This window comes from Acidovorax sp. NN32 (genome assembly GCF_057597245.1).
The window spans coordinates 3,326,935-3,382,191 of sequence record NZ_CP199679.1; the positions used below are offsets into that span (position 1 = coordinate 3,326,935).

The window sequence follows — 55,257 nt, forward strand, 5'->3', positions numbered from 1 at the left end:
ATTTCGACAAGCGACTAAAACCGACGACCTCGGTGTGGAGCTCCGTTGACAGAATAACGCCATTCTCTGTGCTCAATGCGGTTGACCCGCAACCATTTTCAACTTGACGTGCTCAAGCTGGGGCACATAATTCACTCCGGCTAACCTCAAAAACTCGGCCTCAATAATGCTCATGTAGGGCCGCAGTTCATCCAGAGCTAAGATAGCGTAGCCCTCTGCAACCGCACTGGGTTTGTGCCCCGATATCTGAGCAGGTACGCCAGCTGGAACGATTCGCCGCGCGACTTGTGTAAACGTGCGCCGCAGGCCATGGAATGTCAGGTGCGCCACTCCGCATTCCGCAAGCACCTTTGCCATGCTTCCACGAGCGTCCTGAATATGACCTGCCTTACCGGTACCGTGGAATACGTATTCGCCAGAGCGCGCCAAGCTAGCCAGCATTTGGGCCATGTAAGGGGCGAGGGGAATAGTCCTGGCGTGTTCCACCTTGTCAGCGATGGTGATGGTGCACCAACGCCAATCAATGTCGCGCCAGCGAAGAGCGGCGAGTTCTTCTCGGCGAGCACCAGTCAGCACGAGCGCCCGCAAATAGGCGGAATGCACATGGTTCTGCAGCCGTTCTACAGCAGACCACCAGCCTGAAATCTGCTCGGGCATTAGTTTGTCTAAACGTCGCGCGTTCGGAGGCAAGCTCTCCAGTATGGCCGGCGCCCTGCCCGCCTCCCTGTCGGCTAGCTCTCGATATTCCGGCCGAGCACTACACCATCGCAGGAAGCCCCGGAACATCATGAGTGCGCGTGTCGCTTGATGCCTGCCTGCAAGAGCTTCTTTGTCAAACCAAACCTTCAGCGTGTCCTCGTCAATACTCACCAATGGCATTGCCAGCAATGGGAACAACGGACCCGGGCGGGTCAACCCCGCGCCCCGCTTCTTCCTCTCACCGCCCGCCGATGCCATAACCCGTAAGTCGTTGAGATAACGCGGCTTCCAAGCGTCCTTACGCTTGGGCCGGCCGGTCTGCAAGTACAGCGGCCACAGTTCGCCGACGGTTAGCGTTTTGCGTACTGCCTCCACGGCCTGCACAACCCGTTCTTGTTCTTGTGCTTTTGCGGCCGCAAGGGCGGCACGCTTGAGCGTGCGCGGGTCGATGCCTTCATCAATCAAGCGCTGCAATTCACGTGCTTTTGCCTGAGCCAGTGGAATGCTCCAAGCGTCAGGCCCTCCGATAGTCACTCGCACATCCTTGCCTTGATACACCCCCTGAAAGATGTAGGCGGGCTTGCCAGCCGGTGTAGCTCGTAGCCCCAACCCTGGAACTGTCGAATCCCACAGGAACGACTGTTTCTTGTCAGGCAGGCACCTGAACCCGCGCACCCTTCCTGCCGTGAATGCAATCTTAGCCATGTCACCCCCTGCTGTCTCAGCCTTACATCGGCCAAGATGTAAGGGCGGATGTAAGACAATTTATGAAATAGAGCCGTGTATAAATCAACAGTGCCAGCAACCAAAAATGCGATAAGCTATTGATTTTGTTGATTATACCTACAGTCATCAACATACCAAAACAGTGACACCTACTCATTCGTAATGAGAAGGTCGGGTGTTCGATTCATCTCTCCGGCACCAAACGAAAGCCCCTGATTCGCAAGAGTCAGGGGCTTTTTGCCTGCGCTTGCTGCGCAAATCCTTGTCGCACTACATCGTGGCGTAAACGTTGTGACACCGGTCAGCAACGCCACCGACAAGACCAGGCAGGGCTCGCAATCATCCTGCGCCCAGCCAAGGTCAGGGCTTGGGATCCCTCTGCCCCTGTTGCGCGAATGCGAGGTCCGGCAGCGACAACGTGGCCTCAGCCACCTCCAGCAGGCGGCGGTTCTGGTCCATCGAGGTTTTTTGCAACACCCTGAAGGCGACCTCCTCGTTCATGCCAAGTCGGGCCATCAACACTCCTTTTGCGCGCTCTATGACCTTGCGCTCGTTGAGCGTGCGGCGCGCAGCATCCAGCTCCGCTTCCATGCTGGCCATACGGGCCGTCTGGGTCTGCAGCAGCTCCATGAGAGATGCGGGTTCCCCCGCTTGGGCGCCACCCGGAGGTGCTGGCACTACAGTGGGCGCCAGTGCCATGTCAAAAAACCGATCCACGGCATGCGTACGCTGCGGCGGGTTGTCGCGCAGTCCGCGCAGCAGGCCTTTGGAGTCCTGAAGGTCTTGCTGAGCTTCGAGGATGCGCGCCTCGCAGTCCGCCCGCAAGCGTTTGACCAAATCGACCTGGAGGTGCCACAGCGCATTGATGCGCTCGGAACAAACATCGAACCAGATGTCACTGAGATCGCCGTCCAGCGCAGCGTCTGGCCGAGCCACACACAGCGTTCGGCGCAAGCGCTCCAACTTGGCCACACCGGGAGATAGCTGTTGTTGCTCCCATCGCACGCGCAGTTCTGGCTCGGCGAACTCGGCGAAGACACGCAGGCTACGCTCCTGCGCATCGATGAGGTGAATCACACGCTGCTGGTGCGCTTCGTTGCTGCGGCCGGAGGCATACAGCAAGGCTCCCAAAGCCCGCTCCTGGCCCGCCTCCTCCTCCGCTTGCACGAGGTGCAGCAACGCCACCAGCAGGCGAGACACGCTGGGCAAACCCGCCGCATCGGCTACATGGAAGACCAACTCGATCAGCCCTGCAATGAGGTGGCTGTATGCGGCGACAGAATCGTTGGCACTCATTGCCTGGCGTTCGATCTGGGTGCGCAGCGCTGGCAACGACTCCATCCCGAGCAGCGCCCATGCCATCAGCGACAGCGCCTTGGCAGTGGCGCCCTGTGCAGGCTCGATGTGCTGAGCAAACACTTCACGCAGCCGGGCCTCCAAGGGGCCCACCTCTTCGACCACCCGCAGGCGCATGTCGGCAAAACGCTGTGCCTTGGAGGCCAGGAAGGCCCCTGAAGCGCCCCGCTCGCGCTGCAGGCCCTGGATCAGTTGCCCGATCACATCCACCAGTTCAGCCCGACTGGCCAGATGGCGCACAGCATCAATCTCCAGTTGCTTGGAACGCAGGACAAGGTTCGATACGGACAAGGGCGCCGCGAGGTCGGGCATGCAGGTTTCCTGGGTTGTTTAGGGCGCAGCCGGAGTGCCGCGACGTGGATGCGATTGTCTCAGGCTGCCGGCGCGCCGGCCACGCTGACACGACCACGTACGGCACGTACGCTGTAGGTGCGAACCGAATGCTCCGGCATTTCCAGGCATTCGCCCGTCTGCAGGTCAAAGTGGTTCTTGTACAGCGGTGAAGCCACCACCACGCGGCCGCTCAGGCTGCCGATCAGCCCGCGCGACAGCACGCTGGCGCCCGACTTGGGATCCACGTTGTCAATGGCGAAGAACTGGTCGCTGCCAGTGCGAAAAACCGCCACGTGGAGATCGGCGACCAAGGCGCAGACGCCGGTGTTGGGGAGGATGTCATCCACCGCACAGATGTCGGTCCAGTCGAGGGAATCGGTGCTGTTCATGGGGAGTGCACTCATGGTCTATTCCTTTCAGGCCGCCTGGCGGATGGGGATCACTCTGGCCGACACAGGGCCACGCTCATCGGCGCGCGCCGGGCGGATCTGGCCGCGCTCTTCGACGAAGAGCACGTTCTCATCGGCCTGGTCGCTGTTCACGAACGAGCGGAAGCGCTTGCGCGTCTCGGGGTCGGTCACGGCCGCCTTCCACTCGCACTGGTAGGTGTTCACCACGTGCTGCATCTGCGATTCAAGCTCGGCGCACAGGCCCAGGCTGTCTTTTTGCAGCACGTCCTTGAGGTAGTCGAGGCCCCCTTCGAGGTTTTCGCGCCAGGTGCTGGTGCGCTGCAGCCGGTCTGCCGTGCGCACATAGAACATCAGCACCCGGTCGATCATGCGCACCAGGTCTTCCTTCGTCAGGTCCGATGCAAACAGTTCGGCATGGCGCGGCTTCATGCCGCCGTTGCCACAGATGTAGAGATTCCAGCCCTTTTCAGTGGCAATGACGCCAATGTCCTTGCCCTGCGCCTCGGCGCATTCGCGCGTGCAGCCCGACACGCCGAACTTGATCTTGTGCGGGGCACGCAGGCCCTTGTAACGGTTCTCCAGTTCCACGGCCAAGCCCACGCTGTCCTGCACTCCGTAGCGGCACCACGTGGAGCCCACACAGCTCTTCACGGTGCGCAGCGACTTGCCGTAGGCGTGGCCGGATTCAAAACCGGCGGCGATCAGCTCTTCCCAAATCAACGGCAACTGCTCCACCCGCGCACCAAACATGTCCACGCGCGCACCGCCCGTGACCTTGGTGTACAGCCCATATTTCTTGGCCACCTGGCCCACGGCGATCAGGCCGTCGGGTGTGACTTCGCCACCGGGCATGCGTGGCACCACCGAGTAGGTGCCGTCCTTCTGGATATTGCCCAGGAAGTAGTCGTTGCTGTCCTGCAGGCCGGCCAGCTCCTTCTTGAGCACAAATTCGTTCCAGCACGAGGCGAACACACTGGCCGCCACGGGCTTGCAGATATCGCAGCCCATGCCTTTGCCATGCTTTGCCAGCAGGGCCTCGAAGCTCTTGATCTGGCCCACACGCACCAGGTGGTAGATCTCCTGGCGCGAGTAAGCGAAGTGCTCGCAGATGTGGTTGTTCACGGCCATGCCACGGCGCGCCATTTCCGCCTTCATGACCTGGGTGACCAGGGGCACGCAGCCGCCGCAGGTGGCACCAGCCTTGGTGCAGGCCTTCATCTCGGCAATGGTGCACGCCCCATTGCCCACGGCCTCGCAGATGCCACCCTTGGTGACGTTATTGCACGAGCAGATCTGTGCCGTATCAGGCAACGCCTCTACACCCAGTCCGGGCTTGGCCTTGCCTTCGCTGGACGGAAAAATCAGGAACTCGGGGTCATCGGGGAGCGTGATGCCGTTCAGAGCCATCTGCAGCAACGTGCCGTATTCGGAGGCATCGCCGATCAGCACGGCGCCCAGCAGCTGCTTGCCATCCTCGCTGATGACGATCTTTTTGTAGACCTGGCGACGCTCGTCCACGTACTGGCAGGTGCGGCTGTGCGGCGTTTTCCCATGCGCGTCGCCAATGCTGGCTACGTCCACGCCCATGAGCTTGAGCTTGGTGCTCATGTCCGCACCGACGAAAGCCGCGTCGGTCTCACCCGCGATGTGGCGGGCGGCCACACGCGCCATGTCGTAGCCGGGCGCGACCAAGCCGAAGGTCTGCTCGTTCCACGAGGCGCATTCGCCGATGGCGTAGACATCGTGGTCGCTGGTACGGCAGGCGCTGTCGATGGCCACACCGCCGCGCGGGCCAATGGCCAGAAGGCTTTGGCGCGCCAGCTCGTCACGTGGGCGGATGCCAGCGGAGAACACGATCATGTCGGTCTCCAGCCAGATGCCGTCAGCAAACACCATGCGATGGCGTGCGCGGGCGCCATCGGTGATCTCCTGCGTATTGCGGCCGGTGTGCACCTGCACGCCCAGTTCTTCGATCTTGGCGCGCAGCACGCGGCCACCGCCCTCATCCACCTGAACAGCCATGAGCCTGGGAGCGAACTCGACCACATGGGTTTCGAGGCCCATGTCGCGCAGCGCCTTGGCGCATTCCAGGCCCAGCAGCCCCCCGCCCACGACCACGCCGGTCTTCGATTTGGCACCCGAGGCCTGCATGGCCTCCAGGTCTTCGATGGTGCGGTAGACAAAGCAGTGATCGCGGTCGCGTCCGGGCACCTGGGGCACGAAGGGATTGGAGCCGGTGGCCAACACCAGCTTGTCGTAGGTGAGCACTTCGCCATCCGCCGTGGTCACGGTGCGGATGCGACGGTCCACCGATGCAGCGCGCGCGGCCAGGCGCAACGTGAAGCCGGTGCGCTCGAAGAAGCCGGGTTCGACCAGCGAAAGTTCATCGGCCGAGGTGCCACTGAAGAAGGCCGAAAGATGCACCCGGTCGTAGGCAGGGCGCGGCTCCTCGCACAGCACGGTGACCTCGACACCAGTCATGCCGGTTTCGGCCAGACTTTCGAGGAACTTGTGGCCGACCATGCCGTGGCCAATGAGAACGATTTTCATGCTTGCTCATCCTGCAAGAACCCGGGGAACCGTTTCGAGGGGTGCAGGATGTGCCATGCCAGCGGCACAGCACACCCTCCGCGGAACCACGGGCGTGGGTTGGAACTACCAAGCGGGCGACTGCAAAAAAAGCCGCAACTCACTCGGGTGTTCCGCCATCATTAGCGGAGGGTATCGATCAGTCCGCAGGCAGCTTCACCAGCAGACACGGAAGGGGATCGCAATATTCATGCCGCACCATCCGAGGCCATGCCAAGCCCCTGTGGGCGGACCAGGTAGGGCTGACCGGATCGTTCTCTGGAGTACCGCTCTGTGGCGGAATGCATCAATGCAGTGCAGCACCTCACCAAATCAGGGCAATCACCCATACCGATGGCGAGCTGCAAGGACTGGAGCCGCCCGGCTTTGGCAAAGGCTTGGGCGGTGGACACCTTGGAATCTTCCGATTCACCAAGGCATCTGCAGTGTCACCCTTGCAACCCACCTTGCCTTGCGGTCATCTTTTCATTTCCAAACAAAGCGAGCTCCGGCAGACTGGCACGGCAGGACGGAGGCGACTGACAACCACCGAGCATCACGTTCATGAAGCACCGACAGCCCCAGCCCCCATCAATACACATGACCCCACCAGCATGAGCACCAGTATGAACACCGACCGGAGAGTCAACACCGACAGACGCAACGGGCAGGACCGCCGACAAACAGAAAAAGGCCCTCCCAGCAACTACGAACGCAGGCGTGCCGTGGAGGCACGGCGACCGGAATTGACGGAGCTGCATCTGGACGAAGAAGAACTCAAAGCGCTGGGATTTGTAAAAACCACATCCACGCCACAAAGCCCGACTTGATATCTGCGGTGCCCCACAAGCGTCTGAAGCCGGTTGCCCAAACCCACAGCGATACACCGTTGCCCCGCTTCAGGTCCGCCACTCAGCAGCGTCCTGTTTCAATCTCCGTGGAGCGCAAGCAGACGGTGCGCCACCATATCCAATGCAGGCCGGGTGTTGCCCTGCTTGTCCGTCCAGACTCTCGGTGTGATACTGCCCGAAAGCGCGAGTGAATCCCCATCGCGCAGGTGATGAATGGCAGCGCAAACACCCGCCTCAAACGCAATCACATTCACAAAAAGCAACTCGCCATCCGCCGTGTTTGCACGCACCTTGGCCACAGTGAAAGGCTTTCCAGCCTTGTCGGTACGCTGCTCGGAATCACCGTAAAGCCTTCCGGCCACGAGTCCATCGATCATGAAAGTCCTCCGCCCCGGCGGGCCATCACCTGTTTTCGATCAGCACACAGCGCGCTCCCTGGCGGCCAGCCCGCACAACAAGCCCTAAGAGTGCAGCGGTCAGGAGGCATGGCACAAATCATTCAGGGATACCTCTGAGCGCCCTCTCAAGCAAAAAAGCCCAGAACCTTTCGGTTCTGGGCTTTTGCTATCAATGGTCGGCGTGGCGGGATTCGAACTCGCGACCCCTTGCACCCCATGCAAGTGCGCTACCAGGCTGCGCTACACGCCGACAAGACTTAGATTATATGCACAAAAAACCTCAGTTCAGAGAAAGCAGCGCACGAATCTCAAATAATTCTTTGCGCACCGCATTGGAGTCCAGGGTGAACCCCATCGCCTCGATGGAAAGGTCACGCGCGCTATCCACCAGCATGCTGGGCACCTGGGAATCAAGGCCATCACCATTCAATGCAGCATCGGTTCCGGAATCATCGCGGGCCGGATGCGCAAGCTCCTGCAGACGATTGCGTGCACCGCTGATCGTGAACCCCTGGTCGTACAGCAGATCGCGGATGCGGCGGATCATCAACACCTCATGGTGCTGGTAGTAGCGCCGATTGCCGCGCCGCTTCATGGGACGCAACTGCGTGAACTCCTGCTCCCAATAACGCAAAACATGGGGCTTGACGCCACACAACTCCGCGACCTCACCAATCGTGAAGTAGCGCTTGGCAGGGATGGAAGGAAGCGGGGTGCCCATGGGTTGTGGATTCAAACCGAACAGCCGACTAGCGTACTGCAGACGCGCACAGACCGCCAGCCATCGGCAACATTCTGGTCACAAAAAGCGCACAAATTCACGAGGCAGCGGCCGTCTGGATCTGCTCCTTGAGCTTGCTGCTGGCATGAAACGTCACGACCCGGCGCGCTTTGATCGGAATGGCCTCGCCCGTGCGCGGATTACGACCAGGTCGTGGAGCCTTGGTCCGAATCTGAAAGTTGCCGAAGCCCGACAACTTGACATCCTTGCCCTCCACAAGGCTCTGGGAGATCAGGTCAAAGAACGCATCGATCATGTCCTTGGACTCGCGCTTGTTCAGGCCGATTTGGTCGAACAGCAGATCGGCCAGCTGCGCCTTGGTCAGCGCTGGGGTCTCCAGGCTTTCGACTGCGAATTCGATCATGATTTATCACTCCCTTTGGACATCGTCACATCCGCAGCCGTGCGCCCGCACGCTGCGCCAGCTGTGCGACCACGGCTTGCACCGCCGCCTCGATCTCGGCCTCTGTGAGCGTGGCCTCGTCACGCCCCAGAGTGAGACGCACAGCCAGGCTCTTCTCGCCGGGAGCCAGGCCACCTGCAGGGGTCTCTTCACCGGCACGCAGTGCCTTGGGCCGGTACACGTCAAACAGCACGGCAGACCGCAGCATGCCATCGGGAACGGCCTGCTCCACCGCACCCATGATGTCGGCGTGCGTCACGCGCTCGGCCACCACTACGGCCAGATCACGCTCAACAGCCTGATGCTTGGCCACTGGCTTGAACTGGGGCACTACGCGTTGCAGCAAGGCGTCGAGCTCCAGCTCGAACATCACAGGCGCCTGTGGCAAATCCCACGACTGGCGCCACTGAGGGTGCAACTCGCCCACAAAACCTATGGCACGCCCATTCACCAGCACGCGCGCACACCGGCCGGGGTGCATGGCAGGATGGGTCGCAGGTTCAAACATGGCCTCCACAGGCGCCAGGAGCGCCTCCACATCGCCCTTCACGTCAAAGAAGTCGATAGCCTGCTCTTTGCGGCCCCATTGCAAGGTGTCGTTCGGGCCATACGCCAGGCCTGACACTCGCATAGGCTGATGAAAGCCCTCCACGGTGGTGTCCGTGTTGCGCACACTCGCGTCGCGCAGGAACACGCGGCCCAGTTCGAATATCCGCACACGCTGTGCTTTGCGGTCCAGGTTGAACTTCAAAACTTGTAGCAGAGAACCCAGCAAGGTAGAGCGCATCACGCTCATCTGGCTTGCAATGGGGTTCAGCAGCTTGATGGGTTGTGTGTTGGCGGCCAGTTCGTGCTCCCAACGCTCTTCCACAAAACTGAAGTTGATCGTCTCCTGGTACCCCAGGCCTGCCAATGAACGGCGCACCGCAAACGGGCTGCGCGTGGCCTCGGCCGGCAACTTGGGCGTAATGGGCGCCAGCGGTGGGGTGGTGGGGAGGTTGTTGTAACCCACCATGCGCGCCACTTCTTCGATCAGGTCTTCCTCGATCGTGATGTCGAACCGGAACGACGGTGGCGTGACGGTGAGCGTACCCTCGCCCTGCACCACGGGCAGCCCCAGACGCTGCAATGCATCAGTGCATTGCGCCTGGGTGAGGGGCATACCGATGACCTTGGCCGCACGTGCGACACGCAGTGCGACCGGCCGGGGTACCGGCAGATTCACCGCCTGATCATCCATGGGGCCACATACCGTGTCAGGCGTACCGCAGATATCAATCACAAGCTGTGTGATGCGCTCGATGTGCTCCACTGTCAGGCTCGGGTCCACACCCCGCTCAAAGCGATGGCCTGCGTCGGTCGAGAAGTTGAAGCGGCGCGAGCGCCCTGCCACCGCCTTGGGCCACCAGAAGGCGGCCTCGATGTAAATGTGCTGGGTATCGTCGGAAACTGCCGTGGCGTCACCGCCCATGATGCCGGCCAGCGACTCGACTTGGCTGTCGTCGGCGATCACACCCACCTTGTCGTCCACGGTGATCGTGTTGCCGTTGAGCAGCTTGAGCTGTTCACCGGCCTTGCCCCAGCGCACATCCAGGCCGCCGTGGATCTTGTCCAGATCAAAAATGTGAGATGGGCGCCCCAGCTCAAACATCACATAGTTGGAGATATCCACCAACGGCGACACACCACGCTGGCCGCAACGGGCCAGGCGATCCAGCATCCATTGGGGCGTGGCAGCCCGCGTGTTCACGTTGCGCACGATGCGGCCGGAAAAGCGGCCGCACAGGTCAGGAGCACTCACCTTGACCGGCAAGCGGTCGGCAAGCTTGGTAGCAACGGAGGGGAACGAGGGTTGCTGCAGCGGCACCCCGGTCAGTGCGGACACTTCGCGCGCAATCCCATAGACGCTGAGGCAATGCGCCAGGTTGGGCGTGAGCTTGAGGGTGAACAGCGTGTCATCCAAGTTCAAGTGTTCACGGATGTCCTGGCCCACCGGCGCAGAAGCATCGAGTTCGAGCAAACCGCCATGGTCCTCGGACAGCTTGAGTTCGCGCGCCGAGCACAACATGCCCTGGCTTTCCACACCGCGCAGCTTGCCCACCTTGATGAGGAACGGCTTGCCGTCATCACCCGGGGGCAGTTCGGCCCCCACCAGCGCACAAGGCACCTTGATGCCCACACGGGCGTTGGGAGCACCACACACGATATTCAGCAAGGCCCCCTGCCCCACGTCCACTTGGCACACGCGCAAGCGGTCGGCGTCCGGGTGCTGAACGGCTTCCTTGATTTCGCCGACCACAATTTTCGTGAAAGGCGGCGCCACGGGCCGCAATTCTTCAACTTCCAGACCCGCCATGGTCAGCGTGTCGGCCAGTTCTTGGGTGGTCAGCGGTGGGTTGCAAAATTCGCGCAACCAGGACTCAGGGAATTGCATAGTGAAGAGATTCTTTGGCGTTTGCTCTGAAAAAAATAGCTGCTTGCGCTTGTCTGTTCTTTATTTCAATGTCAAAAGGCGATGAAACCCATTGAAATCATGCGCTAGCAGCTCACTTTTTTGCTTTATTGGAACTGCGACAGGAAACGAATGTCGCCGTCGAAGAACAGGCGCAGGTCGTTCACGCCATAGCGCAACATGGTCAGGCGGTCCGGTCCCATGCCAAAGGCAAAGCCGATGTACTTTTCGGGGTCGAGGCCCATGTTGCGCACCACGTTGGGGTGCACCTGGCCCGAGCCTGCCACCTCCAGCCAACGGCCGGCCAATGGGCCCGTCTGGAACTGGATGTCGATCTCGGCGCTGGGCTCCGTGAAGGGGAAGAAGCTGGGACGGAAGCGCAGCACGAGGTCGTCACTCTCGAAGAACGTGCGGCAAAAATCCGTGAAGATGACCTTCAGATCCTTGAAACTCACGTTTTCGCCAACCCACAGGCCTTCGCACTGGTGGAACATGGGCGAGTGCGTGGCGTCACTGTCCACCCGGTAGGTGCGGCCCGGCGCAATGACGCGGATCTCGGGCATCGCTTGGCCGGCATCCAGCGCGGCACGGTGCTTTTTGACATGCTGCACCGCGTGGCGGATCTGCATGGGGCTGGTGTGCGTGCGCAGCAGGTTGGGGGCAGTGGCAGTGCCGCCCTCGACATAAAACGTGTCATGCATGGACCGCGCAGGGTGGTCTTCCGGCGTATTCAATGCGGTGAAGTTGAACCAGTCGGTTTCGATCTCGGGGCCTTCGGCGACGTCAAAACCCATGGAGCCAAAGATGCCCTGGATGCGTTCAAGCGTGAGGGACACCGGGTGAAGACCACCCTGCCCGCGCTGGCGGCCTGGCAGGCTCACATCCAATGCCTCGGCCTTGAGCTGAAGCTGCAATTCTGCGTCGGCCAGCGCCTGGCGCCGTGCGGTCAGTGCGGCTTCAATGGCTTGCTTGGCCACATTGATGGCTGCGCCACGGGATTTTTTTTCCTCGACGGACAGCTGCGCCATGCCCTTCATCAGCTCGGTCACGCGGCCCGACTTGCCCAGAAACTGCGCCTTGGCGTTTTCCAGATCAGCGGGGGTGGCGCTTTGGGCAAACAGTTGCGTCGCGCTCTCGACCAGGGAATCCAACTCGTTCATACGACTCTTTATCGCTCGTGAAAAATAAACAAGGGCTAGCGCCTTTTCAAGCTCTAGCCCTTGCTGTTATTGCGCAAGCAGCTATCAGAACGATAGCCGCTCATCGTGATCTCAAGCAGCCAGCTTGGCCTTGACTTGGTTCACGATGCTGCCAAAGGCAGCCTTGTCGTGCACGGCGAGGTCGGCCAGCATCTTGCGGTCGATCTCGATGGATGCCTTCTTCAGGCCGTTGGCAAACTGGCTGTAGGTCAGGCCCAGTTCACGGGCAGCGGCGTTGATACGGGCGATCCACAACTGGCGGAACACGCGCTTCTTGGTGCGGCGGTCACGGTAGGCATATTGCCCAGCCTTCATTACCGCCTGTTTGGCGATACGGTAGACATTACCGCGGCGACCACGGAAGCCCTTGGCAAGGGCGAGAACTTTCTTGTGACGGGCACGGGCCGTTACACCACGTTTGACGCGAGGCATGTATGTACTCCTTGTTCGTCGTTATTAAAGGCCAGCACTGGGCAGCATTTGTGCGATCGAGCCCATGTTGGTCTCATGCACAGCAACTGCACCACGCAGGTGGCGCTTGTTCTTGGTGGTCTTCTTGGTCAAGATGTGACGTTTGAAGGCTTGACCGCGCTTGACGGTGCCACCGGGACGAACGCGGAAACGTTTTTTCGCGCTGCTCTTGGTCTTCATTTTGGGCATGTGAATGCTCCTTTTGTTTGTGCTCGTGAGGCGTTTGCAAACCGATCTGCAAACTTGTTGGCCCCGAGCCACTTTTATCGAAGGGTTCGCACCCTTCGCTCAGCAGTGCCGAAACACTGCCTTTTTGAACCCTGCCCCGATGACGGAGCAGCATTCAAAATCTCATACCAACCCGCACAACTTCAGGCTGCGGTGCCCGTTGCCGGAGCAACCTCTGCTGCTGGCTTGGCACCAGCAGGCTTTTTCTTGCCCGGGGCAATCATCATGATCATCTGGCGGCCTTCCAACTTGGGAAACTGCTCGATGATGATGCTGTCTGCCAATTCGTCACGAATCCGGTTCAGCAAAGCCAAGCCCAGTTCCTGGTGCGTGATTTCGCGCCCCCGGAATCGCAGCGTGATCTTGCATTTGTCGCCATCCGCCAGAAAACGGCGGATGTTGCGCATCTTGATGTTGTAGTCGCCATCGTCCGTGCCCGGACGGAACTTGACTTCCTTGATCTCAATGACCGTTTGCTTGGCTTTGGCTTCCGCCGCACGCTTTTGCTCTTGGTACTTGAACTTGCCGTAGTCCATGAGGCGGCACACTGGAGGGTTCGCCGTAGCGGCGATTTCCACCAGATCCACATCCAACTCGCCCGCCATGCGCAGGGCTTCCATCAGACTGACAACCCCCAAAGGCTCGTTATCAGGACCCGAAAGACGGACCTCCGGAGCCATGATTTCACGGTTCAGGCGGTGCTTGCGCTCTTCACGGTGGCGACGATCACGAAATTCAGTAGCGATGGCTATCTTCCTTCAATCAAAATACTACAAACTTTGTAGCTACAACCGTACACATGGCAGGCGCCGAAGCATGTTTTCACTAAAAATCAGGCTTTGGTGGCAATGTCTTGGGCGATCAGCTCAGCGAACGCTTCAACAGACATCACGCCGAGGTCACGATTGCCCCGGCCGCGCACTGCGACGGCTCCTGCGGCCTTTTCCTTGTCGCCCGCGACAAGGATGTACGGCAGCTTTTGCAACGAATGCTCGCGTATTTTATACGTAATCTTTTCGTTGCGCAGATCGACCGCCACCCTAAGGTCTTGATTCGGAAGTGCTTTTTGCAGTTTTGCGGCAATTTCGCGACAGTAATCGGCCTGTGCGTCGGTGATGTTGAGCACCGCAACCTGCACCGGAGCGAGCCAGACCGGGAACGCCCCGGCATAGTGTTCGATCAGCATGCCAATGAACCGTTCCATGCTGCCCACGGTTGCACGGTGCAGCATCAGTGGGCGCTTGCGGCTGCCGTCTTCGGCCACGTATTCGGCGTCCAGACGCTCGGGAAGGTTGGGGTCGATCTGCATCGTGCCGCACTGCCATTGACGGCCCAGCGCGTCCTTGAGCGTGTACTCGATCTTCGGACCATAGAACGCACCTTCGCCTTCGGCAATCTCGAACTCGCAACCCGAATGGCGCAGGCCATCCATCAGCGCCTTCTCCGCGCGGTCCCACGACTCGTCCGTGCCAATGCGTGCCTCGGGCCGTGTGGCCACCTTGTAGATGATGTCGGTAAAGCCAAAGTCCTTGTAGACCTTCTGCACCAGCGCCGTGTAGTTGGCGCACTCTTCCAGCACCTGCTCTTCCGTACAGAAAATGTGCCCGTCATCCTGCGTGAAGCCGCGCACGCGCATGATGCCGTGCAGGCCGCCCGTAGGCTCATTGCGGTGGCAGGCACCGAACTCGCCGTAGCGCAATGGCAGGTCGCGGTAGCTCTTGATCCCCTGCTTGTAGATCAGGATGTGGCCGGGGCAGTTCATCGGCTTGAGCGCGTACTCGCGCTTTTCCGACTCGGTCGTGAACATGTTGTCGCGGTACTTGTCCCAGTGGCCCGTTTTCTCCCACAGGCTCTTGTCCAGGATCTGCGGACCCTTCACCTCCTGGTAGCCGTTGTTGCGATAGACGCGGCGCATGTACTGTTCCACCTCCTGCCACAAAGCCCAGCCCTTGGGGTGCCAGAACACGGTGCCGGGCGAATGCTCATCCATGTGGAACAGGTCCAATTCACGACCCAGCTTGCGGTGGTCGCGCTTTTCGGCCTCTTCCAGCATGGTGAGGTACTGCTGCAGTTCTTCTTTGGAAGTCCAGGCCGTGCCATAAATACGCTGCAGCATCTCGTTGCGGTGGTCGCCACGCCAGTAGGCGCCCGCTACCTTCATGAGCTTGAAGAACTTCAGCTTGCCCGTGCTGGGCACGTGGGGGCCACGGCATAGGTCTTCGAAATTGCCTTCGCGGTACAGGCTCACGTCTTCATTGCTGGGGATGCTCGCAATGATCTCAGCCTTGTAGTGCTCGCCCAGGCTCTTGAAATAGGCCACGGCCTCGTCGCGCGGCAGAACGCGGCGTACCACGGGCTCGTCCTTGGCGGCGAGTTCGGCCATGCACTTTTCGATGGCCACCAGGTCCTCAGGCGTGAAGGGGCGCTTGTACGCAAAGTCGTAGAAGAAACCGTTCTCGATCACCGGGCCGATGGTCACCTGGGCTTCCGGGAACAGCTCCTTGACGGCATAGGCCAGCAAGTGGGCTGTGGAGTGGCGAATGACCTCCAGGCCATCGGCATCCTTGGCCGTGATGATGGACAGTGGGCTGTCGGCCGTGATCTGGTAACTGGTGTCCACCACCTTGCCGTCAATCTTGCCGGCCAGAGCCGCCTTGGCCAGACCGGTGCCGATAGAGGCCGCCACTTCGGCCACCGTGACAGGACCCGGGAATTGGCGCTGCGAGCCATCAGGAAGCGTGATGTGAATCATGGGAGTAACTCTTTCTTTTCAATCAGTGCAATGGATGCGGGCACGCGCCAGGCCCAGAAACAAAAAAGCGCGGAACGGGTCCGCGCTTTCTGGATGAGGAGTGCAATCTCGTGCAGGCGCGAACAGCCAGCCTTAACGGCCAGTCAACATCTCCGATGTAGTTCGCGGTGTCATAACCAGATTGCCTTTCTCGCTCTTGTAAGTGGAATTTTTGGCATTTTACCCCCGCCCCGGGATCGATTGCCCAGACAACGCGCTTGCGCACATCATCAAAGACGTTTCGCTTACACAACTGGAGCACCCATGAACACGCCCGCCCCATGAGCAAAACTGTGCGATGATTTTTGGCGGTAGTCAATCTGGCAACTACAGTCGGTGCGTCGAAATGTGAGAAAGTCCTGCACTCGGGCGTCACCAAGCCAGGCGTCCCGGTAACACGGGCGTCAAGCAACAGCACCCCGCTAGCACCGATTGCGCAGCCACACCCCAAGGCAGCACTTCGGTACACCCCCCCACACTGGCTCGTAGCTGATCTTCGGCCAGGATCGGCTTTATGAGAATGTTTATGCACCCTGAGATTTCCGTTGTCATCCCTGTCTATTGTGAAGAAGCCGGCATCCGCTTCACCTTGCGGGAGGTCGAGAAATTTCTGGCTGTGTCAGCCTCCACCTGGGAAATCGTGGTGGTGGATGATGGGTCCAAAGACAACACATGGAATGAAATTACCGCCATCTCTCAAACCATGGCCCGGTTGCGGGGTCTGCGCCTGAGTCGCAATTTTGGCAAGGAAGCGGCGGTGTCGGCGGGCCTGGAGGCGGCGCGAGGCAAGGCGGTGATCATCATGGACGGCGACATGCAGCACCCTCCTTCCCTGCTCCCGACCATGATCGAAACTTGGCGCACTGGCGAGTTCGACATCGTGGAAGCGGTCAAAACCAGCCGGGGCGACGAATCCAGCCTCTCTGCTGCACGGGCAAAACTGTTTTATCTCATTTTGCGGGCGTTCTCCGGCCACGACTTGAACGGCGCGTCCGACTACAAACTGCTTGATCAACGGGTCATCGAGGCGTATCGCACGATGAAAGAACGCAACGTCTTCTTTCGCGGCATGATCAGCTGGATGGGGTTCCGGTCTACGCAGATCCCCTTCGAGGTGGAGCCCCGCATCGCTGGAGATTCGGGATGGTCTGTCTTTGGCCTGATTCGCCTTGCGGCCGTTGCCGTCACAAGTTTCAGCACTTTTCCACTGCACCTGATCACAATCTTTGGTGTGCTCTTCTTCGCATTTTCCGTCATGCTGGGGATGCACACGGTGTACATGAAGTTGTCGGGAGCGGCGATCAACGGCTTTACCACCGTCATCTTGCTGCTACTGATCATCGGCAGCTCACTGATGATTGGCCTCGGAATCATCGGGGAGTATCTCGCGCGCATCTATGACGAGGTCAAACAACGACCCCGCTACATCGTCTCCCAGAAGCTGCCTCTGAACCAACCCGACAACCCCGCCAGCCCTTGATCCGGCAACGCAGGCCGCACGCCTGAGCGCTCCATGTCGCACTGACCCTTCTTTCTCCACCACGCGGGGGTCACGGCACCGCTATTTCACATTCACCATTGCCCTCATGCCCTCCTTTTCCAAACTGCTTCGCTATGGCGTTGTGGGTGTTATCGGTGCCGTAGTGCACATGTCCACCCTGTTCCTGCTGGTGGAGCTTGGCTTAACAGGGCCGGTCGTTGCCACCACCACAGGGTTTGTATTTGCACTGCTGATCTCCTACGGAATGAACAGGATCTGGACCTTTGGATACGTTGGCAGCTACTGGGCTTCGCTGATCAGGTACTGCATCGTGTCGCTGATCGGCCTGGGGCTGAACATCCTCATCATCAAGCTGTTCACGGATTTTCTGGGCCTGTGGTACGGCTGGGGGGCGTTTGTAGCTGTGGGCGCCGTGGCACTGAACAATTTCCTTCTCAACAACGCCTGGACCTTCACGCACAAGACCTCGGACATGCCCTAAACAAGCTCTGGCAACGGCCCATCACACCCCGCGCAACAGGGGTCTTGGGCTCTCTTGCCCTTCGAGGAACAGGGCGCAGCCCCCAGCAACAAGACGATCAAAAAGGTAGACATGCAGACAGCCGCTTTGATGACCCGCCAGCGAACATCAAGCTACTGGATAGCGCTGATCTTTGTCGCCATCCTGGGGGCCATACAGGTCTACTTCTTTGACATTACATTCCACGGCCCTGACCAGATCCGCGACGTGGAAATAGCACGCAGACTGATCCATCACCAGGAATGGCCGCTCAACGGTCCTCCGCTGTTCGGGGAACGTTTCAACCTGCCGCCAGGTTTTTACTACCTGCTCGCCCTGCCCCTTCTGGTCAGGGACACCGAGGCTGCGATCTTCATCACATTCGGCGCTCTGTTTGCGCTGTCGGTCTGGTATCTGCTCCGCGTCATCCACGCACGGTTGGGTTCCAGATGTGCACTTGCCTATGCAGTGCTGGCATTCCCCGTCTTTGCGTCTTTCTACACCCACAGCGCCTGGAATCCTGCTCTGGTGATGACATTGAGCAATGTGGTCCTGGGGTTGTTCATCAGCCTTGCGCAACAGCACCGTCACGATGGGCTGTTGCTTCCGCTTGCGGCATTCCTGCTTGTACAAATCCACCCCTCTGCAGCGCCATTGTTGCTGGGCCTGGGAATCTACGCACTGCTGAACTACCAGGTTCTCCTGAACCGTAGAACGCTGGCTTCCCTGCTCCTCATTGCAGGGCTGACAGCCGTGTGGGGAAGTCAATCAGGGGCCGTCTCGAAGCTGTTGTCGCCCGCGCCTGCGTCGGCCGCCACAGCCTCCGGCCATGGCTGGCTCAGCAATCTGTTGGACATGGACAAATGGCGTGACGTTTTCCTGATGCCCTACAGCGCCATTGAGAGTATCCAGCCGGCCATCAGTGGACTGGGCGCACTGACGGCCTTTCACCTGACTCTGATGCTGGGAGGGGTGGTGCTGGGCATCGTCTTTGCAGCAAAAGAGCGGACCCTCCGCTGGATATTGCTCACCACGGTGCTGTGGTTCATCGTTTCCATGGCTTTTCTAAGCCAGGGAGCTTTTTGGCACCTGGACGTGGTGCACCCGTGGCTTGCAGTATTGGCGGCCCATGGTTTGGCGCGCGCCAGCGAAAAAGCGTCACTTTCGACCGGGCACTTCAATGCCCTAGCCGCAACATCCTTGGTCCTCGTTGTAGTCGCCCATCTGAACCTTTACCTTCAGTTCGAGAAAAGGGGCAAATACGATCTCCTGCTCGCATCGCTGTTTTTCCCCAAACTGGAACCCCTGGAATACAAGATTCCGGGGTACACATTCAAGTACCTGCATGCGATGCGCGACGGCCTGTCGAGCCGAGGGATTTGCCAGGACCAAGTCATCGGCCTGGACCCCATGGTGATGGGCAACGCCGTCAACCGGACGCTCGACGCGCCTTGCCCCTCTCCGGCTACGACGGGGCAGGTTTCGCAGACCCTTTATTTCATCGCCAACGATCAGGATGCACTCCGGTTCGACTTCACCAAAGGCTTGCAGGCCATGACCACAGTGGGCGCCAGCGCGATTTATGCAGTCCGCAACACTGGTGCGCTGGTCAATGGCAAGGCAGAAAACAATGTCCTGTCCAACAAAAAGATGGACTACATGACCTTCCTGCCAGCACGACTCGCAGAAGGCCTGACCCTCACCCTCCCGCCTGCGCCAGAAACCATCGTGCGTGTTGCCTTGCGGTGCGGCAGGGACTACCCCATCGAACAACAGACCCATTGGAAGGTCCAGGGCGCCGAGTACAAAAAACCCCTGACCACCGCGCACGCCCGGTACCTTGGTTCCAACTACTACGATCTGGAGTGGACACTGACCATGCCCGCAAGCCAAGTCTACGGCGCCACCATTTCGTCGACGCTGGGCCCACTGGACTGCGACGTTTCGGCAATTACCCGTCCCATCACTGCGCACTGAGGGGGCGAACTCCCCGGAAAGACCACGCAAAGCCCATGTGCGCGTACCGCCCGGCCCCGATGCGTCCCACACCAAACGAAAGAGAGAGATGAAAAAAGCCACCCCGCAGGGTGGCTTCTTGTCTTGCCGTAACTCCATCCCCTGTGCGGGGGATTTCAGATCAGTGGAACTGCTCTTCTTCGGTCGAACCCGTCAGGGCCTTCACGGAGGACGAGCCACCCTGGATCACCGTGGTCACGTCGTCGAAGTAGCCTGCGCCCACTTCCTGCTGGTGCGACACGAAGGTGTAGCCCTTGTCGCGTGCTGCGAACTCAGGCTCTTGCACCATGTTCACGTAGTGCTTCATGCCTTCGCCGTTGGCGTATGCGTGAGCGAACTGGAAGGTGTTGAACCAGTTGATGTGGATACCGGCCAGCGTGATGAACTGGTACTTGTAGCCCAGGGCCGACAGGTCTTCCTGGAAGGAAGCGATCTGGCTGTCGTTGAGGTTCTTCTTCCAATTGAAAGAAGGCGAGCAGTTGTACGACAGCAGCTTGCCAGGGCAGGCAGCGTGCACGGCTTGCGCAAATTCACGGGCGAAGCCAATGTCTGGCACGCCGGTTTCGCACCACACCAGGTCGGCGTAGGGAGCGTAAGCCACGCCACGGCTGATGGCTTGCTCCAGGCCGTTCTTGACGCGGTAGAAGCCTTCTTGCGTGCGCTCGCCGGTCAGGAAAGGCTTGTCGTTGGCGTCGTGGTCGGAGGTGATCAGGTTGGCTGCTTCAGCGTCGGTACGGGCCAGAACGATGGTGGACACGCCCATCACGTCAGCGGCAAAACGTGCGGAAATCAGCTTTTCGCAGGCTTCCTGCGTCGGCACCAGCACCTTGCCGCCCATGTGGCCGCACTTCTTCACGGCAGCCAGTTGGTCTTCAAAGTGAACGCCTGCAGCGCCCGACTGGATCATGTTCTTCATCAGTTCGAAGGCGTTCAGCACACCACCGAAACCGGCTTCTGCATCGGCCACGATGGGCAGGAAGTAGTCGATGAATTCCTTGTCGCCGGGGTTGATGCCACGGCCCCACTGGATTTCGTCGGCGCGCTTGAAGGTGTTGTTGATGCGGCGGACCATGGTGGGCACCGAGTCGTAGGCGTACAGCGACTGGTCGGGGTACATGGTTTCGCTGGTGTTGCCGTCGGCGGCCACTTGCCAGCCCGACAGGTACACGGCTTCGAGGCCTGCCTTGGCTTGTTGCATGGCCTGCCCGGCGGAGATGGCGCCGAACGCGTTGACGTAGCCCTTCTTAGCGCCGCCGTTGATCTTGTCCCACAGCTTTTCAGCGCCGCGCTTGGCCAGCGTGTGCTCAATGGGCAACGAGCCGCGCAGACGCACCACGTCGGCAGCGGAGTAGCCGCGCTTCACGCCCTTCCAGCGGGGGTTGGTCGCCCAGTCTTTTTCCAGGGCGGCAATTTGCTGTTCGCGGCTCAGTTGTTCGTTGAGGGATTGGGGCATGAGATCACTCCAGAGGTTGGTTGAAAACGCCGGGCTGCTTGTGCCGCCCTTGGAGACAACTTTAAGTCTTCTATAAGACTTGTGCAAGCTCTTATGTCTTATAGAAGAGATAAATTTTCTCTTTGAAAAACAACAACTTAACCACAGCATTTCTCAATACAGAAATTGATTTCTCATATCGAGAAAAAATGCGGCAATGCAACATCTATCGTATTCCACATCGAGGAATCAAAATTCCGTATTGCAAAAAACAAAGATCGTCATTCACAACACGGCCGAACGCGGCGCTTGCAGCCAGTCCCCCCCGGCAATCCGGGGTGCAGAGACTACATACCGGGGATTGATCTCATAGACCAGGCAAGGCACGCCCTGCCCGCCCACATCAACCACGATCTCGCGCTTCACATACTCGTCACTGGGGGTCGCCCCCAGGTCCTCGATCTCGTCCAGTACGGCTTCCAGCGCTGGCTCGATGGCATACACCTCCCCGTGCACCACCCCCAGGGGCCCGCCCAACGCCATGCCGGGATAGGCCCCCAGGTGGTAGAGCACCCCAGGCACCTGGGCGGCCCCCATGAATCTTGGCGCCGGGCGAAGGCGGGTGATGTCATTGGATCCGCCGCGCCGCAAGGTGCCATAGACAAAGACATGGCGTGCAGGGCTGGCGGGCGGGGTTTCGTCGGGCATGATGCGCACCTCCTTTTCGTTGAGCGATCACCAGTCTAGTGAACACCACTCCCAGCCGCCCCTTTGCCTACCTGTGCCTGGCCCTCAGCATGGCGCTGGTGGGCAGCTACGTGGCGCTGTCCAAACCGCTGGCCGCCGTGCTGCCGGTTTTTCTGCTCGCATGGATGCGTTTTGGCATTGGTGGCATAGCCATGCTGCATTGGCTCCGCAAACCTGTGGATGAGCCGCCCCTCGCCCCACAAACCCGGCGGCTGTTGTTTCTACAATCGTTTCTGGGCAATTTCCTGTTCACCATCTGCATGATCTATGGCGTGAGCCTCACCGATGCGGTCACGGCCGGAGTGACCCTGGCCGCGATTCCCGCCGCGGTGGCGGTGATGGGCTGGCTCTTTTTGCACGAACGCGTGGCGCCACGCACCTGGGCGGCCGTGGTTTGTGCCGTGGCGGGGATTGCCTTGTTTTCGCTATCAAAACAAGAGCATTCAGCGCATATTGGACAAGCGCTAGGCACCCAAAATACTCAAAACCTTGCATGGTTGGGGCCCTTGCTGCTGCTGGGCGCGGTGGTGTGCGAAGCTGCTTACACGGTGATCGGCAAGATGCTCACCAGCAGTCTGGGCCCCAAGCGCATCACCTCGCTCATCAACCTGTGGGGCTTTGTGCTGTCCACGCCGTTCGGGCTGTACGCCGCCTGGCATTTTGACTTTGCCGCCGTAGGCTGGGGCACCTGGACGCTGCTGGTGTTCTACGCGCTAGCCGCCTGCGTGTGGACGGTGTGGCTCTGGATGACCGGGCTCAAGGCCGTGCCGGCTGCTCAGGGCGGCGTCTTCTCGGTCATGTTGCCAGTGAGCGCGGCCCTGGTCGGCGTGCTGGTGCTGGGCGAATCACTGACCGTCTGGCAATGGGCGGCGTTTGCCATCGCGCTGGCCAGCATGCTGCTGGCCACCCTGCCCTCACGCACAGCGCTGCGTGTCGGCCGACGCGACAACCAAGCAGGGTGACGATAGCCCGACCGCGATCGCTACGCAGCCAAGGGCTGTGTGCTGACCACGATGCCATCCGCATCGGCATACAGCCAGTCGCCCGGCCGCACCCAGACCCCCTGGATCTGCACGGCCACATCGCGCTGCCCCTCGCCACGGCGCTCGGTGGGCAATGGCATCAACCCCAGCGCACGAAGGCCGACGGCTGCCGCGTTCAGTTCGGCCACGTCACGCACGCAGCCATCCACCACCAGGCCGGCCCAGCCATTGCGCGCAGCGGCAGCCGCCAGATTGCCACCCACCAGAGCGCGGCGCAGCGATCCACCCCCATCCACCACCAGCACGCGGCCCTCACCCGGCGACTCCACAGCAGCCTTGACCTGCGTGTTGTCCTCATGGCACTTGACGGTGCTCACGGGGCCCGCAAACGCGGCCACACCGCCAAAACTCTGGAAAACGGGGGGCACAACGCGGAAAGACCCGCTCATATCACCCTTGTGCTCATCGCAAAAATCACAGGTGCTGAAGGGGGTGGAGGAAGGTGCAGCAGTCATGTTTCGAAAGCCTTTCAGGCGGAATGAACAACAGGGAAAGCGGCTAGGAGGCTGCGCGGCAGAAGGAACATCGGCTGCAACGTGCGATTAACCGGTCTCGCGCGTTTCGCTTCGATGCCTTCTGCCGCGAAGCCTCCTAGCGCCGGGCCACGCAGGTTGCCCCGCATTGTCATACAGCCCCAGGGGCAGGCCCTCAAACGCGGCCCGCGCAGGCCGCTTTGTCAAGGCAGGAGCGCAGCGTGGGCAACTTATTGGCCTGCACGCGGCACCACGGCTACAAATCGAGGCAAAAAAAGCCGTTTCTCCCTTGGAAACGCGTTTTTTTCCCAGTAGCATCAGCCTGCCAGTGGGAAAGCCTAGTTTTCGCTGGTGAAAATTTACTTCCAACAAGGAAAACCCAACATGGCAACTGCAAAAAAAGCTCCGGCAAAAACAGCCCCCGCAGCCAAGACGGCTGCTGCCCCCGCCAAGAAGCGCACCCCCAACGCTGCTTTCATGAAAGCGCTCACGCCCAGCCCCGCGCTGGCCGCCGTGGTGGGCTCGGCACCGCTGCCACGCACGGAGATCATCAGCAAGCTGTGGGTCTACATCAAGGCCAACAACCTGCAGGACGCCACCAACAAGCGCAACATCAACGCCGATGCCAAGCTCAAGGAGCTGTTCGGCAAGCCCCAGGTCTCGATGTTTGAGCTGGCTGGCCTGATTGGCAAGCACGTCAAATAATCCCCGCACCTGGTGCACCAAACAAGCCGGCTCAGCCGGCTTTTTTTCGCCTGTACTCCGGCAGACTGTGGCGCATTAACATCAATGCAAATGAGAATGACCCGCATTTGATGTAACATAATGAAGCAAGTCGAAGCACAGCCATGTTGACCTAGCCACTGCCTCTCGCCTGCGCCTGGCGCCCCGCGCGCCATCAGCACATCCCCACCGACGGAGGCCATCTTGGCAAAACCACGCGCTCAGCGCCGCAGCTCCGTGCTGCGCCCACAACAATCTTCTCCTTCCTTCGTGTCCACCACACCGCGCGGCCTGTCGTCCGACAAGGCCCTGCTCCCGCTGGGCGCACTCATGTTGGCTGCCTCTGTGGGCGCCATGGCACAGACCGACACCCAGGAAACCACCCTGTCCACCGTGACGGTGAAAGAAGCCGCCGAAGTGCAAGGCAAAGACACCTTGCTGCTCAAGAAGACCACGGTCGGCAAGGGCAAGCAGGACATCAAGGACATTCCCCAGTCCGTGACGGTGTTCACCGAAAAGCAGATGAACGACCGCAACATGGACGACTTCCGCGAGGTGCTGCGCAACACCGCGGGCGTGACCTTCCAGTCGGGCGAAACGGGTGAAGAAGACGTGCGCCTGCGCGGCTTCTCGCTGGGCCAGGCGGGCGACATCTATGTGGACGGCATGAAGGACGCCCCGCTGATCGAGCGCGACACCTTCAACCTGGACCGCGTCGAAGTGCTCAAGGGCTCGGCCTCCATGCTGTTCGGCAAGGGATCGACCGGCGGTGTGGTCAACCAGGTCAACAAAGCTCCCCTGCTCATCGACCAGCACGAAGCCTCGTACACCTACGGCACCGGCCAATACCACCGCGCCACGGGCGACTTCAACTTCAAGACTGGCGAGAACGCGGCCTTCCGCCTGAACGCCATGGTGCAGGAGTTCGACAACTACGGCGCCAAGCAGGACAAGCGCGGCATTGCACCCACGTTCGCCTGGGGCATCGGCACGCGCGATGAGTTTTCCATCGGCCTGTACTACCTCGAATCCAAGGGCCGCCCGCTGTACAACCACCCCTGGCGCGTGGTGGACGGCAAGATCAACACGCCGCTCGAAGCCCGCAACTACTACGGCCTGGCCAGCGACCACAACAACACCTCGGCGCAGCACGTCACGCTGGGCCACATTCACCGTTTTGACAACAACGGCGAGCTGAACACGCGCCTGCGCTACGGCACGTATGAGCGCGATCTGCTGGCCAGCACCATCGGCTTTCAGAACAGCGCCATCACGCTCGATCAGATCAACGGCAACACCGTGCTGACGCGTGGCTCCAAGGGCCGCCTGGGCGAAAGCGACGTGCTGCAGGTGCAAAGCGACTACAGCAACACCTTCAACTGGGGCGGTAAGAAGCACGCCGTGCTGGCAGGTGTCGACTACTTCGACGACGATGCCAAGCGCAACCAGAACTATCCCAACACCACCACCCGCCCCACCACCACCGTCGGCTCGCCCAACGATGGCGCCTGGGTGGCCGATGGCCGCGCGCCCGTGCAGTGGAACACCTTCAAGTCGCGCAACCTGGGCCTGTACTTCCAGGACACGATGGCGCTGAACGACACCCTGAAGCTGGTGGGTGGCCTGCGCTATGACAACTTCAAGGCCTCCTACAAGAACGCCACAGGCGCTCTGAGCAACTCCCGCTCCGACAGCTTGGTCAGCCCGCGCGTGGGCCTGCTGTTCCAGCCCAGCGAGCTGGTCTCGTACTACGCGTCGTTCGGCACCTCGTACAACACCTCGGGCGACACCTACCAGTTTGGCAACCCCGGCGCCAACACGTCCCGCACGGCCAACACCGACCCCGAGAAGAGCCGCAACTTCGAGATCGGCACCAAGATGGAGCTGTTCGAGCGCCGCGCCCTGCTGGGTGTTGCCGTGTTCCGCAGCGAGAAGTACAACGAGCGCAACACCGACCCCGACACCGCAGCCCAGCAAGAGCTGCTGTCCGGCAAGCGCCACGCCACCGGCATGGAGTTCAACCTGGCTGGCCGTCTTACGCCCCAGTGGGAAGTGTTCGCCAACCACACCTGGATTCCTTCGGCCAAGATCGACCGCAGCAACGTGGCGCTGGCGGCCAACGGCGGCGGTGCCCAGGTGCAGGGCGACCGCCCCGGCCTCACGCCCAAGCACAGTGGCAGCGTGTGGAGCACCTATGCCGTCACGTCCAAGCTGCGCGTGGGCGCTGGCCTGACCTACCGCAGCAAGCAGAACCCCGAGGGTTCGCGTGCGGTGTACGCCAGCGGCTTTGCCGTGATGGACGCCATGGCCGAGTACGCGTTTGACGACAAGACCACGCTCAAGCTGAACGTGAGCAACCTGTTCGACCGCACCTACGCCGACGGCCTGTACCGTGGCTTCTACACGCCGGGCGCACCCCGCGCCGTGCAGGTGTCCATCAAGACGCGCTTCTGACCTTCGATGCGCTGATACGCTGATGTTCTGACGAAACGACTCCGCCCCTTCACTGGGGCGGAGTCACAATCGGCCTCCATGTTTCTGCACATTCCCCACGTTCTCACCGCCGAAGAAGTCACCTTCTTCCGGCAACAGCTCTGGGCCCCCGACACCCCCTGGGTGGATGGCGCCCGCAGCGCAGGCGGCCAGGCCGTGCACCAGAAGAACAACCGGCAACTGGCCCAGGGCAGCGAGCTGTCGGCCCAGCTGCAGGGCCTGGTCAAGGCCGCCCTGGCACGCAATGCACTGTTCTTCTCGGCCGCCCTGCCGCGCCGCATTTACAACCCGCTGTTCAACCGCTACGGCGGTGGCGCCAACGCCTACGGCAACCATGTCGATAGCGCCGTCGTGCACTCCAAGGCCGACAACGGCTGGGTGCGCAGCGACCTGTCGTGCACGCTGTTCCTCACACCGCCCGACGAATACGAAGGCGGCGAACTCGTGGCCACCGAAGCCTGGGGCGAAAAACGCATCAAGCTCCCAGCGGGCGACATGGTTTTGTACCCTAGCAGCACCGTGCACCAGGTGTCGCCCGTCACACACGGGCAGCGCATCAGCAGCTTCTTCTGGGTTGAGAGCATGGTGCGCGGGCTGGAGCAGCGGCAGCTGCTGTTCGACATGGACATGTCGCTGCTGCGGCTACGCCAGAGCGTGGGCGAGACGGACCCGGCGGTCATTGCGCTCTCGGGCACGTACCACAACCTGCTGCGCATGTGGGCCGACGTGTGACCCGCCTCTCCTGGCATTCAGGTTCCACGGCCCCTTGCGCCGTAGCCCCCTGCCTTGCCAGATTTACTCCTATTTCAATAGCACCTCGCGCATACTGAACGCGCGCAAGGTGCTTTTTTCATTGGTATGACTGACACCCCCGCCCGCCACAGGCTGCCGCCCGAGATCGCCAACCTGGCCGACCATGAACTGCTGGCGCGCCAGCAGCTGGACGACAACGCCTGGGCCTACTTCAGCGGGGGCGCGGGCGACGAGATTACGCTGCGCGCCAACCGCAACGCCTGGGACGCCCTGCCCCTGTGGCCCCGCGTGCTGCGGCCGCTGGCAGGCGGCCACACCCGGGTGCAGCTGCTGGGGCGCACGCTGGCCCACCCCATCCTGCTGGCCCCGGTCGCCTTCCAGCGCCTGGCCCACGCCGATGGCGAACTGGCCATGGCCTACGCAGCGGCCGCACTGGGCGCGGGTGTGGTGTTGAGCACCCAGGCCAGCGTGTCGCTCGAAGCCGTTGCCGACGTGGTGCAGCCCGACCCCGGGCGCGGCGCACTGTGGTTCCAGCTCTACCTGCAGCGCGACCGGGGCTTTACGCAGGCGCTGGTGCAGCGGGCCGAGGCGGCGGGCTACGAAGCCCTGGTGCTCACGGTGGATGCCCCCACCAGCGGCGTGCGCGACCGCGAGCGGCGCGCAGGCTTTCGGCTGCCTCCCGGCGTGGGCCCGGTCAACCTCGCGGGCCTGCCCCCGCCACCACAACCCGACCTGCGCCCCGGCCAGAGCGCGCTGTTTGACGGCCTGCTGCACCAGGCGCCCACCTGGGACGACGTGGCCTGGCTGCAGTCCATCACCCGCCTGCCCGTGCTGCTCAAGGGCGTGCTGCACCCAGCCGACGCACGCCAGGCCGTGGCAGCGGGCGCGGCGGGCCTGATCGTCTCCAACCACGGTGGCCGCACGCTGGACACCGCGCCCGCCACCGCCACCGCCCTGCCCCGCGTGGTGCAGGCCGTGGCCGACGCAGTGCCGGTGCTGGTGGACGGCGGCATCCGGCGCGGCACCGATGTGCTCAAGGCCATGGCGCTGGGCGCATCGGCCGTGCTGGTGGGGCGCCCCGCCGTGTGGGGCCTGGCCAATGCGGGGGCCACAGGCGTAGCCCATGTGCTGCGCCTGCTGCGCGACGAGCTGGAAGTTGCCATGGCGCTCACCGGCTGCGCCACACTGACCGACGCCACGCCTGCGCTGTTGGATGTCGGAGAAGACGCAGCCCTCCGCCCCAACCGGTGAGGGCCGCCGCCGTGGCCGCTGGCGAATAGCCTTGGGCCGGTGAGAAGTGTTGATGGCGATCAACGCCCTTCTCCCTGACGGCAGGAATGATTTATTGCAAATGCGATAGATTCGTATTTATAATAAGATTACCTTCAACAGCCAGCCACACTGCCTGCCGCCATGATCGTCTGTGTTTGCCGCCGGATTTCCGACCGTGAGATTGCCCGCCACGCACGTGCAGGCATGAGCTTTGACGAAATCCAGTTCGAACTGGGCGTGGCCACCCAATGCGGGTGCTGCGAAAGCTGCGCCCGGGATGTGGTGGCGCAGTGCAGTGCATCGAGTCCGGTGGCCGCCCTGCACAATGAGGCAGCGCCGAAAACGATCCAGCTTGCCAGCTCCATCCTGGAAAGCAAGTCATGGAACTCCTCTCTACACTCGCAGGCAGCCTGATCCTCGTCGCAGGCTCGGCCTGGTGGATCTTTCGCAAATAATCGAGGTCTTTTAGGGCGCTAGCGCTTGATTTACAAGCGCTAGCTGCTATCATTTTTATGTCTCACCCAGATCGATTTGCCACCCCCGGGGGCCTCAGCCGCAATACCGTGATCGTGGGCTCCGTCGTCGCACTGCATGTTGCGGGCCTCTGGGCCCTGCAATCGGGCCTGCTGCGCAAGGCCGCCGAAGTCATCGTGCCAGCAGAACTGCTGACCGAGTTCATCGCGCCCCCCGCTCCGCCCAAGGTCACCCCCCCGCCGCCAGCGCCACCCCCACCGCCCAAGCCCGCCCCCAAGGTGGCTCCGCGCCCCGCACCCATGCCGGTGGCCATTGCCGACCCCACCCCGGCGCCCAACGCCCCCACGGGCATCACCACACCCCAGCCACCTGCGCCGCCCATGGAGGCGCCCGTCGCCCCGCCGGCGCCTGCGCCTGCGCCAGCCCCCCCGGCTCCGCCCGCACCGCCCAAGATCGAGCTGCCGTCGAGCGACGCCGCTTACCTGAACAACCCCAAGCCCAGCTACCCCGCCATCAGCAAACGCATGGGCGAACAGGGCAAGGTGGTGCTGCGCGTACTGATCGGCATCGATGGCACCCCGCAGAAGGTGGAAATCAACAAGTCCAGCGGCTTCGACCGCCTGGACCGGCAGGCCCAGGAGGCCGTCATGCGCTGGCGCTTCGTGCCCGGCAAACGCAACGGCGTGCCCGAGACCATGTGGAACCTGGTCCCTGTCAATTTCGTTCTCGAATAACCGCATTCACCACCAATCATCGCTTTAGGGAGTTTTCTCATGGAATCGCAATTCGGCATCGCCAACGTCTGGATCCAGGGTGACTTTGTCACCCGCGCCGTCGCCATCCTGCTGCTGGCCATGTCGCTGGCCTCGTGGATCGTCATCCTCATCAAGGCGCTGGACATCATCAAGTTCAAGAAACACGCCCGCGCCGCACAGGATTTCTGGCACAGCGAAGACTTTGCCGCCGGCCTGACCAAGCTGGGCGCCGACCCCACCAACCCCTTCCGCCACCTGGCGCTGGAAGGCCGCGAAGCCACCGCCCACCACCGCAACACCAAGGCCCACCTGCACGACAGCCTGGACGTGAGCGACTGGGTCACCCGCTGCCTGCGCAACTGCATTGACGAGTTCACTGCACGCCTGCAATCGGGCCTGGCCATCCTGGCCTCGGTGGGTTCCACCGCCCCGTTCATCGGCCTGTTCGGCACCGTCTGGGGCATCTACCACGCGCTGCTGGCCATTGGCACCTCGGGCCAGTCCACCATCGACAAGGTGGCCGGCCCCATCGGCGAGGCGCTGATCATGACCGCCCTGGGCCTGGCTGTGGCCATCCCCGCCGTGCTGGGCTATAACGCGCTGGTGCGTGGCAACAAGTCCATCCTGGGCGGCCTCAACAGCTTTGCGCACGACCTGCATGCCTACTTTGTGACCGGCGCCCGCGTGAATGCGCCCGGCGAGCAAGGCAAGGTCCTGCCCATGAAGAAAGGTGGCTAAGCCATGGCCTTCGGAACCCAAGACGATGCCGATGACGTGATGAACGAGATCAACATGACGCCCCTCGTGGACGTCATGCTGGTGCTGCTCATCATCTTCATCATCACCGTGCCGGTGATGAAACACTCGGTGAACGTGGACCTGCCCCGCGCTACCAACCAGCCCGAGAACATCAAGCCCGAGACCGTGCGCCTGTCGGTGTCGGCCGATGGCAAGTACTTCTGGAACGAGTTCGAGGTCACGGAGGAAGAACTCTTCCCCCGCCTGCAGACCGAGGCCGCCAAGGAACCCCAGCCCGACCTGCACATCCGGGGCGACAAGAACGTGCGCTACGAGTTCGTGGCCCAGGCCATGGCCGCAGCGCAGCGGGCCGGCGTGCGCAAGATTGGGTTCGTGACCGAGCCCCAGTCCTGAGTGGGTCGGGCTTTACAGGCGCAGTGAATCCATTTCGCCCGAATCAGCACCGCCTGCAGGTCACTTGCAAGAACGTTTTTACGCCTGTGCCCGGTGCAGCAACGCTGCCCGGGCACAGGCGTTGAAGGCCCTCAGAACCTGTTCAAAGTCTTTTCAGGGTCGCACAGGCCATAAAAAACAACAAAAAGAAACACCAAACCCGCTTGACTCGTAATTGCGAATCGTTATCATTAACAAAACGCACTGCAACGCAACAGGAATACTTTTCATGCAAGCCACACTGACCGCCGCCTCGCTCTTGCGTACTGCCCCTTCAGACCTGCCCGTGCCACGCACGGATCGGGACACGCCCCACCCTGCCGACACAGTGGCTGGCGCCGTGGACAGCAGTGCCCTGCTTCAGGGTCAGAAAGCGGTAGCGATCAGCCACAACGGCTCGGTATATCGCCTGCAGGCCACCAAGCTGGGCAAGCTCATCCTCACCAAGTAATTGCACCAGGAACCAAGTTTCATCGTGGGGCGACTCCCGGGCTTGCAACAAGCTCGAAAGGGTCGTTTTTGCCAGCCAACGGGTTCGCCCGCGTAGCCAGGCTTTTTTTCTCCCCAGCTCTCCTCGCCCCAGGATTCATCGAACCCCATAAAAAAACCGGCCAGTGGCCGGTTTTTTTATGGGAGATGCTGGTCTTCCATGAAGACTTAAAGCTTTTTTGGTTGCTAGCGCTTGATGGAAAAGCGCCAGCAGCTACTATTTTTATAGCAATCTCCAGCAACCCGCGGGTATCAAAGCCCCAGCGCTGCAATCCCGGCGCGGGCAATCTGCGCATCTTCCGTGGACTTCACACCGCTCACGCCCACGGCGCCCAGGCACTGGCCGTCCTTGAGGATCGGCACGCCGCCTTCGAGCAGGCCGTCGATCGTGGGGGCGCTCAGGAAGGATGTGCGGCCACCGTTGATCACGTCCTCGTACACCTTGCTCTCACGGCGCCCCAAAGCGGCCGTGCGCGCTTTGGACGGGGCGATGTGGGACGACACCGCTGCGGCGCCATCCAGGCGCTGCAGCCACAGCAGATGGCCGCCGTCATCGACGATGGCGATGGTCACTGCCCAGTTGTTCTTGAGGGCTTCGGCTTCGGCCGCTGCGGCGACGGCCTTGACGTCGGCCAGTTCGAGTTCGTGTTTGGTTTTCATGGTGCGATCCGAGAAATGGAAAAGTAGAGAAATAGAGAGATGAAATGGAGGCTGTGCGGGCTGCCAACGGGCCAGCCCGGCACAAGAAGCGGCAAGCATAGCGGCATCCCAACCGCCCTTCACCCCCAACCAGGGTGAAAGAACCCTTACCAAAAGTAGGTGACCGGATGCGGGTATTGCAGGGCCAAAAACCATCACCACCTAAAATTTGTCATGTCTGCGTTGTGCAGGCCAACAAGGAGAGACACAAGATGAATGACCAAGTCACCACCCTGGGCCACTCTGCGGGCTATGGCATCTCGCAGGAAGAGCGCCACAAGGTACTTCGCAATACTTACTGGCTGCTCGCACTGAGCATGATCCCCACGGTGCTCGGCGCCTGGGTGGGCGTTGCCACAGGCATCACCCAGTCGCTGCGCGGCGGCGTGGGCCTGATCGTGTTCCTGGGCGGCGCGTTCGCTTTCATGTTCGCGATCGAAAAGACCAAGCGCTCGGCCGCTGGCGTGCCTGTGCTGCTCGCCTTCACGTTCTTCATGGGCCTCATGCTCTCGCGCCTGATCGGCATGGTGCTGGGCTTCAAGAACGGTACCGACCTCATCATGACGGCGTTTGCCGGCACCGCAGGCGTGTTCTTCGTGATGGCCAGCCTGGCCAGCGTGATCAAGCGCGATCTGTCGGGCATGGGCAAGTGGCTGATGGTGGGCGCTCTGGTGCTCATGGTCGGCGCTGTCATCAACGTGTTCGTGGGCTCCTCGGTCGGCATGATGGCGATCTCGGTGGCGGCCATCGGCATCTTCAGCGCCTACATGCTGTATGACTTGAAGCAGATCCTGGACGGCGGCGAAACCAACTACATCAGCGCTACGCTGGCGCTGTATCTGGACATCTTCAACGTGTTCCAGAGCCTGCTGGCCCTGCTGGGCATCATGGGCGGGGAGCGCGAGTAACCCGCGCACCTGCAAGCAGGTGATTTCCCTCAAAGGCTCCTTCGGGAGCCTTTTTTCTTGCGGCTTTGCACAGCCCGGGGCTCAATAGCGCGCACGGCGTGCCGATAATGCAAGTACATGTATCGCAAACCTTCCTCCACCGCACTACGGCTGCTGGCTCTTTCCAGCATCCTGCTGCTGACTGCCTGCGACAAGATTCCCGGCCTGGGCCCCGATCCGCGCGTCGCCCAGCGTGAGGAGGAAGCCAAGGCCATCGGCGGCGCCTGCCGCCACGCGCTGCGGGGCCTGGAAGACTGCTACACCTTGAACCCCAAGGCCCCCAAGGCCTCGGTGTTTGCCGGGTGGAAGGACATGGACGCCTACATGCGCGAAAACAAGATCGAAGGCGCACCGTCAGTGCTCGGCAAGGTCGAGAAACCCGAGCGCACCGAACGATCCAGCGACATCGAAACCGAGCCACGCGACCCGGCTGCCAGCCGCAATCGCAGCTAGCCCGTCCGTCAATCGACACCTGAGGAGGCAGGCAGCGCCGTTGTCGGCCTCCCCCCTTCGCTCAGTCGCGCTCGAACACCGCCATGCTCTCAACGTGTGCCGTGTGCGGGAACATGTTCACCATGCCCGCCGCCGTGCACCGGTAGCCCGCCAAGTGCACCAGCAGCCCGGCGTCGCGCGCCAGTGTGGCGGGGTTGCAGCTCACGTAGACGATGCGTTTCGGCGGGGCCCAGCCCTCCGCCCCTGTTGGCAGCGGGCCCGCGCCTTCGGCGCCGATGCGCGCCTGCTCGATGTCGGCAAGGGCCTTGGCCAGGGCAAACGCCCCTTCGCGGGGTGGGTCCACCAGCCATTTGTCGGCAGATCCGTCGGCCACCAGCATTTCCGGGGTCATCTCGAACAGGTTGCGCGCTACAAAATCAGTAGCTGCTAGCGCTTTATGGTCAGGCGCCACGGCCTGATTCAATGCATAGTTTTCGCGCGAACGGGCCACCAGGGCCTCGCTGCCTTCGATGCCCAGCACCTCGCGCGCCTGTGTGGCCAGCGGGAGCGTGAAATTGCCCAAACCGCAAAACCAGTCGATCACGCGTTCGTGCGGCTGCACATCCAGCAGGCGCAACGCACGCGACACCAGCACGCGGTTGATGTGCGGGTTCACCTGGGTGAAGTCGGTGGGCTTGAACGGCATGGTGATGCCAAAGTCCGGCAGCGCATAAGACAGCAGCTCGCCCCCTTCGTCCAGCAGCTTCACCGTGTCGGGCCCCTTGGGCTGCAGCCACCATTGCACGTGGTGTTCGGCCGCAAAGGCGCGCAACCGGGCGAGGTCATCCGCACTCAGCGGCTCCAGGTGCCGCAGCACCAACGCGGTTACGGTGTCGCCACAGGCCAGTTCGATCTGGGGGCAGGTGTCGCGCGCATCCATGCCGGCAATCAGCGCGCGCAAGGGCATCAGCATGGCGTCCACATGGGGGGGCAGCACGGGGCACTGCTGCATGTCGGCCACATAGCGGCTCTTGCGCTCATGGAAACCGATCAGCACCTGGCCCTTCTTGATCACATGGCGCACCGACAAACGGGCACGGTAGCGATAACCCCAGGACGGACCTTCGATGGGCCGCAGCATGGTCTGGGCCTTGACCTTGCCCAGGTGCCAGAGGTTGTCTTCGAGCACGCGCTGCTTGACGGCAACCTGGGCGCCCACGTGCAGGTGCTGCATCTTGCAGCCACCGCAGGCACCGGCGTGCAGGCCAAAGTGCGGACAGCCGGGGCGCACACGCTGCGACGATTCGCGGTGAATCGCCCCCAGGCTGGCCTGCTCCCAGTTGTTCTTTTTGCGGTGGGTGTTGGCGGTGACCAGCTCGAACGGCAGGGCACCGTCGATGAAGATCACCTTGCCGTCGGGCTTGCGGGCAACGCCCTGGGCATCCAGGTCCATGGACTGCACTTGCAGCCAGCCTTCGGGCAAGTCGCTCTGGGAATCCTGGGCGGTGGGTTCAAACGAGGGGGATAGTTCTTTCGGTTCGCTCATCCCCCGATTGTCTCAGGCCCGGGACAGCCCCCGCCCGGGCCGCTGAACCGGGCGCTCAGCTGCGGTCTGCGCGGGCGGGACGGCCGCCCATGCCCATGGAACCCGTAGCCCCTTGAGCAGACGCCAGGGGAAGCTTGTTGATGGGGAGGTCGCAGTTGTGGTTGTCAGGCGAGAACACCAGTGTGGAGCCCGGGGCAACCTGTGGCAGGGTCTGGTGGATCTGGTAGGACAGGTCCACCGGTGGCTGAGGGGCGCGGTACACGATGTCCTGGTCGGGGCCGTAAACCACGTAGCACGAGGCTGCAGCCGAGTGGCTGAAAAAGGCCGCCGCCAGCAGGGCAGCAGCAGCGTATGGAAAGCGGATCATGGTTCTTCTCCTCAATCTGACAGGTCTGCCGGGCATTATGCGGGCTTTGGCAGGCAGCGCCAATGTGGCCGCTGGAGGCTGCGGTGCGACAGCACGAACCCCGTGGCTTTCACCGCAGATGCAGATGGTTGGTGTGCTTGACCTCTTCCATCACCGCATAGGTGCGCGTCTCGCGCACGCCGGGCAGTTGCCACAGCACATTGCCCGCAAACACACGGTAGGCATTCATGTCGGCTGAGCGGGTTTTGAGCAGGTAGTCGAACCCGCCCGCCACCATGTGGCATTCCATGATTTCGGGGTGCACCTGCACGGCGGCCTTGAACTGGTCGAACACATTGGGCGTGGTGCGGTCCAGCAGCACCTCCACAAACACCAGCATGCCCGCGCCCAGCTTCAGGGGGTTCAGGCGCGCCTCGTAGCCCAGGATGAAGCCATCGCGCGTGAGGCGCTGCACCCGCGCCAGCACGGCCGTGGGCGACAGGGCCACCGCCTCGGCCAGCTTGAGGTTGGCAATGCGGCCGTCTTCCTGCAGGATTGACAGGATCTTGCGGTCAATCCGGTCGAGATCGGGTTCTTCTTGCATCTTGATTAGCGATTAATTCGGTGTAGAAGCCAATTTTCGACCATTTATTCACCACCAACCCAAGGATCATCGCCAATAACGCGCCAAACCCTCGTTTGGCCCTCCAAATCACCGAAAGACACCGCCATGACGCAGCCCAACGCCCAGACCTCCGGTCCGTTTGCAGACTTCGCGCCCCGCACGCCGCTCTCCAACCCGCTGAGGGCCGCCATCACCGCCGCCACCCGCCGCCCCGAGCCCGAGGCCCTGGCCCCGCTGCTGGCCCAGGCCCGACTTCCTGCCGATCAAGCGGCGTCCGCCGAGCAACTGGCCCTGCGCATTGCCAAGGCGCTGCGCGAACGCAAGGCCAGCGCCGGGCGCGCGGGCATCGTGCAAGGGCTGTTGCAGGAGTTTTCGCTGTCGTCGCAAGAAGGCGTGGCGCTGATGTGCCTGGCCGAGGCGCTGCTGCGCATCCCCGACAAGGCCACACGCGACGCGCTCATCCGCGACAAGATCAGCCACGGCCAGTGGGATGCCCACCTGGGCAAGAGCCCTTCGTTGTTCGTCAACGCCGCCACCTGGGGCCTGCTCATCACCGGCAAGCTGGTGGCCACGCACAGCGAAGGCAGCTTGGGCAACTCGCTCAGCCGCCTGATCGGCAAGGGCGGCGAGCCGCTGATCCGCAAGGGCGTGGACATGGCCATGCGCATGATGGGCGAGCAGTTTGTCACCGGCGAGACCATTGACGAGGCCCTGCGCAACGCCCGCACCATGGAAGCCGAGGGCTTTCGCTATTCGTACGACATGCTGGGCGAAGCCGCGCTGACCAGCGAAGACGCCCAGCGCTACTACCAGTCCTACGAGCAGGCCATCCACGCGATTGGCAAGGCGTCTGCCGGCCGCGGCATCTATGAAGGCCCCGGCATCTCCATCAAGCTCTCAGCCCTGCACCCGCGCTACAGCCGCGCACAGTTTGGCCGTGTGATGGACGAGCTGTACCCGCTGGTGCTGCGCCTCACGGCCCTGGCCAAGCAGTACGACATTGGCCTGAACATCGACGCCGAAGAAACCGACCGGCTGGAGCTGTCGCTGGACCTGCTGGAGCGCCTGTGCCACGAGCCCACGCTGGCGGGCTGGAACGGCATCGGCTTTGTCATCCAGGCCTACCAAAAGCGCTGCCCCTTCGTCATCGACTTTGTGGTGGATTTGGCGCGCCGCACCCAGCGTCGCCTGATGGTGCGCTTGGTGAAGGGCGCTTACTGGGATAGCGAAATCAAGCGCGCCCAGGTCGATGGCCTGGAGGACTACCCCGTCTACACCCGCAAGGTGCACACCGACATTTCGTACATCGCCTGCGCCAAGAAGCTGCTGGGCGCGCCGGAAGCCGTGTACCCCCAGTTCGCCACCCACAACGCCGAGACGGTGGCCACCATCTACCAACTGGCGGGCAGCAACTACTACGCGGGGCAGTACGAGTTCCAGTGCCTGCACGGCATGGGCGAGCCGCTCTATGAGCAGGTGGTGGGCGCCATCACTGCGGGCAAGCTCGGCCGCCCGTGCCGCATCTACGCCCCCGTGGGCACGCACGAAACACTGTTGGCCTACTTGGTACGCCGCCTGCTCGAAAACGGCGCTAACACCTCCTTCGTGAACCGCATTGCCGACGAAACCATTGCGCTGGATGAGCTGGTAAAGAGCCCCGTGTTGGTGGTGGACCAGCAAGCCGCAGCAGAAGGTGCCGCCGGCCGGCCCCACCCCCGCATTGCCACACCCCAAGGCCTGTATGGTGCGCACCGCGCCAACTCGCGCGGGCTGGACCTGTCGAACGAGAACACGTTGACCGAGCTGGCCGCGACGCTGCAAGCCACGGCTGGGCACGCCTGGACAGCGGCGCCGCTGCTGGGCGCGGATGCCCCCGCAGGCCCCACCCAGCCCGTGCGCAACCCTGCCGACCACAACGATGTGGTGGGCCTGGTGCAAGAGGCCACCACCGCCGATGTGGACCATGCCCTGGCCCACGCCCAGGCCGCCGCAGCCCCCTGGGCTGCCACACCGCCCGCTGAGCGCGCCGCCGCCCTGTTGCGCGCGGCCGACCTGCTGGAAGCGCGCATGCAGCCGCTGCTAGGCCTGTTGATGCGCGAAGCCGGCAAAAGCGCCAGCAACGCCGTGGCCGAAGTGCGCGAAGCGGTGGACTTCTTGCGCTACTACGCGGCCCAGGTGCAAAGCACCTTTGACAACGCCACCCACATCCCGCTCGGTCCCGTGGCCTGCATCAGCCCCTGGAACTTCCCGCTCGCCATCTTCATGGGCCAGGTCGCCGCCGCGCTGGCCGCTGGCAACCCCGTGCTGGCCAAGCCTGCCGAACAAACCCCGCTGATCGCCGCCGAGGCCGTACGCCTGCTGTGGCAAGCTGGTGTGCCCCGCGCCGCCGTGCAGTTGCTGCCCGGCCAGGGCGAAACCGTGGGTGCGCGCCTCATTGGCGACGCCCGCGTGATGGGCGTGATGTTCACCGGCTCCACCGAGGTCGCCCGCATCCTGCAGCGCACAGTGGCCGGGCGCCTGGATGCCGCAGGCCGCCCTATTCCGCTGATCGCAGAAACCGGTGGCCAGAACGCGATGATCGTGGACTCGTCCGCGCTGGTGGAACAGGTGGTGGGCGATGCCGTGTCGTCGGCCTTTGACAGCGCAGGCCAGCGCTGCTCCGCCCTGCGCGTGTTGTGCGTTCAGGAAGAAGCCACCGACCGCGTGGTGGAGATGCTGCAGGGCGCCATGGGCGAACTGCGCGTGGGCAACCCCGGAGCGCTGCGTGTGGACGTGGGCCCCGTCATCGATGCCGAAGCACAAGCGGGCATCGTCCGTCACATTGAGAACTTCAAGGCCAAGGGCCATCGGGTGTTCCAGCACCCGAACCATGTGTCGGCCGCCAGCGTACAAGGCACCTTCGTTCCCCCCACATTGATCGAACTGAACCACATCGGCGAGCTGCAACGCGAAGTCTTCGGCCCTGTGCTGCACCTGGTGCGCTACGCCCGCAACGACCTGGACCAGTTGCTCGACCAGATCAACGCCACCGGCTACGGCCTGACCCAGGGCGTGCACACCCGCATCGACGAAACCATTGCCCGCGTGGTGAACCGTGCCCATGCTGGCAACGTGTACGTCAACCGCAACATGGTGGGCGCCGTGGTGGGCGTGCAGCCCTTTGGCGGCGAAGGCCTGTCGGGCACGGGGCCCAAGGCAGGTGGGCCGCTGTACCTGCTGCGCCTGCTGTCGCAGCGCCCGGCCGACGCTCTGGCACGCACCTTTGCCGACGCTGACCGCGCCACGCCACCCGAGGACGCCGTGCGCGAACGCCTGCTGGCGCCCCTGGCCACGTTGCAGCAATGGGCCCAGCAACAAGGCAATGCAGCCCTGGCCAGCACCTGCCAACAGTTTGCCCAGCACACCCAAAGCGGCACCGCCCGCACCCTGCCCGGCCCCACGGGCGAGCGCAACGTCTACACCCTGGCCCCCCGTGCCAGCGTGCTGTGCCTCGCGCAAAGTGTGAATGACCTGCTGGTGCAGACTGCGGCCGTGCTCGCCACCGGTGGCACGGCCCTGTGGCCCAACGCCCAGGGCCACTTGCGCACGCCATTGCCCACGCTGGTGCAGGCGCAAATCCTGCTGCAGGACAACACGCTGAACGACGGCACGCTGGAGCTGGATGCCGTGCTGCACCACGGCGACGCCCCCTCGCTGCAGGCCGTGTGCACCGCCCTCGCCCGCCGCGCGGGGCCTATCGTGGGTGTGACGGCACTGCAGCCCGGTGCCACGGACATCCCGCTGGAGCGCCTGCTGATCGAGCGCGCGCTGAGCGTGAACACCGCCGCAGCTGGCGGCAACGCGAGCCTGATGACCATTGGATGAGGGCCCAGCATCGGGCCATCATCCAACCTGGAGAAATTTGAATAAAATTGGCTGCTAGCGCTTATTCATCAAGCGCTAGAAGCTATTAATTTAATAGCACTCAAGATGCCGATGCCAGCGGCAGATTGAGCAACAGGTTCTGCGGCTTGATGCGCACCACGCCCTCGGCGTTGGTCGCCAGCCCCAGGTACACCGGCTTGCCCGCCACATCGGCACGCATCTCAGCCGGGTTGGCAAAGGTCAGCGTGAACAGGCTCACCAGCCGCGCCATGCGCTCGGCATCCACCGGCCGATCCTGGTACAGGTCGTTAAGGATGGCGGTGGACTCCACATCCAGCCCCACATGCCAGCGCCACGCGCTGTCGGTGACCTGGTGCACAGGCTCGATCTGCACTTGCACGCCCAGCAAGTGGGCGACCCAGCGCTCCAGCACCCGCGCCAGCGCCTTCAGGCCAGAACGGGCGCGGGTCATCTTGAAGGTCAGGCCATGGCTCAGGTCCTGCGTCAGCTCATGGGTCAGGTCGAGCAGAAAGTGGTGGCGGTCGCTCTCCTGCCAATATTGCGCCGCATTGTCGGCCGACAGCACCTTGACCTGCGCCGTGGGCTGCAGTGCACCGCTTTGCAGCAGCAAGCGGCCCACCTCGCCCAGGCCCGCAGTTTCGTTGAGCATGTCGAGCGTCGCCCGGTCGCCTGCCAGCATTTGCCCGTCTTGCAAGGTGATGCGCTGCGAGCGAAACAGCATCTCGGCGGCGCGGACTTCGAAGGCGTCGTTGCAGTTGTCCAGCACGTTGCGCAGCAGGGCCTGCACCACGGCGTCGATGAACACGGCGGGCACGTTCACCACCCCACTGCGCATGAGCTGCAAGTAGTACGCCTCCAGCGTGCCGGCGGCCAGCAGGCCATCGCGAAAACGCAGGAACACGGTGTAGTTTTCGCGGGCGTCGTCGTCCTGCACCGCTGCCAGTTCGGCCGACAAAACCACCCGTGCAGGCGATAACGCCAGAGATTCGTGCAGGGCGATCTCGGCGGCGCAGGACTCTGGCACCAGCGCCAGTTCAGGCCGGGCAAGCAGCCACTGCAGGTATTCATCGGAAGGCACCAGCCAGCCGCGCGCATCCCGGGCCAGCGCCTGAAAGCCACATCCGGGCCAGAAATCAGCAGCTGGCGTCATGCGAAGGACCTCTGCCCCAGGAAGAAGAACGTTGTGGCGGCGCGGTGGGAAGCGTCAAGGGTCGGACCATGGAAGACGGGAGGTGAATGCTGGGGTGAATGTGGGTGGGCAACAAGTGGCTTCACGGGAAGTTGCGACGCGGCGTTGACACAGTCCGTGAGTGTAGTTGTCGCACTCCTCACGCCTTACGCTGTGTGCGAACGCCTCTCGCTACCCATACCGCCCCATGGGCGCAAAGGGGGCCCCCTCCTCTCGAAAAGCACCGTTTTTCCGCTGCTTACCCCGGGATTGGCCTGATCGAATTCAGGGACTATCAAGGCAACGTCCACAGAACCCCCATCGGCCCGGTGATCCACCCGATGCCACACCATGGACTGCCAGATCACCCGAGGAGTCGCAACATGCTCGATATTTCACAAGCCACCAACATGCTGACGTCCCTGGGCGTCTCCAGTTCCATGGCGGCCAAGGCGGCAGAGCGCACGGCCCAGAACCACGCGGGCGCGGACCCTGTCACCTTTCTCAAAGAATTGCAGACCACGCTGGAACAACTGTCTGCCGAGGCTGCACAGGGAAAAGCGACTGGCACCAGCACCGCAGGGGCCACCACGGTGGCCGCACAAACCAAACCCTACCAATCCACCGCCGCCCTCTACAGCACCAAAGATGCGGTGGACACCGGGACCACCGAGGCCGCAGTCAAGGCGCCCTTCAGCAACCTGGAAGAATTCCGCGCCTGGGAGCGTGGCCTGGGCGATACGTTTGCCGAAGACTACGAAGTGCCGGACTATGTGCGGATGACAGCGATGTCTTTGAGCGGAGGCGACCAGGAGGTGGTTGGCCGCTACATGTTCTTCAAGAACCACCCCGAGTTTGCGGCGGACTACGAAGCCATTCGCAGCGGCAAACTGTCGCAATTCCCAACGGATGGCTCGACGCTCGTCAAAAGCGACCTGACCGCAATGCCGTCGGAGACCGCCTCGTTCTACAAGAAGAACCCCGACATGCTGCTGGCGGCCGAAGGCTTCAACATGGACCCGACACTCGCCAAGATGCGCACGGACGGGACAGTCGCAACGCCCGAGGGCGTGAATCCCTCTGAATGGCTGATGAGCAATAAATGGACGGCTGATGGGGTAGTCCCCCAAGACAACCGCTTGGTTCTGGCCCAAGCGCCCTACATCGGTCTGGACGGCAAAGGTGCCGACACCTACCGTCTGACCACTTACGACTCGGCCACAAACAGCATCATCAACTTCGACGGAACCGCCTACGATCCGGTCACAGGTGAAGCCAGGGCCTGACCGCAGCCTGGCCTGGGGTTTGCCGTCTTCCCAGGGCGGGGAAGACGTGGTCCGCCATGATCTTCCTAAATGAGCCGTTTCAACCAGGGGGTACGGTGGAACACCAGCGCCACCACCAGCGCGCCACCAAACACCACAGCAGCCACAAGCGGCACCGTGAGCAGCGGCGCGTGGTCCTCAGGCTTGAAACCGTATTCCCTGAACGATTCCAGCAAAATCGGATGCACCAGATAGACGCCCAGCGTTAACGGAGCAACCCTCTGAACGCTCTGCGCCCATCCCCCCGCCAACGTGCATTGTTTGAGCATCAGCATCAAGCTGATCGACATGGGGATGACGGAAAAGCTCAGGTAGCCATAGAAATACAGTCCCCTGTCCAGCCCCTGCGCGCGGCCCAGCCAGTAGCAGCCCACGGCGGTGACCGCCACAGCCAACCCAAAGACCGCCATCAACACAGCCAGGGGGATTTTCCTGTCACTGGTCTGGATCAGGTAGCCACAGAGGAAATACGGCAGATACGGCAGAAACCAGTTGATGAAAAGGCCCGCCCCATCGCCAGAAAAGACGCGGGAAAACTCGTTCACGCCAGACAGCACAAACATCAAGGCCACAAGCCACCACAGATCGCGCCGGCTTGTGTTGCGCACCAGCGTCCTCAGGAAGGGAACGAACAGGTACAGGCACAGGATCATGTACAGGAACCACAGGTGGTAGTGAGGCCACCCTCTGGCAACGCTGTGCAAGACATCCATCGCGCGCAGCTCGGCCAGGGCACCCCGGTGGTTCCAAAGAATGTAGACAGCACTCCAGAAGGCAATTGGCAGCAGGACCCGTGCCGCCCGCTTGCGGTAGAACTCGGCCACGCCCTCGGTCTTGCGCGGGTCGAGCAACAACGCGCCGCTCACCATCACGAACACCGGCACGCACCAGCGCACGAGGGCGTCGTACAGATTGCCGTACCACCAACCAGGGGAACCCAACGCCGCCAGAGTGACCACGCTGCCGACCACGTGCAGGACCACCACGGCCATGATGGAGACGACCCTCGCTGCATCAAGCCATATCATTGTTTCTAGGTCTTTGGCGTGACAGTGCTTGTTTATTCCCACTCGATCGTCGCTGGCGGCTTGCTGCTCACGTCGTACGTTACGCGGTTGATGCCGCGGACTTCGTTAATGATGCGGCCCGACACCTTCTTGAGCAGGGCGTAGGGCAGCTCAGCCCAGTCGGCGGTCATGAAGTCACTGGTCTGCACGGCGCGCAGCGCCACCACGTAGTCATACGTGCGGCCATCACCCATCACGCCCACGCTCTTGACGGGCAGGAAGACGGTGAAGGCCTGGCTGGTGAGGTCATACCAGGTCTTGCCAGTGGCTTCGTCGACATGGTTGCGCAGCTCTTCGATGAAGATCGCGTCGGCACGGCGCAGCAGGTCGGCGTATTCCTTCTTCACTTCGCCCAGGATGCGCACGCCCAGGCCGGGGCCGGGGAAGGGGTGGCGGTAGACCATTTCGGGCGGTAGGCCCAGGGCCACGCCGAGTTCGCGCACTTCGTCCTTGAACAAATCGCGCAGGGGCTCCAGCAGCTTCAGACCCAACTGCTCGGGCAGGCCGCCCACGTTGTGGTGGCTCTTGATAGTGACGGCCTTCTTGCTCTTGGCCCCGCCGCTCTCGATCACATCGGGGTAAATCGTGCCCTGCGCCAGGAAGGTGGCACCCTTGTGGCCCCCGTCGCCCGCCTTCAGTTTCGCGGCTTCCGCCTTGAACACGTCCACGAACAGGCCGCCGATGATCTTGCGCTTGGCTTCGGGGTCACTCACGCCCGCCAACTTGCCCAGGAAGAGGTCGCTCGCATCCACGCGGATCACTTTGGCGTGCAGCTTGCCGACGAACATGTCCATGACCATGTCGCCTTCGTTCAGGCGCAACAGGCCGTGATCGACGAAGACGCAGGTCAGCTGGTCGCCAATCGCGCGGTGGATGAGCGCGGCGGCCACGGACGAATCCACACCGCCCGAGAGACCCAGGATCACTTCTTCATCACCCACCTGCTGGCGAATCTGCTCCACAGCTTCGGCGATGTGGTCACGCATCACCCAGTCGGGACGGGTGCCGCAAATGCCGAGCACGAAACGGTCCAGCAACGCCCTGCCCTGCACGGTGTGCGTGACTTCGGGGTGGAACTGCACGGCGTAGAAGCGACGGCTTTCGTCGGCCATGCCGGCGATGGGGCAGCTGTCGGTGCTGGCCATGAGCTTGAAGCCCGGGGGCAGCTCGGTGACCTTGTCGCCGTGGCTCATCCACACGTTGAGCATGCCGTGGCCTTCAGCCGTGGTGAAGTCGGCGATGTCCTTGAGCAGTGCGGTGTGGCCGCGCGCGCGCACGGCAGCAAAGCCGAACTCGCGCTTGTGGCCCATTTCGACCTTGCCGCCCAGCTGCTGCGCCATGGTCTGCATGCCGTAGCAGATGCCCAAGACGGGCAAACCCAGATCGAACACCGCTTGCGGCGCGCGGTCGGTGGTGTCTTCGGTCACGCTGGCGTGGCTGCCCGACAGGATGATGCCCTTGAGCGAACCGTCCTTGGCATAGTCGCGCACCCATTCGTCAGTCACATCGCAAGGGTGCACTTCGCAGTACACATTGGCCTCGCGCACGCGGCGGGCGATGAGCTGGGTGACTTGCGAGCCGAAATCGAGGATGAGGATTTTCTGGTGTTGCATGGTGGTGGTCCGTCAGAGGCGGGAGAGGTCGAGAAGTGGGACACCGCTGCGCCGTGCGGCAGCGGCCTGTTGGGGATCAAAGGTGGCCAGGGGCAAGCGCAGCGAGCGGGCGAGCCACAGATAGGCCGCATCAAAGGTGGGCAGGCCGGTCTCCAGTGCCACGTCGAGCACGGCCTTGTGCTGGGCAGGGGCCAATTCATGGAGCTCCACCCGGTGGCGGATGGCTTCGAGTACGCCCCATAGGCCTTCGACAGATGTGGCGGGGATGCGCCCGCTGTTCACGCCACTGGCCAGGATGTTGTGGCACTCCCAGTGCCAGAGGTTGGGCGCCTGGGGCTCCACCTGATCGCGGCGGATAAGGGTGTAAAGACGGCGGGTATGTTCGCTAGCACTGTCAGGCAGCAGCCAGGCGGCGGTGACCGAGGCATCCAGCACGAAGGCGGTCATGCGTTACTCCGACCTGTGCGACGCAGGCTATCCACCGTCGATGAACCTGCGGGTTGAATGCTGGCATGAAGCGCATCCATCTGGCCCAGCTCGCGCGCAATCTGCTCGTCAGAAATCACTGGGCGCCGACGCACGGGAAGCATGCGCACCACCTCTTTGCCATGGCGCGTAATGCGCACTTCCTCGCCCTGCTCGACCAGTTCGATCAAGGCAGAGAACCTGCTTTTCGCTTCGTAGATGCCAACGGACTGCATAAATAAAAAGTCTGGCCTGAATGGTGAATTCAGACCAGACTATATCAGTCTGACCAGATTTTTTCAATCAGGCCAGACTCGGTATCTCCCGAGGTAGATCAGACCCATGCCCTGCTAACGCCCGCGATCCAGGCTAGGGCAGCCGTGCAAGGGCCACCTAGCTGCGCAGCGGCGCTTCGCTTGCGTGCACTGGCTGCGCCTCCCTTCCCGAATGGCGCAGCCATTCGAGAGAAGGGGGAAGGCGCGAAGCGACTCAGGGGGTTGTCCCTTAATCAGCGCGGTAGTTCGGCGCTTCCTTGGTGATCTGCACATCGTGCACATGGCTTTCGCGGATACCAGCCGTGGTGATCTCGACGAACTCCGCTTTGTTGTTCATCTCTTCGATCGTGGCGCAACCGCAGTAGCCCATGGAGGCACGCACGCCGCCCGCCATCTGGTAGACGATGGAAACCATGGAGCCCTTGTAGGGCACGCGGCCTTCGATGCCTTCGGGCACGAGCTTGTCGGCGTTGGGGTTGCCGGTGCTCGACTCCTGGAAGTAGCGGTCGGCACTGCCCTGCTGCATGGCGCCAATGCTGCCCATGCCACGGTAGCTCTTGTAGCTACGGCCCTGGAACAGGATGACTTCTCCGGGCGCTTCTTCGGTGCCTGCAAACATGCCGCCCATCATCACCGTGCCGGCGCCAGCGGCCAGGGCCTTGGCGATGTCGCCGCTGTAGCGGATACCGCCGTCGGCAATCAGTGGCACGCCTGTGCCCTTCAGGGCCGTGGCGACGTTGTCGATGGCCATGATCTGGGGCACGCCCACACCGGCCACGATGCGGGTGGTGCAGATGGAGCCAGGGCCGATACCGACCTTGACGGCATCCGCGCCCGCCTCGACCAGCGCCAGGGCCGCCGCGCCGGTGGCGATGTTGCCGCCGATCACGTCGATCTGCGGGTAGTTCTGCTTGACCCAGCGCACGCGGTCGATCACGCCCTTGCTGTGGCCGTGGGCCGTGTCCACCACGATCGCGTCCACACCGGCTTTGACCAGGGCTTCGACGCGTTCTTCGGTGCCCTCGCCCACACCTACCGCTGCGCCTACGCGCAAGCGGCCTGCGGCATCGCGGGCCGCATTGGGGAAGCTGGTTTGTTTGGTGATGTCCTTCACCGTGATCAGGCCCTTGAGCTCAAAGGCGTCGTTCACGACCAGGATGCGTTCGAGCTTGTGCTTGTTGAGCAGCGCCTTGGCTTCGGCCGGCGTGGTGCCCTCTTTTTCATTGACCGTGATGAGCTTCTCGCGCGGGGTCATGATCTGGTGGACCTTGACGTCGTAACGGGTCTCAAAGCGCAGGTCGCGGCCGGTGACGATACCCACCACCTTGCCGCCGTCGCACACGGGAAAGCCCGAAATGCCGAGCTGTTCGGACAACTGCAGCACCTGCAGCACCGTGTGCTCGGGCGTGATGACCACGGGATCACGCAACACGCCGGACTCGTAGCGCTTGACCTTGGCCACATGAGCAGCCTGCTCCTGCGCCGTGAGGTTCTTGTGCACGATGCCGATGCCGCCCTCCTGGGCAATGGCAATGGCCAGACGCGCCTCGGTCACGGTGTCCATGGCGGCGGACACGAGCGGCAGGTTCAGTTGGATATTGCGGGAGAGTTTCGTCGCGAGGGACGTGTCCTTGGGCAGGACCTGGGAGTACGCTGGCACCAGCAACACATCGTCGAAGGTGAGCGCTTTTCCAAGAAGGCGCATGAGAAAGCTCCAAAAGACGGATTGTACCCGCGCCGCGTGTGGTGAAAACGCGCCCGCCCGTCTTCAACGCACTGGCGGGGGGTGAGTCACATGGATAAACTTGTCCGCATGAAAATGCACAAGCTTCTCCTGCTGGCCGTGGCCTGCACCTGGGCCATGGGCGCGGCGGCGCAATGGCAGTGGATCGACAAGGACGGCCGCAAGGTCTTCAGCGACCGCCCTCCACCCCAAGATACCCCGGAAAAGAACATCCTGAAGCAGCCCGGTGGCGGGGTTCCGCGTTCAGCACCCGCTCCAGTGGCAGCCGCACCAGCGGAAGGAACCCCTGTGGCAGCAACCACCGCTGCCGCCTCGGCCACCAAGCCTGCCGCCAGCGCGCCGGGTACCGGCAAGGACAAAGCCCTGGAAGAGAAAAAAGCCCAGGCAGAAGCGGCCGAAGCGGCCAAGAAAAAAGCAGACGAAGAAAAGCTGGCCAAGGCCAAGGCAGACAACTGCACGCGCGCGCGCCAGGCCAAGGCAGCGTTTGATTCGGGCAGACCCATCACCCAGTCCAACGCCCAGGGCGAGCGCATCTTCCTCGACGAAGCTGGCCGGGCGGCAGAATCCAAACGCCTCGACGGCATCATTGCCACCGACTGCAAGCGCTAAACCGAGCCACCCAAGGCGACCTCAGTAGCCCGACTTACCCCCGGGCCGCTGGCGTGCAAAAAGCCCCGTGGTCCGCGCGCCCTGCCGTGCAAAACGTTCACGGCGGGCCACCTTGGGGTCCACTTTCAGTGGGCGGTAGACCTCCACACGGTCCAGATGTCTGATTGCGGCGTCAGGCAACACTGCACGCCCCCAGATGCCCAGGGTCGGCCGGTCTGCACTGCCCTGCGGCCCCAGTGCGCCATCCGCCCCACACGCCCGCAACGCATCAGCCACGGTGGCACCTTCGGGCAGTTGAAGTACCCATTCCTGCGTTTTGCGAGGAGCAATACAGACCACCACCGTGACCTGCACAGTGCTCCCCGGCACCCGCTCAGCCATACACCTGCTCCGCACGCTTCACAAAGGCATCGACCATGCTGCCAGCGATGCGGTCAAACACCGGGCCTACGAGCGCCGCGAGCGTCGCACTGTCAAAACCGTAGTTCAGCAGCAACTCCACCTTGCATGCGCGCTGCGAACCATCGCCCACCGGGTGGAAGTGCCAATCGCCATCCAGGCGGGAGAACGGCCCTTTGATGAGATGCATCTGCACGCGCCGACCTGCCTCGTGGGTATTGCGCGTCACAAAGGTCTGGCGGATGCCGCTGAACGCAATGCCCACTTCGGCGGTCATGCCGTCCTCGGTCTGCTCCAGCACGCCCGCGTGATCGCACCATGGCAGAAACTGGGGGTAGTGTTCCACCCCGGTGACCAGGGCAAACATTTCTTCGGGGCTGTACCAAATGAGGACGGACTTGTGAACGGTTTTCATGCAGACTGTGCCTGGCATCGGTGTGCGCCAAGCGGAGGAAATTAGAATCGCTGCCAGCGACACCCACACATTGTAGGGAGGCCTTTTAACTCCCGGTTTGTGCCGCATCTACCTCTTCATGGCCAAAAAACCCGATCCTACGTCCCGCATTGCCGACAACAAGAAAGCGGCTTACAACTATTTCTTCGAGGAACGCCACGAGGCGGGCATGGTGCTGCACGGCTGGGAGGTCAAGGCCCTGCGCGAGGGCAAGGTGCAGCTGACCGATGGCTACGTGCTGATCCGCGATGGCGAGCTGTATCTGCTCGGCTGCCTGATTCATGCGCTCAAGACCGCCTCCACCCACGTCAACCCCGAATCGGCGCGCACCAAGAAACTGCTGCTCAAGAAAGACGACATCAAGCGCCTGATCGGCAAGGTCGAGCAAAAGGGCTACACGCTGGTGCCGCTCAATCTGCACTGGAAAAACGGCTTTGTGAAATGCGAAATTGCCCTGGCCAAGGGCAAGGCTGAGCACGACAAGCGCGACACCATCAAGGACCGCGAAGGCAAGCGCGAGGTGGAACGCGCCATGAAAAGTCGCAGCCGCTGAGGCATGCGTGCGATGCGGTCTGCGCTCACCCAGCCCAGCCCTTGAGATTTTTTTGCGACGCCGTGGAATAAACCGCTGCGCCCATGTGTTTGTCCCGGTGCAAGGCAGCATTCGCCTCCGCCTGCACCACACCCTGGAGAAACCCATGAAAAAACTGATCTCGATGGCCGCCTTCGTCGCAGCAGCCGCACTGGCCGGCTGCGCCACCATGAACGACTCGCCCGTGAAGACCATGGACGGCGTACTGGTCGGAGCGGGCGGCATGACGCTGTACACGTTCGACCGCGACGCGGCAGGCAGTGGCAAGTCGGTGTGTAACGGCCCCTGCGCCACCAACTGGCCACCACTCATGGCCAGCAAGGCACCCGGTGGCGACTACAGCGTCATCACCCGTGACGATGGCAAGACCCAGCTGGCCTACAAGGGCAAGCCGCTCTACTACTGGATCAAGGACACCAAGCCCGGCGACAAAACCGGCGACGGGGTGAACCAGGTCTGGCGCACCGCACGGCCCTGAGAACCCTTCAACGCCGCACAGGCCCCACACGGCATGAACCGCACCCAGGTCATCGAACAACTGCCCGGCCTGCGCCGGTACGCGCGGGTGCTCACAGGCGATGCCTGGGCGGCCGATGATCTGGTGCAGGACACGCTGGAACGTGCCTGCAGCAAGTGGTTGCTGTGGCGCACGGGCAGCGACCTGCGCGCGTGGTTGTTCACTCTGATGCACAACCTGTACCTCAACCAACGCCGTGCGCTGCCCGCGCTGGCGCAGGTGGACATCGACGACATTCACGACCAGTTGCCGGGTGCCCGCGCCCCCTCGGATGACGCCCTGGATCTGGAGCGCTGTCTGCAGCGCCTGCCCGCCGACCAGCGGGCCGTGCTGCTGCTGGTGGCCATGGAGGACATGAGCTACGAGGACACCGCGCGCATTCTGGGCATTCCGGCAGGCACTGTGATGTCACGCCTGTCCCGCGCCCGCACGCGCCTGCGCGCGCTGATGGACCGAGAGCCCGCGCCCAGCCCTATACCGGCTGCCCACGCAGACGCACCCGCAGCAGGCGCAGTGCCTGTGCTGCGTCGCCTCAAATAAAAAGAGCCATGACCCGCCCCCCCTCCATGGACCCGATCCACCCTGCCCCCCACCCACGCGCTGGCGAAAGCAGCACTTGGCACGCCCTCGTGGACGGCCAATTGCCGCCCGCACAGGCGCAGGCGCTGCGCGAGCAATTGCAGGATGATCAGGAAGCGCAGGCCACACTGGCGCACTGGCAGGCACAGCGGGAGCAGCTACACGCCCTGCACCAGGACCTGCTCCACGCCCCCGTGCCCGATACGTTGATGGCCGCAGCATTGCGGGCCACGGACCGCCGGGAGCAGCAGGCGCAGTGGTGGCGTTGGGGTGGCGTGGCCGCCTCTGTGTTGCTGGCCTTTGTGCTGGGGTGGACAGGACGCGGCCAGTGGCCCGCCGTGGCACCCGGCAAAACGCTGGCGACGGGCAACGGCACCACGCTGGTGGTTGCCGAACCGGCACAACGCTTCGCCCAGCAGGCCGCAGTCGCCCACGCGGTGTACCAGCCCGAAGTCCGCCACCCCGTGGAAGTTACAGCCGCCCAGCAAGACCACCTAGTGCAATGGCTGTCCAAGCGGCTTGACCGCCCGCTCAAGGTCCCCGCGCTGGGCGCGCAGGGTTATGAACTGGTGGGTGGCCGCTTGTTGCCTGGCGACACCGGGGTGCGCGCGCAGTTCATGTACCAGAACAGCGCGGGCCAGCGGATCACGCTGTACCTGGGCGCCTTGGCTGCGGTATCCACCAGCCCTGGCCCTGCCCGCGACAACACGCCCCGTCCACAGCCACCGACCACCGCAAGCACGACCGCGTTCCAGTTCACGCAAGAAGGCCCGGTGCCAGGCTTTTACTGGACGGACGCGGGCTTTGGCTACGCCTTGAGCGGACAGCTGTCCCGCACCGAGCTGCTGAGCTTGGCGACAGCGGCGTACCAACAGCTGAACCCCTGACGCGCCGCCAGGGACTCTGCGGGTGGCCTGCCCGGCTACAACCGTCGCCGATCAGGACAAATGGGCCAGCGGGTGGGCGTGTGCAGGCCAGGGGCTGGTGAAGAACTGCGCCACCATATCGGGCGTCACGTCCTCGATGCGGCCAGGGTTCCATTGGGGCGCATGGTCCTTGTCCACGGCCAGGGCGCGGATGCCCTCCACCGTTTCGCTCTGGCCGGGGCGCAGGAAGAAGCAGTGGCGCACCATGTCGCGCTCCATGCGCAGGTCGTCGGCCAAGCCCATGTCCCGTGCGCGGCGGATTTGTTCCAGCACCACGTGCAGCATGAGGGGCGAGCGCTTGCGCAGCGTGGCCGCCGTGGCGCGTGCCCAGTCACTGTCGGCCGCTTCAAGCGCCGCCACGATCTCGCCCACGCTGCCCAACGAAAAATATTGGTCAATCTGGCCCCTAGCGCTTTTCTGCAAAGCGCTAGCAGCTACAAATTTAGAAGCAACATAGTCTTTGACGGCAGCACCGCTGGCAAAGCTCTGGGTGCCCAGCGCCTCCCACACGGCCGCTTGCTGGTCAGCAGGCAGACAACCGTCCGCCAACCGGTTTTCGATGGCATCACCGGCGCCAATGGTGTCGCCGGTGAGCGCCAGCCATTCGCCCACACGACCGGGACACCGGCTCAGAAAATAGCCCCCCCCCACATCCGGGAACAGGCCAATGGCCGTCTCCGGCATGGCCATCTTCGTGCGCTCGGTCACCACGCGCAGGGCGGCGCCCTGGCTGATGCCCATGCCGCCGCCCATCACGATGCCGTCCATGAAGGCGATGTAGGGCTTGGCGTAGTTGTGGATCAGGTGGTTGAGCGCGTACTCCTCGGTGAAGAAGTCCTCGATCAGCGGGTTGCCCTGGCTGCCCGCCTGGTGCAAAAAGCGGATGTCTCCACCGGCGCAGAAGGCACCAAACGGGCCTTCCTTGTTGCTGCCACGGATGGCCACGGCCAGCACCCGCGCATCGTTTTGCCATGCCAGCAAGATGCCCATGAGTTCACGCACCATGCCCAGCGAGAGGGCATTGAGCGCACGCGGGCGGTTCAACGTGATGAAGCCCACCTGGCCTCGCACTTCACTCAACACATCAGGCAATACCGTCTCCGTCATTTTTGTTCCTTCCAACCCAACAGTTCATTAAAAACCAGCGCACCGATCACGAGCACGCCTCCCGTCAGCACCGCCGGAGCAGGCTTTTCGCCTGCGCCCAGCCAGGCCAGCAAAATTCCAAAGATGACTTCGAGCAAGCCGAGCAACGCCATCTCTGGCGCCTTGAGCACCCGGCCGCAGCGCACGGCCAGCACACAAGGGATGGCCAATTGCACCACGCCCAACAGCGCCAGCAGGGCCAGGTCATGCCCTGAAGCCTCAAAAGGCAGCGCCAACGGCAACGTAGCCACCACCGAGATCACCGCGCCGACCAGCACCGCAGGCACCAGGTCCACCGCATGGCCGTGGCGCTGCGAATGCTGCACCACCGTCCAGTTGATGGCGGCTGCCACCGGCACACACAGCGCCACCAGCGTACCTGCCAGGGGCAGGCCCGCCATCTGCGAACCATACATCCACCCAATGCCCAGCCCCGCCACGGCAATCGCGGCCCAGGTGCGCGGGGCGATGTGGTGGCCGATAAAAATGCGCGCGAACAACGCCGTGAGCAGCGGCCCCACGGCCATCGTGACCAGCACGTTGGCCACCGGCATGAGCACCAGCGCCACCATGAATGCCGTGAACATCACGCTCCAGCACACGCCAGAGATCCACAGCGCACGGCCGCTGTGGCGCATGGAGGCGAACACCGCCCTGCCCTGCAGCGCAGGCAGGATGACCAGCAGCGACAGCAGCGTGAAGAAGCTGCGCCAGAAGGTCACCTCAAAGCTCGCCGCATGCTCCAGGTGGCGCGTGACCACACCGGCAATGGACCACATGAGGGTCACGGCCACCATCAGCGCCACGGCACGGGAATGTGTCAATTTCAACAGAGGCTCCAGGATTCAGACGGCAAAAAGGCCACTGCGTCGCAGTGGCCCCTTTTTGAACGTGCTCTGAGCGCTTCTCTGAACGCTCCGCCGATCAGGACCGTGCAGCGCGCTTGCGCTCGTTCTCGGTCAGGTGGCGCTTGCGCAGGCGCACAGACTTGGGCGTGATCTCGACCAGTTCATCGTCCTCGATGAATTCCACGCCGTATTCCAGCGTCAGGTCGATCGGGGGCGTGATCTTGATCGCGTCTTCCTTGCCAGAGACACGGAAGTTGGTCAGCTGCTTGGTGCGCGTGGCGTTCACGATCAGGTCGTTGTCGCGGCTGTGAATGCCCACGATCATGCCTTCGTACACGGGGTCGTTCGCCTTCACGAACATGCGGCCACGGTCGTCCAGCTTGCCCAGGGCGTAGGTGAAGATTTCACCATCGTCCATGGAGATCAGCACACCGTTCTTGCGGCCACCGATGTCGCCCTTGTGCGGCTCGTAGCTGTCGAAGATGTTGGAGATCAGGCCGGAACCACGTGTCAGGTTCAGGAATTCGTTGGTGAAACCGATCAGGCCACGTGCGGGGATGCGGTATTCGAGGCGTACGCGGCCACGGCCGTCGGACTCCATGTTCACCAGCTCGCCCTTGCGCTCGCCCAGGGCCTGCATCACGCCGCCCTGGTGGCCTTCTTCGATGTCCACCGTCACCAGCTCGATAGGCTCGTGCTTCACGCCGTCAATGTCCTTGAACACCACGCGGGGCTTGGACACGGCCAGCTCGTAGCCTTCACGGCGCATGTTTTCCAAGAGGATGGTCAGGTGCAGTTCACCCCGGCCCATCACTTCGAAGATACCTTCTTCATCGGTCTCGGACACGCGCAGGGCCACGTTGTGCTGCAGCTCCTTTTGCAGACGGTCCCAGATCTGGCGGCTGGTCACGAACTTGCCTTCGCGGCCGGCCAGGGGCGAGGTGTTCACGCAGAAGTTCATGGTCAGCGTGGGCTCGTCCACCTTCAGCATGGGCAGCGGCGACGGGTTGGCGGGGTCGGTCACGGTCACGCCGATGCCGATGTCTTCGATGCCGTTGATCAGCACGATGTCGCCAGGGCCCGCCAGCGGCGTCTGCATGCGATCAAGGCCCTGGAAGGTCAGCACCTGGTTGACACGGCCCTTGACGGACTTGCCATCGGGGCCTTCCATGACGAGCACATCCTGGCCGGGCTTGATGGTGCCCTGGCTGATGCGGCCCACGCCGATGCGGCCCACAAAGGTGGAGAAGTCCAGCGCCGAAATCTGCAGTTGCAGCGGAGCGGCTGGGTCACCCGTGTTCGGTGGAACGTGCGAGAGGATCGTGTCGAACAGGGCCGACATGTCGGGACCCCACTGCTCGCCCGGCGCGCCTTCTTCCAGCGACGACCAGCCGTTGATGCCCGATGCGTACACCACGGGGAAGTCGAGCTGTTCGTCGGTGGCACCGAGCTTGTCGAACAGGTCGAAAGCGGCATTCACCACCTTGTCGGGGTTGGCACCGGGCTTGTCCACCTTGTTCACC

General features: G+C 62.5%; 54 protein-coding genes and 1 tRNA gene (1 of these 55 only partly in view). 23 read left to right on the forward strand and 32 right to left on the reverse strand.

The window, feature by feature from the left end:
• Positions 1-72: 72 nt before the first annotated feature.
• From ACT89O_RS15405 to nirB, 4 genes are all read right to left on the reverse strand, one after another.
• A complete protein-coding gene (locus tag ACT89O_RS15405) occupies positions 73-1,404 on the reverse strand; it encodes a tyrosine-type recombinase/integrase (protein ID WP_487260505.1) in 1,332 nt (443 codons plus the stop codon).
• 381 nt (positions 1,405-1,785) lie between these two features.
• Complete coding sequence (locus tag ACT89O_RS15410) at positions 1,786-3,093, reverse strand: nitrate- and nitrite sensing domain-containing protein (protein WP_487260506.1); 1,308 nt, start codon at positions 3,091-3,093, stop codon at positions 1,786-1,788.
• 59 nt (positions 3,094-3,152) lie between these two features.
• Positions 3,153-3,518, reverse strand: a complete 366-nt coding sequence (nirD, locus tag ACT89O_RS15415; RefSeq protein ID WP_228897937.1) for a nitrite reductase small subunit NirD — start codon at positions 3,516-3,518, stop codon at positions 3,153-3,155.
• 12 nt (positions 3,519-3,530) lie between these two features.
• Positions 3,531-6,074 carry a nitrite reductase large subunit NirB gene (gene nirB, locus ACT89O_RS15420; RefSeq protein WP_487260507.1) on the reverse strand — a complete coding sequence of 848 codons (2,544 nt, stop codon included), beginning with the start codon at positions 6,072-6,074 and terminating at the stop codon, positions 3,531-3,533.
• 644 nt (positions 6,075-6,718) lie between these two features.
• Here nirB and ACT89O_RS15425 point away from each other — a divergent pair.
• Entirely contained in the window at positions 6,719-6,922 is a 204-nt protein-coding gene (locus ACT89O_RS15425) for a hypothetical protein (protein WP_487260508.1), read from the forward strand.
• Between the two features lie 98 nt (positions 6,923-7,020).
• On the opposite strand, the gene ACT89O_RS15430 is transcribed toward ACT89O_RS15425, so the two are convergent.
• The 10 genes from ACT89O_RS15430 to thrS form a co-directional block, all read right to left on the reverse strand.
• Positions 7,021-7,320 carry a single-stranded DNA-binding protein gene (locus ACT89O_RS15430; RefSeq protein WP_055402674.1) on the reverse strand — a complete coding sequence of 100 codons (300 nt, stop codon included), beginning with the start codon at positions 7,318-7,320 and terminating at the stop codon, positions 7,021-7,023.
• A 194-nt stretch (positions 7,321-7,514) separates the two neighbouring features.
• Positions 7,515-7,591 (reverse strand) — tRNA-Pro (locus ACT89O_RS15435).
• A gap of 30 nt (positions 7,592-7,621) precedes the next feature.
• Positions 7,622-8,062 carry a MerR family transcriptional regulator gene (locus tag ACT89O_RS15440; protein ID WP_487260509.1) on the reverse strand — a complete coding sequence of 147 codons (441 nt, stop codon included), beginning with the start codon at positions 8,060-8,062 and terminating at the stop codon, positions 7,622-7,624.
• Positions 8,063-8,159: 97 nt separating this feature from the next.
• Positions 8,160-8,486: an integration host factor subunit alpha gene (locus ACT89O_RS15445; RefSeq protein ID WP_035198379.1), complete on the reverse strand. Its 327-nt coding sequence runs from the start codon at positions 8,484-8,486 to the stop codon at positions 8,160-8,162.
• A 25-nt stretch (positions 8,487-8,511) separates the two neighbouring features.
• Positions 8,512-10,959: a phenylalanine--tRNA ligase subunit beta gene (gene pheT / locus ACT89O_RS15450; protein ID WP_487260510.1), complete on the reverse strand. Its 2,448-nt coding sequence runs from the start codon at positions 10,957-10,959 to the stop codon at positions 8,512-8,514.
• Positions 10,960-11,084: 125 nt separating this feature from the next.
• Positions 11,085-12,137, reverse strand: coding sequence for a phenylalanine--tRNA ligase subunit alpha (gene pheS, locus ACT89O_RS15455; protein WP_228897934.1), 1,053 nt, complete (start codon positions 12,135-12,137; stop codon positions 11,085-11,087).
• Positions 12,138-12,248: 111 nt separating this feature from the next.
• Positions 12,249-12,608, reverse strand: a complete 360-nt coding sequence (rplT, locus tag ACT89O_RS15460) for a 50S ribosomal protein L20 (protein WP_121420463.1) — start codon at positions 12,606-12,608, stop codon at positions 12,249-12,251.
• A 24-nt stretch (positions 12,609-12,632) separates the two neighbouring features.
• Positions 12,633-12,836 carry a 50S ribosomal protein L35 gene (gene rpmI / locus ACT89O_RS15465; protein ID WP_055402683.1) on the reverse strand — a complete coding sequence of 68 codons (204 nt, stop codon included), beginning with the start codon at positions 12,834-12,836 and terminating at the stop codon, positions 12,633-12,635.
• A gap of 182 nt (positions 12,837-13,018) precedes the next feature.
• Positions 13,019-13,627, reverse strand: a complete 609-nt coding sequence (gene infC, locus ACT89O_RS15470; protein WP_082437675.1) for a translation initiation factor IF-3 — start codon at positions 13,625-13,627, stop codon at positions 13,019-13,021.
• A gap of 80 nt (positions 13,628-13,707) precedes the next feature.
• Positions 13,708-15,627 carry a threonine--tRNA ligase gene (gene thrS, locus ACT89O_RS15475; protein ID WP_487260511.1) on the reverse strand — a complete coding sequence of 640 codons (1,920 nt, stop codon included), beginning with the start codon at positions 15,625-15,627 and terminating at the stop codon, positions 13,708-13,710.
• 565 nt (positions 15,628-16,192) lie between these two features.
• On the opposite strand from thrS, the gene ACT89O_RS15480 reads away from it, so the two are divergent.
• From ACT89O_RS15480 to ACT89O_RS15490, 3 genes are all read left to right on the forward strand, one after another.
• The gene (locus ACT89O_RS15480) at positions 16,193-17,146 is read left to right on the forward strand and encodes a glycosyltransferase family 2 protein (protein WP_228897930.1); all 954 of its coding nucleotides are present in this window, start codon (positions 16,193-16,195) and stop codon (positions 17,144-17,146) included.
• Between the two features lie 106 nt (positions 17,147-17,252).
• Positions 17,253-17,648, forward strand: a complete 396-nt coding sequence (locus ACT89O_RS15485; RefSeq protein WP_055402691.1) for a GtrA family protein — start codon at positions 17,253-17,255, stop codon at positions 17,646-17,648.
• Between the two features lie 54 nt (positions 17,649-17,702).
• A complete protein-coding gene (locus tag ACT89O_RS15490) occupies positions 17,703-19,643 on the forward strand; it encodes a hypothetical protein (protein ID WP_487260512.1) in 1,941 nt (646 codons plus the stop codon).
• A 160-nt stretch (positions 19,644-19,803) separates the two neighbouring features.
• Here the strand turns inward: ACT89O_RS15490 and aceA are convergent, their stop codons facing one another.
• Positions 19,804-21,135 (reverse strand): isocitrate lyase, encoded by a 1,332-nt coding sequence (gene aceA / locus ACT89O_RS15495; protein WP_487260513.1) that lies wholly within the window; start codon positions 21,133-21,135, stop codon positions 19,804-19,806.
• A 264-nt stretch (positions 21,136-21,399) separates the two neighbouring features.
• The gene (locus ACT89O_RS15500) at positions 21,400-21,822 is read right to left on the reverse strand and encodes a gamma-glutamylcyclotransferase family protein (RefSeq protein ID WP_487260514.1); all 423 of its coding nucleotides are present in this window, start codon (positions 21,820-21,822) and stop codon (positions 21,400-21,402) included.
• A gap of 38 nt (positions 21,823-21,860) precedes the next feature.
• Here ACT89O_RS15500 and ACT89O_RS15505 point away from each other — a divergent pair, with 38 nt between their 5' ends.
• Positions 21,861-22,823: a DMT family transporter gene (locus ACT89O_RS15505; RefSeq protein ID WP_487260515.1), complete on the forward strand. Its 963-nt coding sequence runs from the start codon at positions 21,861-21,863 to the stop codon at positions 22,821-22,823.
• Between the two features lie 20 nt (positions 22,824-22,843).
• Here the strand turns inward: ACT89O_RS15505 and rraA are convergent, their stop codons facing one another.
• The gene (gene rraA / locus ACT89O_RS15510; protein WP_487260516.1) at positions 22,844-23,359 is read right to left on the reverse strand and encodes a ribonuclease E activity regulator RraA; all 516 of its coding nucleotides are present in this window, start codon (positions 23,357-23,359) and stop codon (positions 22,844-22,846) included.
• Positions 23,360-23,761: 402 nt separating this feature from the next.
• Between rraA and ACT89O_RS15515 the strand changes: the two genes are divergently transcribed.
• The 9 genes from ACT89O_RS15515 to hemP all read left to right on the forward strand — a co-directional run bounded on the left by ACT89O_RS15515 (position 23,762) and on the right by hemP (position 31,489).
• Positions 23,762-24,082, forward strand: coding sequence for an SWIB/MDM2 domain-containing protein (locus ACT89O_RS15515; RefSeq protein WP_055402700.1), 321 nt, complete (start codon positions 23,762-23,764; stop codon positions 24,080-24,082).
• A gap of 348 nt (positions 24,083-24,430) precedes the next feature.
• Entirely contained in the window at positions 24,431-26,554 is a 2,124-nt protein-coding gene (locus tag ACT89O_RS15520; RefSeq protein WP_487262864.1) for a TonB-dependent receptor, read from the forward strand.
• Between the two features lie 78 nt (positions 26,555-26,632).
• Positions 26,633-27,325 (forward strand): Fe2+-dependent dioxygenase, encoded by a 693-nt coding sequence (locus ACT89O_RS15525; protein WP_487260517.1) that lies wholly within the window; start codon positions 26,633-26,635, stop codon positions 27,323-27,325.
• Positions 27,326-27,451: 126 nt separating this feature from the next.
• On the forward strand, positions 27,452-28,597 hold the full coding sequence (locus ACT89O_RS15530) for an alpha-hydroxy acid oxidase (protein WP_487260518.1): 1,146 nt from the start codon (positions 27,452-27,454) through the stop codon (positions 28,595-28,597).
• A gap of 162 nt (positions 28,598-28,759) precedes the next feature.
• On the forward strand, positions 28,760-29,032 hold the full coding sequence (locus ACT89O_RS15535; protein ID WP_055402706.1) for a (2Fe-2S)-binding protein: 273 nt from the start codon (positions 28,760-28,762) through the stop codon (positions 29,030-29,032).
• Between the two features lie 98 nt (positions 29,033-29,130).
• Complete coding sequence (locus ACT89O_RS15540) at positions 29,131-29,826, forward strand: energy transducer TonB (RefSeq protein ID WP_487260519.1); 696 nt, start codon at positions 29,131-29,133, stop codon at positions 29,824-29,826.
• A 39-nt stretch (positions 29,827-29,865) separates the two neighbouring features.
• Positions 29,866-30,585 carry a MotA/TolQ/ExbB proton channel family protein gene (locus tag ACT89O_RS15545; RefSeq protein ID WP_055398135.1) on the forward strand — a complete coding sequence of 240 codons (720 nt, stop codon included), beginning with the start codon at positions 29,866-29,868 and terminating at the stop codon, positions 30,583-30,585.
• Positions 30,586-30,588: 3 nt separating this feature from the next.
• Positions 30,589-30,999 carry an ExbD/TolR family protein gene (locus ACT89O_RS15550; RefSeq protein ID WP_055398136.1) on the forward strand — a complete coding sequence of 137 codons (411 nt, stop codon included), beginning with the start codon at positions 30,589-30,591 and terminating at the stop codon, positions 30,997-30,999.
• 268 nt (positions 31,000-31,267) lie between these two features.
• Positions 31,268-31,489, forward strand: a complete 222-nt coding sequence (gene hemP / locus ACT89O_RS15555) for a hemin uptake protein HemP (protein WP_228897917.1) — start codon at positions 31,268-31,270, stop codon at positions 31,487-31,489.
• 290 nt (positions 31,490-31,779) lie between these two features.
• On the opposite strand, the gene ACT89O_RS15560 is transcribed toward hemP, so the two are convergent.
• A complete protein-coding gene (locus tag ACT89O_RS15560) occupies positions 31,780-32,187 on the reverse strand; it encodes a GlcG/HbpS family heme-binding protein (protein WP_121420472.1) in 408 nt (135 codons plus the stop codon).
• 251 nt (positions 32,188-32,438) lie between these two features.
• On the opposite strand from ACT89O_RS15560, the gene ACT89O_RS15565 reads away from it, so the two are divergent.
• Positions 32,439-33,134 (forward strand): Bax inhibitor-1/YccA family protein, encoded by a 696-nt coding sequence (locus tag ACT89O_RS15565; protein WP_055398139.1) that lies wholly within the window; start codon positions 32,439-32,441, stop codon positions 33,132-33,134.
• Positions 33,135-33,251: 117 nt separating this feature from the next.
• Positions 33,252-33,626 (forward strand): hypothetical protein, encoded by a 375-nt coding sequence (locus tag ACT89O_RS15570; RefSeq protein ID WP_055398140.1) that lies wholly within the window; start codon positions 33,252-33,254, stop codon positions 33,624-33,626.
• 61 nt (positions 33,627-33,687) lie between these two features.
• Here ACT89O_RS15570 and rlmD read toward each other — a convergent pair whose 3' ends face one another.
• From rlmD to ACT89O_RS15585, 3 genes are all read right to left on the reverse strand, one after another.
• Positions 33,688-35,151 (reverse strand): 23S rRNA (uracil(1939)-C(5))-methyltransferase RlmD, encoded by a 1,464-nt coding sequence (gene rlmD, locus ACT89O_RS15575; RefSeq protein ID WP_487260520.1) that lies wholly within the window; start codon positions 35,149-35,151, stop codon positions 33,688-33,690.
• Between the two features lie 55 nt (positions 35,152-35,206).
• The gene (locus ACT89O_RS15580) at positions 35,207-35,518 is read right to left on the reverse strand and encodes a hypothetical protein (protein ID WP_487260521.1); all 312 of its coding nucleotides are present in this window, start codon (positions 35,516-35,518) and stop codon (positions 35,207-35,209) included.
• 109 nt (positions 35,519-35,627) lie between these two features.
• The gene (locus ACT89O_RS15585) at positions 35,628-36,101 is read right to left on the reverse strand and encodes an Lrp/AsnC ligand binding domain-containing protein (protein ID WP_010458081.1); all 474 of its coding nucleotides are present in this window, start codon (positions 36,099-36,101) and stop codon (positions 35,628-35,630) included.
• 126 nt (positions 36,102-36,227) lie between these two features.
• Here ACT89O_RS15585 and putA point away from each other — a divergent pair, with 126 nt between their 5' ends.
• A complete protein-coding gene (gene putA / locus ACT89O_RS15590) occupies positions 36,228-39,986 on the forward strand; it encodes a trifunctional transcriptional regulator/proline dehydrogenase/L-glutamate gamma-semialdehyde dehydrogenase (RefSeq protein WP_487260522.1) in 3,759 nt (1,252 codons plus the stop codon).
• Positions 39,987-40,086: 100 nt separating this feature from the next.
• Here putA and ACT89O_RS15595 read toward each other — a convergent pair whose 3' ends face one another.
• Positions 40,087-41,157, reverse strand: coding sequence for a DUF6352 family protein (locus ACT89O_RS15595; protein WP_487260523.1), 1,071 nt, complete (start codon positions 41,155-41,157; stop codon positions 40,087-40,089).
• Positions 41,158-41,558: 401 nt separating this feature from the next.
• On the opposite strand from ACT89O_RS15595, the gene ACT89O_RS15600 reads away from it, so the two are divergent.
• Entirely contained in the window at positions 41,559-42,461 is a 903-nt protein-coding gene (locus ACT89O_RS15600; RefSeq protein WP_218300113.1) for a hypothetical protein, read from the forward strand.
• Positions 42,462-42,526: 65 nt separating this feature from the next.
• On the opposite strand, the gene ACT89O_RS15605 is transcribed toward ACT89O_RS15600, so the two are convergent.
• The 5 genes from ACT89O_RS15605 to guaB form a co-directional block, all read right to left on the reverse strand.
• Positions 42,527-43,528, reverse strand: a complete 1,002-nt coding sequence (locus tag ACT89O_RS15605) for an acyltransferase (RefSeq protein ID WP_487262865.1) — start codon at positions 43,526-43,528, stop codon at positions 42,527-42,529.
• Between the two features lie 32 nt (positions 43,529-43,560).
• Positions 43,561-45,180, reverse strand: a complete 1,620-nt coding sequence (guaA, locus tag ACT89O_RS15610; protein ID WP_487260524.1) for a glutamine-hydrolyzing GMP synthase — start codon at positions 45,178-45,180, stop codon at positions 43,561-43,563.
• A 12-nt stretch (positions 45,181-45,192) separates the two neighbouring features.
• Positions 45,193-45,627 (reverse strand): type II toxin-antitoxin system VapC family toxin, encoded by a 435-nt coding sequence (locus tag ACT89O_RS15615; protein WP_487260525.1) that lies wholly within the window; start codon positions 45,625-45,627, stop codon positions 45,193-45,195.
• Positions 45,624-45,881 (reverse strand): type II toxin-antitoxin system Phd/YefM family antitoxin, encoded by a 258-nt coding sequence (locus tag ACT89O_RS15620; protein WP_142145376.1) that lies wholly within the window; start codon positions 45,879-45,881, stop codon positions 45,624-45,626. Before ACT89O_RS15620 ends, ACT89O_RS15615 begins: the two co-directional genes overlap by 4 nt.
• Before the next feature lie 268 nt (positions 45,882-46,149).
• Complete coding sequence (guaB, locus tag ACT89O_RS15625) at positions 46,150-47,625, reverse strand: IMP dehydrogenase (protein WP_055398151.1); 1,476 nt, start codon at positions 47,623-47,625, stop codon at positions 46,150-46,152.
• A 108-nt stretch (positions 47,626-47,733) separates the two neighbouring features.
• On the opposite strand from guaB, the gene ACT89O_RS15630 reads away from it, so the two are divergent.
• Positions 47,734-48,273 carry a DUF4124 domain-containing protein gene (locus tag ACT89O_RS15630; RefSeq protein ID WP_487262866.1) on the forward strand — a complete coding sequence of 180 codons (540 nt, stop codon included), beginning with the start codon at positions 47,734-47,736 and terminating at the stop codon, positions 48,271-48,273.
• Between the two features lie 21 nt (positions 48,274-48,294).
• On the opposite strand, the gene ACT89O_RS15635 is transcribed toward ACT89O_RS15630, so the two are convergent.
• The gene (locus tag ACT89O_RS15635) at positions 48,295-48,654 is read right to left on the reverse strand and encodes an RnfH family protein (RefSeq protein WP_055398152.1); all 360 of its coding nucleotides are present in this window, start codon (positions 48,652-48,654) and stop codon (positions 48,295-48,297) included.
• Entirely contained in the window at positions 48,647-49,087 is a 441-nt protein-coding gene (locus ACT89O_RS15640; protein WP_121420481.1) for a type II toxin-antitoxin system RatA family toxin, read from the reverse strand. Before ACT89O_RS15640 ends, ACT89O_RS15635 begins: the two co-directional genes overlap by 8 nt.
• 118 nt (positions 49,088-49,205) lie before the next feature.
• Here ACT89O_RS15640 and smpB point away from each other — a divergent pair, with 118 nt between their 5' ends.
• The 4 genes from smpB to ACT89O_RS15660 all read left to right on the forward strand — a co-directional run bounded on the left by smpB (position 49,206) and on the right by ACT89O_RS15660 (position 51,701).
• Positions 49,206-49,679 carry an SsrA-binding protein SmpB gene (gene smpB, locus ACT89O_RS15645; protein ID WP_055398252.1) on the forward strand — a complete coding sequence of 158 codons (474 nt, stop codon included), beginning with the start codon at positions 49,206-49,208 and terminating at the stop codon, positions 49,677-49,679.
• A 145-nt stretch (positions 49,680-49,824) separates the two neighbouring features.
• Entirely contained in the window at positions 49,825-50,196 is a 372-nt protein-coding gene (locus ACT89O_RS15650) for a COG4315 family predicted lipoprotein (protein WP_199726981.1), read from the forward strand.
• Positions 50,197-50,229: 33 nt separating this feature from the next.
• On the forward strand, positions 50,230-50,775 hold the full coding sequence (locus ACT89O_RS15655; RefSeq protein ID WP_055398154.1) for an RNA polymerase sigma factor: 546 nt from the start codon (positions 50,230-50,232) through the stop codon (positions 50,773-50,775).
• Between the two features lie 8 nt (positions 50,776-50,783).
• A complete protein-coding gene (locus ACT89O_RS15660; protein ID WP_487260526.1) occupies positions 50,784-51,701 on the forward strand; it encodes an anti-sigma factor family protein in 918 nt (305 codons plus the stop codon).
• 51 nt (positions 51,702-51,752) lie between these two features.
• On the opposite strand, the gene ACT89O_RS15665 is transcribed toward ACT89O_RS15660, so the two are convergent.
• The 3 genes from ACT89O_RS15665 to typA form a co-directional block, all read right to left on the reverse strand.
• On the reverse strand, positions 51,753-52,847 hold the full coding sequence (locus ACT89O_RS15665; RefSeq protein WP_487260527.1) for an enoyl-CoA hydratase/isomerase family protein: 1,095 nt from the start codon (positions 52,845-52,847) through the stop codon (positions 51,753-51,755).
• Entirely contained in the window at positions 52,844-53,719 is an 876-nt protein-coding gene (locus ACT89O_RS15670; protein WP_487262867.1) for a DMT family transporter, read from the reverse strand. The genes ACT89O_RS15665 and ACT89O_RS15670 overlap by 4 nt, the downstream gene beginning before the upstream one ends.
• A gap of 91 nt (positions 53,720-53,810) precedes the next feature.
• Positions 53,811-55,257, reverse strand: partial view of a translational GTPase TypA gene (gene typA, locus ACT89O_RS15675; protein ID WP_055398157.1) — the 3' portion only. Its footprint extends 380 nt past the window's final position; the window shows 1,447 of its 1,827 coding nt (coding positions 381-1,827); its start codon lies beyond the right edge, outside the window; its stop codon occupies positions 53,811-53,813.

What these genes read in the sequence shown, in the direction of transcription:
- ACT89O_RS15405 (WP_487260505.1), bottom strand. Translation starts at nt 1,404, where the DNA reads ATGGCTAAGATTGCATTCACGGCAGGAAGGGTGCGCGGGTTCAGGTGC.
- ACT89O_RS15410 (WP_487260506.1), bottom strand. Translation starts at nt 3,093, where the DNA reads ATGCCCGACCTCGCGGCGCCCTTGTCCGTATCGAACCTTGTCCTGCGT.
- nirD (WP_228897937.1), bottom strand. Translation starts at nt 3,518, where the DNA reads ATGAGTGCACTCCCCATGAACAGCACCGATTCCCTCGACTGGACCGAC.
- nirB (WP_487260507.1), bottom strand. Translation starts at nt 6,074, where the DNA reads ATGAAAATCGTTCTCATTGGCCACGGCATGGTCGGCCACAAGTTCCTC.
- ACT89O_RS15425 (WP_487260508.1), top strand. Translation starts at nt 6,719, where the DNA reads ATGAACACCGACCGGAGAGTCAACACCGACAGACGCAACGGGCAGGAC.
- ACT89O_RS15430 (WP_055402674.1), bottom strand. Translation starts at nt 7,320, where the DNA reads ATGATCGATGGACTCGTGGCCGGAAGGCTTTACGGTGATTCCGAGCAG.
- ACT89O_RS15440 (WP_487260509.1), bottom strand. Translation starts at nt 8,062, where the DNA reads ATGGGCACCCCGCTTCCTTCCATCCCTGCCAAGCGCTACTTCACGATT.
- ACT89O_RS15445 (WP_035198379.1), bottom strand. Translation starts at nt 8,486, where the DNA reads ATGATCGAATTCGCAGTCGAAAGCCTGGAGACCCCAGCGCTGACCAAG.
- pheT (WP_487260510.1), bottom strand. Translation starts at nt 10,959, where the DNA reads ATGCAATTCCCTGAGTCCTGGTTGCGCGAATTTTGCAACCCACCGCTG.
- pheS (WP_228897934.1), bottom strand. Translation starts at nt 12,137, where the DNA reads ATGAACGAGTTGGATTCCCTGGTCGAGAGCGCGACGCAACTGTTTGCC.
- rplT (WP_121420463.1), bottom strand. Translation starts at nt 12,608, where the DNA reads ATGCCTCGCGTCAAACGTGGTGTAACGGCCCGTGCCCGTCACAAGAAA.
- rpmI (WP_055402683.1), bottom strand. Translation starts at nt 12,836, where the DNA reads ATGCCCAAAATGAAGACCAAGAGCAGCGCGAAAAAACGTTTCCGCGTT.
- thrS (WP_487260511.1), bottom strand. Translation starts at nt 15,627, where the DNA reads ATGATTCACATCACGCTTCCTGATGGCTCGCAGCGCCAATTCCCGGGT.
- ACT89O_RS15480 (WP_228897930.1), top strand. Translation starts at nt 16,193, where the DNA reads ATGCACCCTGAGATTTCCGTTGTCATCCCTGTCTATTGTGAAGAAGCC.
- ACT89O_RS15485 (WP_055402691.1), top strand. Translation starts at nt 17,253, where the DNA reads ATGCCCTCCTTTTCCAAACTGCTTCGCTATGGCGTTGTGGGTGTTATC.
- aceA (WP_487260513.1), bottom strand. Translation starts at nt 21,135, where the DNA reads ATGCCCCAATCCCTCAACGAACAACTGAGCCGCGAACAGCAAATTGCC.
- ACT89O_RS15500 (WP_487260514.1), bottom strand. Translation starts at nt 21,822, where the DNA reads ATGCCCGACGAAACCCCGCCCGCCAGCCCTGCACGCCATGTCTTTGTC.
- rraA (WP_487260516.1), bottom strand. Translation starts at nt 23,359, where the DNA reads ATGACTGCTGCACCTTCCTCCACCCCCTTCAGCACCTGTGATTTTTGC.
- ACT89O_RS15515 (WP_055402700.1), top strand. Translation starts at nt 23,762, where the DNA reads ATGGCAACTGCAAAAAAAGCTCCGGCAAAAACAGCCCCCGCAGCCAAG.
- ACT89O_RS15520 (WP_487262864.1), top strand. Translation starts at nt 24,431, where the DNA reads ATGTTGGCTGCCTCTGTGGGCGCCATGGCACAGACCGACACCCAGGAA.
- ACT89O_RS15525 (WP_487260517.1), top strand. Translation starts at nt 26,633, where the DNA reads ATGTTTCTGCACATTCCCCACGTTCTCACCGCCGAAGAAGTCACCTTC.
- ACT89O_RS15530 (WP_487260518.1), top strand. Translation starts at nt 27,452, where the DNA reads ATGACTGACACCCCCGCCCGCCACAGGCTGCCGCCCGAGATCGCCAAC.
- ACT89O_RS15535 (WP_055402706.1), top strand. Translation starts at nt 28,760, where the DNA reads ATGATCGTCTGTGTTTGCCGCCGGATTTCCGACCGTGAGATTGCCCGC.
- ACT89O_RS15540 (WP_487260519.1), top strand. Translation starts at nt 29,131, where the DNA reads ATGTCTCACCCAGATCGATTTGCCACCCCCGGGGGCCTCAGCCGCAAT.
- ACT89O_RS15545 (WP_055398135.1), top strand. Translation starts at nt 29,866, where the DNA reads ATGGAATCGCAATTCGGCATCGCCAACGTCTGGATCCAGGGTGACTTT.
- ACT89O_RS15550 (WP_055398136.1), top strand. Translation starts at nt 30,589, where the DNA reads ATGGCCTTCGGAACCCAAGACGATGCCGATGACGTGATGAACGAGATC.
- hemP (WP_228897917.1), top strand. Translation starts at nt 31,268, where the DNA reads ATGCAAGCCACACTGACCGCCGCCTCGCTCTTGCGTACTGCCCCTTCA.
- ACT89O_RS15560 (WP_121420472.1), bottom strand. Translation starts at nt 32,187, where the DNA reads ATGAAAACCAAACACGAACTCGAACTGGCCGACGTCAAGGCCGTCGCC.
- ACT89O_RS15565 (WP_055398139.1), top strand. Translation starts at nt 32,439, where the DNA reads ATGAATGACCAAGTCACCACCCTGGGCCACTCTGCGGGCTATGGCATC.
- ACT89O_RS15570 (WP_055398140.1), top strand. Translation starts at nt 33,252, where the DNA reads ATGTATCGCAAACCTTCCTCCACCGCACTACGGCTGCTGGCTCTTTCC.
- rlmD (WP_487260520.1), bottom strand. Translation starts at nt 35,151, where the DNA reads ATGAGCGAACCGAAAGAACTATCCCCCTCGTTTGAACCCACCGCCCAG.
- ACT89O_RS15580 (WP_487260521.1), bottom strand. Translation starts at nt 35,518, where the DNA reads ATGATCCGCTTTCCATACGCTGCTGCTGCCCTGCTGGCGGCGGCCTTT.
- ACT89O_RS15585 (WP_010458081.1), bottom strand. Translation starts at nt 36,101, where the DNA reads ATGCAAGAAGAACCCGATCTCGACCGGATTGACCGCAAGATCCTGTCA.
- putA (WP_487260522.1), top strand. Translation starts at nt 36,228, where the DNA reads ATGACGCAGCCCAACGCCCAGACCTCCGGTCCGTTTGCAGACTTCGCG.
- ACT89O_RS15595 (WP_487260523.1), bottom strand. Translation starts at nt 41,157, where the DNA reads ATGACGCCAGCTGCTGATTTCTGGCCCGGATGTGGCTTTCAGGCGCTG.
- ACT89O_RS15600 (WP_218300113.1), top strand. Translation starts at nt 41,559, where the DNA reads ATGCTCGATATTTCACAAGCCACCAACATGCTGACGTCCCTGGGCGTC.
- ACT89O_RS15605 (WP_487262865.1), bottom strand. Translation starts at nt 43,528, where the DNA reads ATGATATGGCTTGATGCAGCGAGGGTCGTCTCCATCATGGCCGTGGTG.
- guaA (WP_487260524.1), bottom strand. Translation starts at nt 45,180, where the DNA reads ATGCAACACCAGAAAATCCTCATCCTCGATTTCGGCTCGCAAGTCACC.
- ACT89O_RS15615 (WP_487260525.1), bottom strand. Translation starts at nt 45,627, where the DNA reads ATGACCGCCTTCGTGCTGGATGCCTCGGTCACCGCCGCCTGGCTGCTG.
- ACT89O_RS15620 (WP_142145376.1), bottom strand. Translation starts at nt 45,881, where the DNA reads ATGCAGTCCGTTGGCATCTACGAAGCGAAAAGCAGGTTCTCTGCCTTG.
- guaB (WP_055398151.1), bottom strand. Translation starts at nt 47,625, where the DNA reads ATGCGCCTTCTTGGAAAAGCGCTCACCTTCGACGATGTGTTGCTGGTG.
- ACT89O_RS15630 (WP_487262866.1), top strand. Translation starts at nt 47,734, where the DNA reads ATGAAAATGCACAAGCTTCTCCTGCTGGCCGTGGCCTGCACCTGGGCC.
- ACT89O_RS15635 (WP_055398152.1), bottom strand. Translation starts at nt 48,654, where the DNA reads ATGGCTGAGCGGGTGCCGGGGAGCACTGTGCAGGTCACGGTGGTGGTC.
- ACT89O_RS15640 (WP_121420481.1), bottom strand. Translation starts at nt 49,087, where the DNA reads ATGAAAACCGTTCACAAGTCCGTCCTCATTTGGTACAGCCCCGAAGAA.
- smpB (WP_055398252.1), top strand. Translation starts at nt 49,206, where the DNA reads ATGGCCAAAAAACCCGATCCTACGTCCCGCATTGCCGACAACAAGAAA.
- ACT89O_RS15650 (WP_199726981.1), top strand. Translation starts at nt 49,825, where the DNA reads ATGAAAAAACTGATCTCGATGGCCGCCTTCGTCGCAGCAGCCGCACTG.
- ACT89O_RS15655 (WP_055398154.1), top strand. Translation starts at nt 50,230, where the DNA reads ATGAACCGCACCCAGGTCATCGAACAACTGCCCGGCCTGCGCCGGTAC.
- ACT89O_RS15660 (WP_487260526.1), top strand. Translation starts at nt 50,784, where the DNA reads ATGACCCGCCCCCCCTCCATGGACCCGATCCACCCTGCCCCCCACCCA.
- ACT89O_RS15665 (WP_487260527.1), bottom strand. Translation starts at nt 52,847, where the DNA reads ATGACGGAGACGGTATTGCCTGATGTGTTGAGTGAAGTGCGAGGCCAG.